Source organism: Janthinobacterium sp. BJB304 (assembly GCF_002735765.1).
Taxonomy (GTDB): Bacteria; Pseudomonadota; Gammaproteobacteria; order Burkholderiales; family Burkholderiaceae_D; genus Janthinobacterium.
In genome coordinates, this window is record NZ_PDZN01000019.1 from 113,524 (window position 1) to 154,991 (window position 41,468).

Genomic DNA, 41,468 nt, shown 5'->3' on the forward strand with positions numbered 1-41,468 from the left:
TCGGTACTACCGAAGCCTTCCGAGCTCAGTTCGCGCAAGTTCGGCAAGACCAGGTCGGCGCGGATCGACGAAGGGCCGAGCTTGAAGCCGCGCACTTCCGTTTCGATGTGCAGGGTGTCGCCGCTTTGCGCCGTGCTGACATCGGCGATGTAGCGCTTGTCGGCCGTGATGCTCAGCGAAGGCACGTTGCCCTGGCGGATGCGCACCTCCATCACGCCGTCGAGCTTGACCCGCACCACGCGGGCGTCGACGTTGCGCATTTCCAGCAAGCGGGTCTCTGCGGCCACGCCGCGCACCAGGCCCAGTGTCGCCAGGAACAGCAGCGCCAGTTGCAGTATCTTTTTCATGTAGTGCATCCTCGGTATCTTGTTTTTATGTATTGCGGCGCCCGCGTCGGGCGGCCGGCATTGCATCGCGCAGCAGCACTGTAGCAGTGTCGAAAATTGCTGACAATGGCTTTAACGCCTGACAAAACCGTAGCGAGCGGCAGTGAGGCTCGGCGCCCCCGTTGGCCCGAGAAGCGGAACTGTGCGAATGCACAGTGAGCATCGGAAGCCGCAAATCGCGACGCGCAGTAGGTTTTGATAGGTGTCTTATGCGAAACGGGCTTTTTCGGCCGCGTTCAGGCGCTTGGCCTTGACGACCACCACTTGCATGGCAGCCTTGTTTGCTGGCGCGGCCACGGTGGCCGTGGAACTGGCCACTTGCAGGGCCGGGGCGGCCGGAGCGATGGCGTAGCAGCCGGCGCCGAGCACGATGGCGGCGGCAACGGCGATGATTTCCATGTTTTTAGCGACGTTCATGTTGTTCTCCTCGGGTGTCTGGCAGTGGGCTTGCGGTATGGTGTCACTATAGCCATACCGCCCCCGCCAGACACGCCGATTGCGACGAACTGCGCTTTTGGCAGGCTGACCTGACAAAAACGCGGATGAACGCGCAGATCGCTGCGCTTGCAGCTTAAAACTCTTCCCACTCGTCGGCGCCGGACTTGGCCGCCTTGACGGGCTTGGCCGGCGACAGCGCACGGGCCGGCGCGCGCGGCGCTGGCGCGGCCGGCTTCGCCTTGAGGCGCGCCACCGGTGCAGATGCCGCAGCAGGGCCAGCATCGCCCAGGCGGAACATGCCGACGGCTTGCGCCAGGTCCACGGCCTGTTCCTGCAGGCTTTCCGCGGCGGCCGCCGCTTGCTCGACGAGGGCCGCGTTCTGCTGCGTCATGGTGTCCATGTGCGTGACGGCCGTATTGATCTCGCCGATGCCGGCGCTCTGTTCGCGGCTGGCCACCGTGATCTCGCTCATGATGGTCGTCAGTTGCTGCACCGAGGCCACCACCTGGTCCATGGTCTGGCCCGCTTCATTGACGAGGCGGCCGCCCGCATCGACCTTCTCCACTGAATCGCCGATCAATTCCTTGATTTCCTTCGCCGCGCCAGCGGAGCGTTGCGCCAGGTTGCGCACTTCGGACGCCACCACGGCAAAGCCCCTGCCCTGCTCGCCCGCGCGCGCCGCCTCGACGGCCGCGTTCAGAGCCAGGATATTCGTCTGGAAGGCGATGCCGTCGATCACGCCGATGATGTCGACGATCTTGCGCGAGCTTTCCTGGATGCCGGCCATGGTGCCCACCACCTGCTGCACCACGCGGCCGCCCTTGGCCGCCACTTCCGAAGCGGAAACGGCCAGCTCGTTGGCCGCATGCGCGTTTTCCGCATTCTGCTTGACGGTCGAGGTCAGCTCATCCATCGAACTGGCCGTTTCTTCCAGCGCGCCCGCCTGCGCTTCCGTGCGCGAGGACAGGTCGGCATTGCCGGCGGCAATATCGGCCGATTCGCTGCGCACCAGGGTGCTGATGCTGCGGATCTGCACGAGCACGGTGGCGATCTTTTCCACGAACAAATTGAAGGCCTTGGCGATCTGCGCCAGCTCGTCCGTGCCTTCCGCGTCGAGGCGGCTGGTCAGGTCGCCGTCCCCCGTGGCGATCGCTTCCATGGCGTCGCGCACCAGGCCCAGGCGGCGCAAGGCGCGCGCCACCAGCACGCTCAGTACCGTGGCGGCCAGGGCCAGCACCAGCAGCGCCGTCAGGGCCGAGGCGCGCAGCATGGAACTCAAGGCTTGCGTGGCTTCCGTGCGGTCCAGCACGGTGGCCAGCAGCCAGTCGCTGCCCGGAACCTTACTCACATGCAAGATGCCGTCGCGCCCGTCCAGGCGGATGGCCGCGCCATCACCGCTCTTTTCGATATCGGCCAGCGCCTGCGCGCTCAGCCCCGGATCGAGTTCGGCCAGGGGCTTGAGGGTCAGCTTGGCGTCCGGATGGGCGATGATCTTGCCGCCGCCATCGACGAGAAAGCCGTAGCTGGCCGCCGTCGGCTTGATCGAGGCGACGTTTTGCACGACCGCGTCCATCATCACGTCGGCCGCCATCACGCCCGTCACGCTGCCCTTGCCGCCCAGCGGCTCGGCGAACGTCACCACCAGCTTGCCCGTGCTGGCGCCGATATACGGCGCCGTGATGATGGGGCCACCCACCTCGGACGCCAGCTTGTACCACGGGCGCGCCGTGGGATCGTAGTCGGCGGCGCGCTTGCGCTCCTGCGAAAAGACGGCGTGCTTGTCGGCAAAGCCGATATACGCCATGTCGAAGGTGCCCGCCTGCTCGGCCGCCTTCAGGGCCGGCAGCGGATCGGCCGCCGCAGCGCCCTGCTTGAGCGAAGCGACGACGGCCTGCTTGGAACGCAGCCATTCGGCGATGGCCGTGGCATGGCTGTGCGACAGCTGCAGCATCTGCGTGTCGAGCGCGGCCAGGGTACTGGAGCGCGTGGTAAAGAAATTGGCGATGGCGACGGCCAGCATGGCCAGCACGACGATGGAAACGGCGATGGCGATCAGCCGCGCCTTAAGGGAGGACAACATGGTGCATCCAATAAAAAAGAGAAAATCGGGAGGGATGCGCCATGGTCAGGGAATAAGATTTTGTCGTCAAGCAATACCGACTCTCAATTACCCATAAACAACAATTGATACCTTATATTAACTATACGTTAACTAAATATTAATCATATTTCGCCGCGCAGCTTGCGCAGGGCCGGCGATTCGCCGCCCGTCGCTTCGATGCGGAAGCGGGCAAATGCCTGCTCCAGCTCGGGGTACCGGCGCAAGCCGCCTTCCGTAAAATAGCGCCCGCCGGGGATATCGCCCCACGGCAAGGGCGCGCTCAAGGCACCGCTGCCAGCCAGGGCCAGCAGCGGCTCGAGCGCGCTGCGCAGGTCGGCCACCTCGCCGTCGGCGCTCGCCAGGCGCGCCAGCAACTGCTCCAGTTCGGCGGCATGGGCTTGCAAACGCTGCTGATCCATCTTCTCTCCTCAATTCTTGATCGTGCCGATCAGCACGGGGGCCGACCACAAGCTGCGGTTGGGGAGCAAATACTGCTGCGCCCCGCCCTTGCGCCGCACCAGCCCGCCCAACTCTTCCGTCGGCGCGACCTGGCTGACGAACACGTTGACGGTGCCCTTGGGCATGATCTGATACACATCATACAGCGGCGCCTCGCTCTTCAAGGGCAAGCCGAAGCAGTCGGCCAGGGTGGCGCAGCGGCCCGATACCAGCTGCAATTGCGCGCTGGTGGTGAAGTATGGCGAATACGGCGACACATTCTGGCCATGCGGCACGATTTTTACCAGCGCGGCAGCCATCGGCTGCAGGTCCGGCAAGGTGCTGCCGGACGCGAGCTGCTCGACGGCCCGCGCATAGAGGGTGTCGGCCGAGGCGGCAGGATCGGCGGCGCGCAGTTCGCGCAAAAATTGCTGCCCTGGCCCGCTATCGAGGTAGGCGTCGATAGCGTCCCGCGGCAAGCCCGCCGTCCTGAAGGTGCTGAGGTCATTGATTTCGCGCGCATGCACGGCGCGCAAGGCGTCGAGGTCTTGCGCCGGCATGGCCGTGGACGCGGCGGCGATGGGAATCGGCAACGGCACCGGCGTGGGTGCGTTGTCCAGCTGTGCCCGGACGCCGGGCGCGACGGCAAGCAGAAAAGCGGCGGCCAGCCCGCAGAATGTGCGCATGCTGCATCTCCTTGGAAGACTCGTTCAGGGGAAGATCCCATGCCGAATCTACAAGGCGCAAAACTGGCCAACGCGAGCTGGATCAAAGCCGATGCGCAAAGCGGCATCTACCTTGATGCAGCACAAACGCGGCGCAAAAAAACCGCCAGGGCTTGCGCGCTGGCGGTTTTTGAGCATGCGGCCGAGGCCGCAGTCAGTCTGACTTAGGCGGCTGGCGCTTCGTTGCCTTCGGCAGCTTTCATCGACAGCTTCAGGCGGCCGCGGTCGTCCGTTTCCAGAACCTTGACGCGGACCAGCTGGCCTTCTTTCAGGTAGTCGGCCACGGCGTTGACGCGCTCGTTGGCGATCTGGCTGATGTGCAGCAAGCCGTCCTTGCCTGGCATGACTTGCACGATGGCGCCGAAGTCCAGCAGTTTCAGCACGGTGCCTTCGTAGGTCTTGCCCACTTCGACGGAAGCGGTCAGTTCTTCGATGCGGCGCTTGGCTTCCTGGCCGGCAGCAGCGTCGACGGAAGCGATGGTGACCACGCCTTCGTCGCTGATGTCGATCTGGGTGCCCGTCTCTTCGGTCAGCGCGCGGATCACGGCGCCGCCCTTGCCGATCACGTCACGGATTTTTTCCGGGTTGATCTTGATGGTGATCAGACGCGGTGCGAAATCGGACAGTTCGGTTTTGACGTGCGGCATGGCTTTTTGCATTTCGCCCAGGATGTGCTCGCGGCCTTCCTTGGCTTGCGCCAGTGCCACTTGCATGATTTCCTTGGTGATACCCATGATCTTGATGTCCATCTGCAGTGCCGTGATACCGTTGCGGGTACCGGCTACCTTGAAGTCCATGTCGCCCAGGTGATCTTCGTCGCCCAGGATGTCGGACAGCACGGCAAACTTGCCGCCTTCCTTGATCAGGCCCATGGCGATACCGGCCACGTGTTCTTTCATCGGCACGCCGGCGTCCATCAGTGCCAGGCAGCCGCCGCAGACCGATGCCATCGACGAGGAACCGTTCGATTCCGTGATTTCCGATACCAGGCGCACCGAGTAGCTGAATTCTTCAGCTGCCGGCAGGGCGGCGATCAGCGCGCGCTTGGCCAGGCGGCCGTGGCCGATCTCGCGGCGTTTTGGCGTGCCGACACGACCCGTTTCGCCGGTGGCGAACGGAGGCATGTTGTAATGCAGCATGAACGAATCGGTGAACTCGCCCATCAACGCATCGATCTTCTGGCTGTCGCGGGCGGTGCCCAGGGTAGCGACGACCAGCGCCTGCGTTTCGCCGCGCGTGAACAGGGCCGAACCGTGGGTGCGTGGCAGCACGCTGGTGCGGATCGAGATCGGACGCACGGTGCGGGTGTCGCGGCCGTCGATGCGTGGCTCGCCGTCCAGGATTTGCGTACGCACGATTTTCGCTTCGATGTCGAACAGGATGTTGTTCACTTCAGCGCTGTCGATCGACGCGCCGCCGTTGGCAGCCGCTTCGGCCGACAGGTCGGCGATCACTTCCGACGTTGCCGCCTTCAGCTTGGCCGTACGTTCCTGCTTATCCTTGGTTTGATACGCATCATTGATCTTGGCGTTGGCGAAATGCGCGACGCGGGCGATCAGTGCTTCGTTTTTCGGCGCAGGCGCCCATTCCACTTCCGGCTTGCCGCCGTCACGCACCAGGTCGTGAATCGCATTGATGACGACTTTCATCTGGTCGTGGCCGAAGACCACGGCGCCCAGCATGATTTCTTCGGACAGCTGTTTCGCTTCCGATTCGACCATCAGCACGGCCGTTTCGGTACCGGCGACCACCAGGTCCATTTCCGACGTTTTCAGTTGCTGGACGGTCGGGTTCAGGATGTACTGGCCGTTGGCGTAACCGACGCGCGCGGCGCCGATAGGACCGTTGAAAGGCACGCCCGACACGCACAGGGCAGCGGAGGCACCGATCATGGCGGCGATGTCCGGATCGATTTCAGGGTTGACCGACAACACGTGAATGATGACTTGCACTTCATTCAGGTAGCCTTCCGGGAACAGCGGACGGATAGGACGGTCGATCAGACGCGATGTCAGTGTTTCTTTTTCGGAAGGACGGCCTTCGCGCTTGAAAAAACCGCCCGGAATTTTACCGGCAGCATAGGTTTTTTCGACATAATCAACCGTCAAAGGGAAGAAATCCTGGCCTGGCTTGGCATCTTTGCGTGCCACCACCGTTGCCAGAACGACGGTATCTTCGATCGACACCAGCACTGCGCCGGATGCCTGACGCGCGATTTCGCCGGTTTCCAGGGTCACTTGATGTTGACCGTACTGGAAGGTTTTCGTAACTTTGTTAAACATGGGGTATCCCTTTTCTAATTGCCGACAGATTTTCAGGGGCTGTCGTTCACCTCACCACAGGCGGCGTAAAAATGCTGCCTTTACTTGTTGCCACCTTTGCTACTTTACTTTTAAAACATGATATCGGTAGAGAATACTGTACTTCTCGACATAAATCCGGAATTCAAATGACAAAATGCCCGCGTCAGCGAACTGGCGCAGGCATTTCTGTATAAACCTTGTACGGCAAAAATTACTTGCGCAGACCAAGTTTAGCGATCAGGTCGCGATAACGGGTAGCGTCTTTAGCCTTCAGGTAGGACAACAGGCTCTTACGACGGTTGACCATCATGATCAGGCCGCGGCGGGAGTGGTGATCTTTCGAGTGAGCTTTGAAGTGGCCGTTCAGTTCGTTGATGCGAGCTGTCAGCAGTGCAACTTGCACTTCAGGGGAGCCGGTGTCGTTTTGACCACGTGCGTTGTCCGCGATGATAGCGGCTTTGTTGATGTTTTCTACTGTCATGATAAACCTTTCACATGCGGTGCACAGAGTCTGAACCCTATTCACCGTGAACTACGATTATTAAAATACTGGCCTAGGCTTCCAACCAGACGCGCAAGTATATCGGAAAAATGCCCGCCTGTATCCTGCCGTGCGGGCTTTTCTCGGCGCATGATAGGATTTTCCTGCATTTCAGGAGGTCAAATATGAAAAAACTGCTCAAATCAGCAACACCACTGCTGTTTACCTTGCTGGCCGGCTGCGCCAGCTGGAACGCCCCGCCGCCCCAGCCGGGCGAGCCGCGCACCGCCGTGGAAGCGCGCCTGGGCCGTCCGACGAATATCTATCAGCTGCCCACGGGGCCGGAACTCGAATACGCGACGGGGCCGTACGGCCAGTACACATATATGGCCCGCTTCGGTCCCGACGACAGGTTGATTTCCTACGAACAGGTGCTCGACACGCCGGGCTTTGCCCGCATCAAGGTAGGCGTGTCGACGCAGCAAGACGTGCTGCACACCCTGGGCCGCCCGACGGAAAAATCCTACCTGCCGCTGCCCAAGCTCTACGTCTGGTCCTACCGCTACAAGGAATCGGGCGTGTGGGATTCCATGATGCACGTGCACTTCGACCACGACGGCATCGTGCGCATGATGATGAACGGGCCCGATCCGGCCAAGGAAGAGCGGCGGTTTTTCTGGTAAGACATTACCGGTGCAACGACGCCTGATAAAACCGTAGCGAGCGGAAGAGAGAGGTGGCTAAGAAGCGCAACCGTACTCTAAGGCCGCCTATATCGACGCGCAGTAGGTTTAATCAGGCGTCCTTCACTAAGGCTGCGGGTCGATGCGCTCGTCTTTCGCGTGTAATTTATTCAGCGCCGACAAATACGCCTTGGCCGACGCGACGATGATGTCGGGGTCGGCGCCCACGCCGTTGACGATGCGCCCGTCGCGCGACAGGCGCATCGTGACCTCGCCCTGCGACTGCGTGCCCGTGCTGATGGCATTGACGGAGAACAAGACCAGTTCCGCGCCGCTGGCGGCCGCGCTTTCGATGGCGTTGACGGTGGCATCGACGGGGCCGTCACCCCGCCCCTCGCAGCTGCGCTGTTCGCCGCCGACAAGAAATTCCACGCGCGCATGGGGCACGGCGCCCGTCGTCGACTGCTGCGCCAGGGAGATGAAACGGTAGTGCTCACTATCCTGCGCCTGCTGCTCCTCGCTGACGAGGGCCATGATGTCTTCGTCGAAAATCTCGGATTTGCGGTCGGCCAGTTCCTTGAAGCGCAGGAAGGCGGCGTTGACTTCCGCCTCGGATTCGAGCGCGATGCCCAGCTCGTGCAGGCGCTGCTTGAAGGCATTGCGGCCCGACAGTTTGCCGAGGACGATCTTGTTGGCCGTCCAGCCCACGTCTTCGGCGCGCATGATTTCATACGTCTCGCGCGCCTTTAAAATGCCGTCCTGGTGGATGCCGGACGCGTGCGCAAAGGCGTTCGCACCGACGACGGCCTTGTTCGGCTGCACGGCAAAGCCCGTAATTTGCGACACCATTTTCGAGGCGGCCACGATTTGCGTCGTATCGATACCCACCGTCAGGTTGTAATAGGCGGCGCGCGTGCGCAGCGCCATCACCACTTCTTCCAACGCCGTGTTGCCGGCCCGCTCACCGAGGCCATTGACCGTGCATTCGATCTGCCGCGCGCCGCCGATCATGACGCCGGCCAGCGAATTGGCCACAGCCAGGCCCAGGTCGTTATGACAATGGACAGACCAGATGGCTTTATCGGAATTCGGTATGCGTTCGCGCAAGCGCTTGATGGTATTGCCGAAGATTTCAGGCACGGCGTAGCCGACCGTATCGGGGAAATTGATGGTGGTGGCGCCCTCGGCGATCACGCCCTCCAGCACGCGGCACAGGAAATCCTCGTCGGAGCGGCTGCCGTCTTCGGGACTGAATTCGATATCGTCCGTGAACTGGCGCGCGTAGCGCACAGCGTTCTGCGCCTGCAGCAGGACTTCCTCGGGCGTCATGCGCAGCTTCATCTGCATGTGCAGGGGCGACGTGGCGATGAACGTGTGGATGCGCTTGCGCTCGGCGGGCGCCAGCGCTTCGGCGGCGCGGGCGATGTCGCGGTCGTTGGCGCGCGACAGCGAACAGATGGTCGATTCGCGCACGGCGCCGGCAATCGCCCGTATCGACTCGAAGTCGCCCTGCGAAGCGGCGGCGAAGCCCGCTTCGATCACGTCGACCTTCATGCGCTCGAGCTGCTTGGCGATGCGCAGCTTTTCCTCGCGCGTCATGGAGGCGCCCGGCGATTGCTCGCCGTCGCGCAAGGTGGTGTCAAAAATAATGAGTCGGTTGCTGGTGTTCATGGCTGCTCCTGGCTGGCTGAAGACTGGCGACGCTACCGACTCGCCGTATTAATGCTCGGGGTCGGTCTGGATGATGCTGACGGGCTTGCCCTTCGCCATGCGCCAGAAAAACACGGCGTAGCCGGACAGGCCATAGACGACGAAAATCGGGAACAGCACTTTCGGTGGATCGATGGAAATGAGCGCGAAGAACAATGCCAGCAGGAATACCACGATGAAGGGCACGGACTTGCGGAAATTCACATCCTTGAAGCTGTAGAACGGCACGTTGGTGACCATGGTCAGACCCGAGAACAGGGCGATCGTCCACGACACCCAGGCCAGCTGGTTGCCGGCAAATTCCAGGTCGTTCATCAGCAGGATGAAACCGGCCACCATGGCGGCGGCCGCCGGGCTGGGCAAGCCCTGGAAGAAGCGCTTGTCGACCACGGCGATGTTCGTGTTGAAGCGGGCCAGGCGCAGGGCGGCGCCGGCGCAATACACGAAGGCGGCCAGCCAGCCCAGTTTACCCATGCCGCGCAGCGACCATTCGTAGATCACCAGCGCCGGTGCGGCGCCGAACGACACCATGTCGGACAGGCTGTCGTACTGGGCGCCGAATTCGCTCTGCGTATTCGTCAGGCGCGCGATGCGTCCGTCGAGGCCGTCGAGGATCATGGCGATGAAGATGGCCCAGGCCGCGTGTTCGAATTTCTGGTTCATGGCCATGACGATGGCGTAGAAGCCGCAAAACAGGGCTGCCGTCGTGAAGGCATTCGGCAACAGATAGATGCCGCGGCGGCGCAGGGTTTTCTTGCCAGTGCCATCGTTCACCGGCTGGCGCACGAATTTGCTGAAGCGGGACGCTTTGGATGCTGCGGGAGTGCCGTTCTTGCCTCTACGACGGGGGAAGTTTGCCATGTTGTTCCATATCTTGTGTACTGCGGGGGAATCGGTGCCAGATGGCAGGCGCATGACTATCAGGGCATGCGCCTGCCGATGTTGTCATTATAGAGGAGCCGCCGCCAAAGAAAAGCGCGGCGGCGTCAAGCCGGCAATATTGACACCAATACTAGCCTTATTTGAACTTGACCTTGGCAACCAGGCCCATGTTGAGGGTCGTTTCGCCCGGTTCAAAGCTGGGTTCGGCCACCTGGCTGCCGCCATAGCCCATGGAATCGGCGCTCATGGCGCGCGCGCCTGCCACGTTGGCGCGCTGCGCATAATTGCCCGAACCTTCGAAATCGATGGTGTCGATCACGGCGTCATTGACGTTGCGGCCCATGGCGCCGGCGATGGCGGCCACGCGCTCGTTGAGGTTCTTGTAGGCGGCGGCGATGCGCTGGTCGTCGAGCTTGCGCACGGTGGCGGGCGCCAGGCTGAAGTTCAGGCGGTTCAGGGTCAGCACGCCTTGTGCTGCGGAAACGGTTTTCGGCAAGGCGGCCAGGTTGGTCGTCGTCACCTGCAGGTATTGCCCCACTCTCCAGCCCGTCGGTACGCGCGGCTTGGCGGCGACGCCCGGCGGCAAGGGCGCCGTTTCCGGGTACACGGCATACGTGTAATAGCCTTGGGTCTTCAGCACGGCTTGCGGATCGGCTTTCTTGACGATGGCCGTGCCCTGGTTCATCTTCTGGTTGACGCGCGAGGCGGCGGCGGCCTTGTCCTTGTCCTGCTCTTCGATGGCCAGGGTGACGGTCACCTGGTCGTTCGCGTGCACCACTTCGCCATTGGCGGGCACCACCACGAGGGTGCCGGAAGTGGGCAAGGCCTGGGCTTGGGCGCCCAGGACAACGGTAGCGGCGGCTGCGGCCAGCAGCGATTTCATGACGGTCATGGTGTTCTCCTGGAAAATAATGGGGCAAAAACGACCATGGGGCCAACAGCCCCATGATTTTTAAAACATGCTGACGCGGAAATTTTCCCGCCGCATTGATCAGCTTACTTCAGCTTACTTCAGCTTACTTGAACTTGACCTTGCCGACGACGCGCATGTCGAGCGTCGTTTCGCCCGGCTCGAAGCTCGGTTCGGCGACGACGCTGCTGTCTTCGACCATCTTGGCGCTGCGCATCATCATCGGCGCGGCGGCAGGACGGCTTTCCGTGGCGTAGTTGCCCGAACCTTCGAAGTCCACCGTATCGAGCACGGCGTCCGAGACGTTGCGGCCCATGGCCTTGGCGATGGCGGCCACGCGCTCGTTCAGGTTTTTATAGGTGGCGGCGATGCGCTGGTCGTCCAGCAAGCGGATGGTTTCCGGCTTCAGGCCGAAATTCAAGCCGTTCAGGGTCAGTACGCCTTGCGCCGCCGACACGGTTTTTGGCAGGGACGCCAGATTGGCCGTCGTCACTTCCAGGTATTGGCCCACGCGCCAGGCCGTTGGCAGGCGCGGCTTGGCCACGGCGCCAGCCGGCAATGGACGCTCTTCCGGATACACGGGATAGGTGTAGTAGCCGTACGATTTCAGTGCCGCCGACGGGTCGGCCTGCTTGACGATGGCGATACCCTTGTTCATCTTCTGGTTGACTCGCGACGCAGCGGCAGCCTTGTCCTTGTCCTGTTCTTCGACGGCCAGGGTAGCGACCACCTGGTCATTGACATGCTTGACTTCGCCAAATGCGGGTACGACCACCAGAGTGCCGTTGGTCGGCAAAGATTGGGCTTGCGCGCTCAGGGCAACGGTGGCTGCGGCGGCAACAAGGACGGATTTCATCACGGTCATGGGGTACTCCTAGGTAGTTAATGTGGCTGACAGCCCGCGAAAGGGACGCTTATGCCATCCCTTTCGCCTGAGAAACTTGTCAAACTGTGTAGATTCTAACGCCTCATTCATTCCCGTGGCGCAAATTAACAAATCGTCACAAAATGTGCTTGCCAGTCACATCTGCTCACATTTCAACACACTGTTATTCAAAATAACAATGTGTTAGTGACCCAGCACCGCGCCGCCGCTGCGCCGGCCCGGCTTGAAACTGTGGCGGTGCGCGCACCAGGCGATGGTCAAGGCCACCAGCAGCAAGGCCAGCATGGCCCACGGGAACGATGCCGCGCCATAGCCGTCGAGCAGCATGCCGCCCGCCAGGCCGCCGCCCGCGATGGCCACGTTCCAGATGGTCGCCACCATCGCTTGCGCCACATCCATGCCGTCGCCGGCCGCGTCCGCCGACGCCGTCTGCAGCAAGGTGCCGGCGCCGCCAAAGGTGATGCCCCAGATAGCCATGCTGACATAGATCACGGCGGGCGAGTCCATCGCCAGCCCCAGCGCCACCATCACGAGGGCAAAGGCGGCGATGCAGCCCAGCACGAGCGGGCGCAGCCAGCGGTCGATCAGCTGGCTGACCAGCCAGATGCCGGCCAAGGAGCCCACGCCATACACGAGCAGCACCAGGTCGACGCGGGGGCGCAAGCCGGACGGCGCCAGGAACGGCGCGATATAGGTATAGAGAATGTTATGCGCCAGCATCCAGGCGACGATCACCGCCAGAATCGGCCGCACGCCCGGCGTCATGAACACCTGGCGGATCGACAGACGCTCGCCGTTCTTTTGCCCCGGATAATCGGGCACGATCAGCAGCACCCACGCGACCAGCACCACGGCCAGGCCGGACATGATGCCGAAGATGCTGCGCCAGCCCAGCACGCCGCCCATCAAAGTGCCCAGCGGCACGCCCAGCGACAGGGCCAGCGGCGTGCCGATCATGGCGATGGCCATCGCCCTGCCCTGCTGCTCGACGGACACCATGCGGCGCGCGTAGCCGGCCATCAAGCCCCAGGCCAGGCCGGCGGCCATGCCCGTGACGAAGCGCGCGATCAGGGCGACGATATAGTTGGGCGCCAGGGCCGTCGCCGTATTGAAGATCAAGAAGCCGATGATGGCCAGCAACAGGACATTGCGCCGGCGCCAGGTGCTGGTGAGCGCCGTCAGGGGAATCGCCGTCAATATGGAACCGATGGCGTAGACGGTGACCAGCTGGCCCGTCATGACTTCGGAAATATTCAGGTCGCGGGCAATCTGCGGCAGCAAGCCGGCCGGCAAGGTTTCCGACAGGAGGGCGAGAAACGCCGTCATGGCCAGGGCCAGCAAGGCGAGGACGGGAAGCCGTTCGGCAACGGAAGATTCAGCAGTGCCCGGCATGGGTACTGTGGCGGTAGTGCGGTCGGTCATAGGGGTCCTTCAGGTTGCCAGACGGCTGATCAATTAGCGCCTGGCGTGCTACAAAAGCGGTGATGCGCGTTGCGGTCGGCAGATACCGAAACAGATGCAGTCCATGTAAAACTGCAAAGGAAGGGCGGAATTATATAGGAGGCGGGCGAAAAGCGTGCGCGCCAAGACAGCCGTGCTTGAACCAGCCGTGCTCAGGCTGGCGTCATGCAGGCATCATTGGCCGCCTTGCGCGGCGAAAACCAGGCATTCGATTTCGGACTGTACAGGAAGGCGCAGATGACGGCGAACATGAGCGCGCCAGGCAAGACGTTCATCTTCAGCGGCAAGGTCGCCAGACAGAACGCAATGTCGATCACGCCCCATATCAGATACACGGTGCGCGCGCCACGCTGCCTTTGCAGCATGGCCAGCGCTGTCACCAGGGTAAGGCCCAAGCTGAAGAGCATCATCGCGTATTGCACCTCGGCGGGAATCACGCCGTGCCCCATGCCGGCCAGCATGGAGGGATCGTTGCGGCCAAGGTAAGCCGAGGCCAGCGCTGACAGCGAGCTGAGGACCAGAAACCAGCAGCTGATGGCGACCGAGACGGGGCGCTTGACCACATGAAGATTCCCGACAAAAACTTTAGAAAAAACGAGCATGGTGCTGACGCTATGGTTGAATGGGCCTGATTGTAACGGATGTTGGCGGCCAAACGCCCGCGCAAAAAAAAGCCGGCTTGCGCCGGCTTCGTGTGAGGAACGATTGCTGCTTAGTTCTTCGACTGGTCAACCATCTTGTTCTTGGCGATCCAAGGCATCATGGCGCGCAGTTTCGCGCCCACTTCTTCGATCTGGTGCTCGGACGTCAGGCGGCGGCGCGAGATCAGGGTCGGTGCGCCTGCCTTGTTTTCCAGGATGAAGCTCTTCGCGTATTCGCCCGTTTGAATATCTTTCAGGCATTGACGCATCGCATCCTTGGTGGCCGAGGTCACGACCTTAGGACCGGTCACATATTCGCCGTATTCCGCGTTGTTCGAGATCGAGTAATTCATGTTGGCGATGCCGCCTTCATAGATCAGGTCAACGATCAGCTTCAGTTCGTGCAAGCACTCGAAGTACGCCATTTCAGGCGCGTAACCGGCTTCCGTCAAGGTTTCGAAGCCGGCCTTGATCAGTTCCACGGCGCCGCCGCACAGCACGGCTTGTTCGCCGAACAGATCCGTTTCGGTTTCTTCACGGAAGTTCGTTTCGATGATGCCGGCACGGCCGCCGCCGTTGGCCGAGGCATACGACAGGGCGATATCGCGGGCGATGCCCGATTTGTCCTGGTACACGGCGATCAGGTGGGGCACGCCGCCACCCTGGGTGTAGGTGGCGCGCACGGTGTGGCCCGGGGCTTTCGGCGCGACCATGATCACGTCCAGGTCGGCGCGTGGCACGACTTGGCCGTAATGCACGTTGAAGCCGTGGGCGAAGGCCAGCACGGCGCCTTGCTTGGCGAACGGCGCGATGTTTTCGTTGTAGACCTGGGCGATGTTTTCATCCGGCAGCAAGATCATGATGACGTCGGCTGCTTTCACGGCGTCGTTGACTTCCGCTACTTTCAGACCCGCTTGCTCGACCTTGGTCCACGAAGCGCCGCCCTTGCGCAGGCCGACGGTGACGTTGACGCCCGAATCGTTCAGGTTTTGCGCGTGTGCATGGCCTTGCGAACCGTAGCCGATGATGGCAACGTTTTTGCCTTTGATCAAGGAGAGGTCAGCGTCTTTGTCGTAAAAAACTTTCATGGTATTTCCTATAATTTGATGATGCGTTGTTGTTTTAAATGCGGCCCCAGGACCGCGTAGTGCTGCTTATATTTTTATACTTTGAGGATGCGTTCGCCGCGGCCGATGCCGGAACCACCCGTACGGACGGTTTCCAGGATGGCGGCGCGGTCGATCGAATCGATGAACGCGTCGAGCTTGACCTTGTTGCCGGTCAGTTCGATCGTGTACGTCTTTTCGGTGACATCGATGATGCGGCCACGGAAGATATCGGCGGTGCGCTTCATTTCCTCGCGCTCCTTGCCCACGGCACGAACCTTGATCAGCATCAGCTCGCGTTCGATATGCTGGCCTTCGGTCAGGTCCACCACCTTCACCACTTCAATCAGACGGTTCAGGTGCTTGGTGATCTGCTCGATGATGTCGTCCGAACCGCTGGTGACGATGGTCATGCGCGACAGGGTCGAGTCTTCCGTCGGCGCCACGGTCAGTGTTTCGATGTTGTAGCCGCGTGCCGAGAACAGGCCCACCACACGCGACAGGGCGCCCGCTTCGTTTTCCAGCAAGACAGAAATAATATGGCGCATATTAGAGATCCTCCGAACCGAGCATCATTTCGGACAGGCCTTTGCCGGCTTTCACCATGGGCCACACGTTTTCGGACTGGTCGGTAATGAAGTTCATGAATACCAGCCTGTCTTTCATGCCAAACGCCTCTTTCAGCGCGCCATCGACGTCGCCCGGTTTTTCAATTTTCATGCCCACGTGGCCGTATGCTTCCGCCAGCCTTTCGAAGTCGGGCAGCGAATCCATGTACGACTCGGAATAGCGCGAACCGTAATCGATTTCCTGCCACTGGCGCACCATGCCGAGGAAACGGTTGTTGAGCATGATGATCTTCGGCGTCAGGTGGTACTGCTTGCACGTGGCGAGTTCCTGGATGCACATCTGGATCGAACCTTCGCCGGTAATACAAGCAACGGTGGCGTCCGGATTGGCCATCTGCACGCCCATGGCGTACGGCAAGCCGACACCCATGGTGCCCAGGCCGCCGGAATTGATCCAGCGGCGCGGCTTGTCGAAGCCATAGTATTGCGCGGCCCACATCTGGTGCTGGCCCACGTCGGACGTGATGAAGGCGTCGCCTTTGGTGATCTGGAACACTTTTTCCACCACCGCTTGCGGCTTGATGACCAGGTCGGAGGTCGGGTATTTCAGGCATTCGCGGCCACGCCATTCGGCGATCTGCTTCCACCAGTTGCTCAAGGCATTGACGTTCGGCTTGGCTTCGGCCGCGTCGAGTTGCGCGAGGAACTCGATCAGCACGTCCTTGACGTTGCCGACGATGGGGATATCGACCTTGACGCGCTTGGAAATCGACGATGGATCGATGTCCACGTGGATGATCTTGCGCGGATGCGAGGCGAAATGTTTCGGGTTGCCGATCACGCGGTCGTCGAAACGGGCGCCGATGGCGATCAGGACGTCGCAGTTCTGCATCGCCATGTTCGCTTCGTAGGTGCCGTGCATGCCGGGCATGCCGACATACTGCTCGCTCGAGGCGCGGTAGCCGCCCAGGCCCATCAAGGTGTTGGTGCACGGGAAACCCAGGCGGTCGACCAGCTTGTTCAGCTCGGCCGAGGCATTTGCCAGGATGACGCCGCCGCCCGTGTAGATCATCGGGCGTTCGGCTTGCAGCAACAGCTGCACGGCCTTGCGGATCTGGCCCGAGTGGCCCTTGTCGACGGGACGGTAGGAACGCATCTCCACTTCCTTCGGATAATCGAAATGGCATTTGTGCATGCTGATATCCTTGGGGATATCGACCAGCACGGGTCCCGGACGGCCGGTACGGGCGATGAAGAAGGCTTTCTTGATCGTCGCTGCCAGGTCCTTGACGTCCTTGACGAGGAAGTTATGCTTGACCACGGGGCGCGTGATGCCCACCGTGTCGCATTCCTGGAACGCATCCTGGCCGATGGCGTGGCTCGGCACCTGGCCGGAGATCACCACCATGGGAATCGAGTCCATGTACGCGGTCGACAGGCCCGTGACGGCATTCGTGACGCCCGGACCGGACGTGACGATGGCGACACCGACTTTGTTCGAGCTGCGCGAATAGGCATCGGCGGCGTGGATCGCGGCCTGCTCGTGGCGTACCAGGATATGCTGGAATTTGTTTTGCTGGAAGATGGCGTCGTAGATGTAGAGTACGGCTCCGCCCGGATATCCAAAGACGTGCTCGACGCCCTCTTCAGCCAGACAGCGCACGACAATTTCTGCGCCCGTAATTGGTCCTGCTGCTGCTTCGGTATTCATGAAACATTCCTTTCAAGGTCCATTGGAGATTGATCGGATGTTCTTTCCTGACGAGGTACGCCTAACGCAACAGTGCTCCTGCTTCCCTTTTCATGCGGTCACGCAATTTCTTTGGGCACCCATAGATACCTTACAAAACAACGCTTAACGCAACTCGTTTGGCCGGAGTTTCTGTGGCGCCTGTACGAACCGCTCGCGCTTGTGGCGCGGGTTAGAACAAACTGCCTACAAATGAAAGCGCGTCTTGCCGCTGCTGGCCTTGTGTGCCGGTCGCGACCTGACCATAGGGCTTTGGGGTGTTCAAAGCGTCCCATACGTTATCGCGTTGCACCATTATGGTCAAGGAAAATGTCGGCCTCGCTGCATTTTTGCTCGCACAACGTGCAAAAACCCTGCGGAAACGCACATTTTTTGCTAGCATGCACGGGGTTGCAAAAAGCATACCCGCCCCCATTTCGCCCACCGCACCCCGCAGCCGCTAAGATCCCCATACCGCATGGCAACAGACAAAGAATTATCCGACTTTCTAGAAAATGTCGAGCGGCGCGCTTTCAAGCAGGCCGCCTACGCGGTCCGCAAGGAAGAATCGGCCCTCGACATCGTGCAGGACGCCATGATCAAGCTGGCCGAGAAATACGGCGACAAGCCGGCCGCCGAGCTGCCGATGCTGTTCCAGCGCATCTTGCAGAACACCATCCTTGATTATTTCCGCCGTGAAAAAGTTCGCAACACTTGGGTCAGCCTGTTTTCCGGCATGAAGCCCTCGGGCGACGAACATGAAGATTTTGATATACTTGACACCTATGAATCGGAACAGGGCTCCAGCGCCGCCGAATCGTCGGCCGACCAGGTCGAACGCGCGCAAATCCTTGATTTGATTGATGCAGAGGTACAAAAACTGCCCTCACGTCAACGCGAAGCCTTCCTCATGCGTTATTGGCAGGACATGGATGTGGCTGAAACAGCGGAAGCGATGGGTTGCTCCGAAGGTAGCGTGAAAACACATTGCTCTAGAGCTACCCACACGCTCGCCGAATCGCTGAAAGCCAAGGGAATTAAATTATGAACACCGACGATCTCAATTTCGCTTACAAAGTGCGCCATGCACTGAACGAAAAACTCGACGACCTGCCCGCATCGGCCACCGATCGCCTGGCAGCGGCACGCAAGCAGGCTCTGTCGCGCAAGAAAGCGGACGCGCCCGCCGCCGTTGCCGTGCGCAAGGACGTGTTCGCCGGCATCGCCAGCAGCCTGTTTGTCGAACCGCTGTCGTGGCTGGGCCGCATGAGCGTCATCATCCCCCTGCTGCTGCTGGTCGGCGGCTTGGTGGGCATCTATCAGTTTGAGCAGGAACAACATATTGCCGAACTGGCAGAAATCGACGCCGCCGTCCTGTCGGACGAATTGCCGCTGTCTGCGTACATGGACCATGGCTTCAACGCCTACCTGACGAAACGCGAGCAATAAATGGCAGGCACGAGCGTACGCAAAGGCTGGCTGGCCGGCGGCATCGGCCTGGGCGCCTGCGCCCTGGCTGGCGCCGCCTGGGTAGGCGCGCAACAACATCCCGCGCCCGCCGCGCCTCCCGTGGCGGCAGCGCCCGTGGTGGCGCCGGCGCCGGCCTCAGCCGTCAAGCCCGGTTCGCCCCGCACAGCCGGCAAGGGCGGCACGCCGCCCAAGGCCAGCGAGAATCCATCGTGGAACAAACTGTCGCGCGCGCAGCAGGAAGCCCTGCAGCCGCTGGCAGGCGAATGGAACAAGCTGGAACCGCTGCGCAAGCAAAAATGGCTCGATATCGCCAGCCGTTTTGCCTCGATGACGGCGGACGAGCAAATCCGCGTGCATGAACGCATGCGCGAATGGATCAAGCTGACGCCGGAACAGCGCCGCCTCGTGCGCGAAAACTACACGCGCACGAAGAAGATTGATCCGGGTCAAAAAACCGCGCAATGGGAGCAATACCAGCAATTGCCGGAAGATCAAAAGAAAAAGCTGGCGACGGAACTCGTGCCGAAAAAACCGCTGGGCAAGGTGCCAGCGATCAATTCGACCACGAGCAAGCCGCCCGTGATCGTGCCGCCCGCCACGCCGGCAGCGCCTGCCGCCGCGCCCGTCCTGCCGCCAGCCGCTGCGCCAGCGGCGGCCGTGCCGCTGACGGATCCTGCCGCGGCCCCCGCCGCCGTGCCTGTCACGCCACCTGTTACGCCTGCCCCACTGCCGACCAATGTCAAATAGCACGCCCGCCGCCAGCATCACTTCCCATCCCACGATCAAGCGCCGCCTGATTTCCATGGTGTACGAGTCGCTGCTGGCCCTGGCCGTGCTGTTTCTGCCCTTCCTGCTGTTTGAACTGGCCGTGCAGGGCGCGCATACGCCGTTGACGGAACACATGCGCCAATGCCTGGCCTTCCTCGTCATGGGCGCGTATTTCATCCACCAATGGAGCCGCGAAGGGCAAACCCTGGCCATGAAGACGTGGCGCCTGAAAGTCGTGCTGCCGGGCCACGCCCACGTGCCGCTGCGCGTGGCCGCGTACCGCTACATCCTGTCATGGATGTGGCTGCTGCCAGCGCTCGTGGCGGCGTATGCCTTCGACCTGCAGCACTGGACAGCGCTGGGCGCCATCGGCGTGGGCATCCTGGCCTGGTCGGCCACGGCCCTGTTCACGGGCAACGGGCAATTCCTGCACGACAAGCTGGCGGGCACGCAGATCGTGCAATTGCCGGCCCCGGCCAAGAAGCCGAAAAAAGTCGCCGCCTGAGTTTTATGCGGCTTGACCTGGGTCATTGAAGCGCAACGGGGGCTCTGCGATCATGGCATGCCATGAAGAATACCGCCCCCCTCCCCCACACACGCTTCGCTCCCTACCGCGAGGAAGTCTGCAGCGAAGACGACGTCAAGCATCTCGTCCACACATTTTATGCGGCCGCGCGCGACGACGCCATGCTGGGCCCCATCTTTGCCGCCGAGGTCAAGGATTGGGATGCCCACTTGGCAACATTGGTCGATTTCTGGTCAGGCTTGCTGCGCGGCACCATGCGCTACCACGGCAAGCCGCTGGCCCAGCACGCGAATATGGAAAACCTGACGCCGTGCATGTTCCGCCGCTGGCTGACCCTGTTCTTCGCCACGACCGAGAGCATGGGCAACCCGGCCCTGCAGGAAAAGGCCGATACCATCGCCTTGAATATTGCCGAACGGCTATGGAAAAGCTTTGCGGAAAACCACGCCATCGTGGCACCGCAGCTTTAGAACCTCTCGTAACCCTGCAGATAGCGCCACTGACCTGACGGCATGGCGCCCATCGGGATGCGGCCGATGCGCAAGCGCTTCATGGCGACGACGTCCAGTCCCACCATCTTGCACATGTGGGCGATCTGGCCCGGCTGCACGTTTTTCAGGGCGAAGCGCAGGCGCGTCTCGTTCTGCCAGCTGACCTTGATCGGCGGCAAAGGCTTGCCATTGAAGGGCAAGCCGTGATTGAGCAGCGCCAGGCCGTTTTCAGCGATAGTGCCCGACACTTCCACGATGAATTCCTGCTCCACCGTTTTCGCTTCATCGACCAGCTTGCGGGCGACGCGGAAATCCTGCGTGAACACCAGCAGGCCGGACGCCATGGTGTCGAGCGGATTGGTCACCGTCAGGCCGATCAGATGGCGCTTGAGGAAGCGCGTGACGGAGCTGGGCGCCACGTTCTCCGGCGTGAAAATTTCTTCGGGACGCAAACAGCTCAGGGCAGGCTTGCCTTCCGCGCCGACGCCGCCATTGATGCCGGCCGGCTTATGCAGCAGGATCGTCACGGGCGGCATTTCTTCCAGGGTGGCGTTCGGCAACAGCACCACGGTCTGGTTGTCCGCCACGCGCGCGCCCGACTCTTCCACCAGCACGCCGTCGACCGTCACCCAGCCGCCCTCGATATACAGCTCGGCCTCGCGGCGCGAACAGGGCACGTCTTCGGACAGGCGCTTGGCCAGGCGGACGGTGGGCATTTCAATAGGTGTGGTCATGGGGATGCGCAAAAAGCAAGAGGAGGAGAAAGCCGGTATTGTAACCGACCCGCTCCTCCCCCTTTTTGCTGATTGCGCTGGTGATTGTCGGATTACGCTGCTGATTGTCGGATTACGCTACGCTAATCCGACCTACCCGACCTACCTGACCATGTGCGGTCTTGTAGGTTGGCTTAGCGGCTAGCCGCGTAAGCCAACAATCAGGCCTGCGCCTTGGCCAATTCCTCGGCAAAGAAGCGGTGGCCCATCTCTTCCAGGCCCAGGGTCTGCAGCACTTCCTGCAGGCGCTCGGTCGGGCGCTGGCGCGGCAGGTTTTTGTAGCTGGCGATGATCAGTTCATTCTTCATCGAATGCTCCCAGCCCACCAGTTCCGTCACGCTGACCTGGTAGCCATGCGCTTCCAGCTGCAAACAGCGCAGCACGTTGGTGATCTGGCTGCCGAACTCGCGCGTGTGCAGCGGGTGGCGCCACAATTCCGTCAAGACGTTCTTGCCCAGACTCTTGCCCTTGTTCTTCTTCAGGACGGAAGCGACTTCCGCCTGGCAGCATGGCACCAGCACCATGAACTTCGCCTTTTTCTTCAGGGCGAAGTGGATGGCGTCGTCCGTCGCCGTGTTGCACGCATGCAAGGCCGTGACGATGTCGATCTGCTGCGGCAGCAAGTTCGATTCCGTCGATTCGGCCACGGACAGGGGCAAAAACGACATGCCGGGAAACTTGAATTTCTTCGCCAGCTCTTGCGAGCGCTGCACCAGCTCTTCGCGCGTCTCGATGCCGTAGATGTGCGAACCGTCGTTGCCGTTCTTGAAGAACAGATCGTACAGGATGAAACCCAGATACGACTTGCCGGCGCCGTGGTCGACCAAGGACACGCCGGGGTGGTCCAACTGCACTTCGCGCAGCAGCGGCTCGATGAACTGCGTCAGGTGGTACACCTGCTTGAGTTTGCGGCGGCTGTCCTGGTTCATCTTGCCGTCGCGCGTCAGGATGTGCAATTCCTGCAGCAAGGCGACCGACTGGCCATCCTTGATCTCGGGCATGTTGCTGGCGGCCGTGATGACGTCTTTCGGCGCGGCGGCTGCGGTGGCGGCGGGTGCCGCGCCCTTAGCGCGCTTCATCGATCCACGCCATCTGTATCGCTTCGAGCACTTTTTCGCCGCCGCGCGCGTGGTCATCGTCGAAGCCGTCCAGTTCCACCACCCAGTTGTGCAGGTCGGTGAAACGCACGGTCAGCGGGTCGATGTCCGGATGCGCATCGAACAAAGCCTCGGCGATCGCGTGTATGTCGGACCATTTCATGTTAGTGACTGCCTTCGCTGACCTGGTTGATCGTGTATTTCGGGATTTCGACGACGAGGTCGGCCTCGGCCACGATGGACTGGCACGACAGGCGCGACACGGCTTCCAGGCCCCAGGCCTTGTCCAGCATGTCTTCTTCCAGTTCCGTCGCTTCGTTCAAGGATTCGATGCCTTCGCGCACCAGCACGTGGCAAGTGGTGCAGGCGCACGATTTTTCGCAGGCGTGCTCGATGTCGATGTCGTTTTCCAACAGGATGTCGCAGATGGACTTGCCGCTAGGTGCTTCGATGACGGCGCCGTCCGGGCAAAGCTTGGCGTGCGGCAGGATAACGATTTGTGGCATGGTTTCTTCTTTCAGTCTGTCATTCGGAGCGCGGCCGCAATATCGGCGGCGCGCTGTTCAATTGGTTTTATACGACCTGGTCCAGCGTTTTGCCGGTCAATGCCGTGCGCACGCTGCGGTCCATGCGGCGCGAGGCGAAATCCTCGGTGCCGTCGGCCAGTGCTTCGATCGCCAGCTTCAAGGCCTGGTGGTCGATGGCGCCGCTTTGCGATTGCGCAATGGCGTCGCGCACCTTGGTCATCAAGCCATCCACGGCGGCGCGCTCGGTGCCGTCCAGCAAGCCGCCGTCCTCGTCCAGCGCCGACTGCGTGGCCAGCAGGATGCGTTCCGCTTCCACCTGCTCTTCGCGCAGCGCGCGCGCCACCATGTCGGTGTCGGCGGAGGTGTACGAATCCTGCAGCATGCGGGCGATGTCGTCGTCGCCCAGGCCGTAGGCCGGCTTGACGCTGATCGACGCTTCCACGCCCGAGCGCAGTTCGCGCGCCGAGACGGACAGCAAGCCGTCCGCATCGACCTGGTAGGTGATGCGGATGCGCGCGGCGCCGGCCACCATCGGCGGAATGCCGCGCAATTCAAAACGCGCCAAGGAACGGCAATCGCTGACCAGTTCGCGCTCGCCCTGCAGCACGTGCACGGCCAGCGCCGTCTGGCCATCTTTAAATGTCGTGAATTCCTGCGCGCGCGCGCATGGTATGGTCGAGTTGCGCGGGATGATCTTTTCCACCAGACCGCCCATGGTTTCGATACCGAGGGACAGCGGGATCACGTCCAGCAACAGCCAGTCGTCGCCGGCGGCGCGGTTGCCGGCCAGCAAGTTCGCCTGGATGGCCGCGCCCAGCGCCACGACCTTGTCCGGGTCGATATTCGCGTGCGGCGTCGTGTGGAAGAATTCGCTCACGGCGCGCTGCACGTGCGGCATGCGCGTGGCGCCGCCCACCATCACCACGCCGTCGACGTCGTCCGCATCCACGTTCGCGTCGCGCAAGGCTTTCTTGATGGCATTCATGGTCTTGGCCACCAGGTGCTGCGTCATGGCGGCAAAGTCCGCGGCCGTGATGCGCAGGTGGATCTCTTCGCCCGAGTTCAGGGCCGCATCGATCATCGTTTCCGGCTTGGTCGACAGCAATTCCTTGATTTCGCGCGCCTTGACCATCAGGATGGCCGTGTCTTCGTCCGACAACGGCGCCAGCTTGGCCTGCTCGCTGATCCAGCAGAACAGGCGGCGGTCGAAATCGTCGCCGCCCAGGGCCGAATCGCCGCCCGTGGACAGCACTTCGAAGACACCCTTGCTCAGTTTCAGGATGGAGATATCGAAAGTGCCGCCGCCCAGGTCATACACGGCGTACACGCCTTCGGAGGCGTTATCGAGGCCGTAGGCGATGGCGGCGGCCGTCGGCTCGCTCAGCAGGCGCAAGACATTGATGCCGGCCAACTGGGCCGCATCTTTCGTCGCCTGGCGCTGGGCATCGTCGAAATACGCTGGTACAGTAATCACGGCGCCCACCAGGTCGTCACCGAGGGAGTCTTCCGCGCGCTGGCGCAGGGTGGCGAGGATCTGCGCCGACACTTCGACGGGACTTTTCACGCCGGCCACGGTTTTCAGCTGCACCATGCCAGGCGTATCCTGGAAGTCGTAGGGCAGGTTTTCCGCGTAGGCGATGTCGGCCAGGCCGCGGCCCATGAAGCGCTTGACGGAGACGATGGTGTTCTTCGGGTCGGTGGTTTGCGCGGACAGGGCCTTGTAGCCGATGTTGGCGTGGCCGTTCGGCAGGTAGCGCACGACGGACGGCAGCAGGGAGTGCCCTTCTTCGTCGTTAAGCACCTCGGGAATGCTGTTGCGCACGGTCGCGACCAGGGAATTGGTGGTGCCAAGGTCAATGCCGACAGCCAGGCGGTGCTGGTGCGGCGCGGTCGACATGCCTGGTTCGGAAATTTGCAGAAGTGCCATTGTATTCGTGCCTCGATTAATTTTTTGCGTGATGCAGCTGATGCCTGGTGCGCATTATAAGACGGGGGCCGGACTGGCGCTTGGCACGCCGGTCAAGCGATCGCCGGGTCAAGCCTCGATGGCCTCATAGGCAAAACGGACTTCCTCGCCGAATTTGTCGAGGAACATCAGGGCGCGCACGCTTTGCGCCGCATTCGCATAGTCGCCCGCGTCGAGCTGGGCCGCCACCTGGGTCAGCAGCGCCTTGCGTTCGCCGCGCAGCTGGCGGTCCAGGGCGTCGAGCGCGTCGGCATCCTTGCCGGCACGCGCATCGCCCAGCTCTTCGCGCCATTCCATCTGCTGCATCAGGAAGCTGACGGGCATGGCCGTGTTCGATTCCGTCTGCAGATCGACGCCATTGAGTTCGCACAGGTATTGCGCGCGCTTTTGCGGGCTTTTCAGGGTTTGATAGGCTTCATTGGCGCGCGTGGCCCATTGCATCGCCACGCGCTTTTCAGCGCTGCTGGCGTTGATGAAACGGTCCGGGTGGACCTTGCCCTGCACGTCGCGGTAGGCAGAGTCGAGCGCGCTCATGTCGAGCCCGAACTGCGCCGGCAACTGGAATAATTCGAAGTGGTTTTGCATAATTGTCAGTGGTCGCTGTACCGCAATCGATGGGTACAGCGCACCGACCGGGGTCTTGCCAGCTGTTTAAATCCTGAAGGACTCGCCGCAGCCGCAGGCGTCTTTTTCGTTCGGATTGTGAAACTTGAAGCCTTCGTTCAAGCCTTCGCGCGCGAAATCGAGTTCCGTGCCGTCGATGTAAGGCAGGCTTTTCGGGTCGACGAAGACTTTCACGCCGTGCGATTCGAAGACGCTGTCTTCGGCCGCCGCCTCATCGACATATTCAAGCTTGTAGGCCAGGCCCGAGCAGCCCGTGGTGCGCACGCCGAAGCGCAGGCCCATGCCCTTGCCGCGCCGTTCGATATAACGGTTGATGTGTTTCGCCGCTTTTTCGGTCAGTGTGATCATGTATTTCTCCGTAACTGCCCCGGCCTTGCGGCTGGGGCGGGCTACCAACGATTAAGCTGCTGCCGGGTGACGCGTTTGATAATCCAATACCGCCGCCTTGATGGCGTCTTCCGCCAGGATGGAGCAGTGGATCTTCACTGGCGGCAGGGCCAGTTCTTCGGCGATCTGCGTGTTCTTGATGGCCAGCGCCTGGTCCAGGGTTTTACCTTTGACCCATTCCGTTACCAGCGAGCTCGACGCGATGGCCGAACCGCAGCCATAGGTCTTGAATTTCGCGTCTTCGATCAGGCCATCGGCGCCGACCTTGATCTGCAGTTTCATCACATCGCCGCAGGCGGGCGCGCCTACCATGCCGGTGCCGATGGTTTCATCACCCTTGTCGAAAGCGCCCACGTTGCGCGGGTTTTCGTAGTGATCGAGTACTTTGTCCGAGTAAGCCATTTTGATGCTCCTTTAATATTCTTGCCGGCCCCGTGAGCGGGACCTTCGTGTTGGTTAGTGTGCCGCCCATTGGATCGAATTAATATCGATACCCTCTTTGAACATGTCCCACAGCGGCGACAGCTCACGCAATTTGTGTACTTTCGATTTCAGCAGGTTCACGGCGAAGTCGATGTCTTCCTCGGTCGAGAAACGGCCGATGGTGAAGCGGATCGAGCTGTGCGCCAGTTCGTCGCTGCGGCCCAGGGCGCGCAGCACGTACGATGGCTCCAGGCTGGCCGAGGTGCAGGCCGAACCGGACGACACGGCGATATCCTTGATCGCCATGATCAGCGACTCGCCTTCGACGTAGTTGAAGCTGACGTTCAGGTTGTGCGGCACGCGGTGATCCATGTCGCCGTTGATGTAGACTTCTTCGATCTCTTGCAGGCCCTTGGCCAGACGGTCGCGCAAGGCCTTGATGCGGCCGATTTCGCTGTCCATCTCTTCCTTGGCGATGCGGAAGCTTTCGCCCATGCCGACGATCTGGTGCGTCGGCAAGGTGCCCGAGCGCAGGCCGCGCTCATGGCCGCCGCCGTGCATCTGCGCTTCCAGGCGTACGCGCGGCTTGCGGCAGACGTACAGGGCGCCCACGCCTTTCGGGCCGTAGGTTTTGTGCGCCGTGAAGGTCATCAGGTCGACCTTGGTCTTTTGCAGGTCGATGACGACCTTGCCCGTCGCTTGCGCGGCGTCGCAATGGAAGATGATGCCTTTCGAGCGGCAGAACGCGCCGATCTCGTCGATTGGCTGGATCACGCCGATTTCATTGTTCACCAGCATCACCGACACGAGGATGGTGTCCGGGCGCACGGCCGCGGCCAGCTGCTCGACGGTGATCAGGCCGTTGTCCTGCGGTTCCAGGTAGGTCGCTTCGAAGCCGATGCGTTCCAGTTCGCGCACCGTGTCGAGCACCGATTTGTGCTCGGTCTTGACGGTGATGATGTGCTTGCCCTTGGTCTTGTAGAACTGTGCCGCGCCCTTGATGGCCAGGTTGTTGCTTTCCGTCGCGCCGGACGTCCAGATGATTTCGCGCGGATCGGCGTTCACCAGGGCCGCCACGTGGCCGCGTGCCTCTTCCACGGCTTTTTCCGCCGTCCAGCCATACATGTGGCTGCGCGATGCCGGATTGCCGAACTGCTCGCGCAGGTAGGGAATCATCTTGTCGGCGACGCGTGGATCGATCGGCGTGGTGGCCGAGTAATCCATATAGATCGGGAAATGCGGTGCGGTTTCAAAGTGCACTTGGCCTACGTTTTTTTCTGGGGCGTTCATCAATAACTCCTGCAATCAGCAACTTGGTATTTTGTTATGTTCAACCGAGGGCGGCGTGGTTACGGTGCATCACCATCACGCTTTGTTCGGCAATCTTTTGTCTCTGCTGGTCGACCAGGTCCTGCAAGGACACAGAATCCAGATAATCGACCATTTTTTCGTTGAGCGTGGACCACAATTCATGCGTCATGCAGCGCGCGCCCGTGGCCGCGTCGGCGCCGTGGCAATGCTCCTTGCCGCCGCACTGCGTGGCATCGAGCGGCTCGTCGACGGCGATGATGATGTCGGCCACCGTCACCTTGTCGGCACGGCGCGCCAGGCTGTAGCCGCCGCCCGGACCGCGGATCGATTCGACGATCTCATGCCGGCGCAGCTTGCCGAACAGCTGCTCCAGGTAGGACAGGGAAATCGACTGGCGCTGGCTGATGCCGGACAAGGTGACCGGTCCCTTGCCCTGGCGCAGGGCAAGATCGATCATCGCTGTCACGGCAAAACGGCCTTTTGTAGTCAGACGCATACATCCTCTGGTCAACTGGTTTAAAATATTGCGGTTTTTCAACTCCTCAAACCCCGAGTAGTTGAATGATTTAGTCAAGTATAACAAATTCGGCGGGGTTTGTCAGAGCGCCCCTCGATGACCACAGGGCTGGAAGGGGCATGGCCGGCCGCGCCAGGCGCGGCGGCATCAGGAAAACAACAATACTGCTCAGGCACGCAGAGCGCTACGTACTTTCATTAACTCAAACCCCAGCAGGTTCAAGCCGTCCCAGGTGGCGGGGTCCAGGATGCGCGGATTGTCCGACGCCAGGCCCACGCCCCAGATGCGGTCGACGGGACTGGCTTCGACGATGACGCGCTCGCCCGTGCCCAGCAAGAATTTGCGCAGCGCGGCTTTTTGCGAGAACTTGGCGAAGTTGCCATCGAAGACGATGCCCGCGCGCGCCGCCTCCCACGCCCTGGCGTCAAAATTGGCCACTTCGCGCCCCAGCTTCTTCACTTCCGACGGCCGGGCGGCCGCCACGATGCGCGCCTGCACGGCCGTGTCGCCGAACAGGGCCGCCTTTTGCGCCATCATGTAGTGCTCGGCCGTGGCATACGTCACGCCAGCGAGGCTGAACGGCGACGGAAACCACTGGCTGAAGCAGCTTTTGTCGGGCACCTGCGGCTGCGCCGGCGTGTGGCCCCAGAAATACAGATAGTCGGGCTCGCCGCCCGCCGCGATCCACGCCTTCAATTCTTCCACGTTACTGATTTGCATATTCCCCGCACTTCCGCCAGACAGGCGATGATTCAAGCTCAAGCACGCAACAGTTCCATCGGGCCAAACAGGGCCTGCATGTCGCCGTTGCCGATAAAGGACAGATTATACGGATGTTCCGCCGTCACCTGCGGCAACGATGCCGCCACCGGCAGGCGTTTGATGAGCTCGGCAATCTTGCCCCACAAGACCAGTTGCGGCAAGGCCGCCCCGCCCTGCTGCGCCAGCGCTTCCAGCACCACTTGCAGGAAAGGCAGCCAGCCGCGCGCATCCTGCACGGGCGGCACGTGGGCACGGAATACCAGCGCCGCATTGAGCAGCAGGAAACCCTGCTCCGTCATCTTGCGCTGCAAGGCGGGCAAGGTCTGGATCACGCCGCTGCCGGCTTGCTGCGCGGCGACGGCCACGGGCGCCATGGCGACGCCGGACGTGTCGCCAGCCTGCAGCTGGCCATCGGCCACCAGCAACATCTTCATGAAGTTGCGCAGGGACGTGGCGCGGTTGACGGGTTTCGACAGGCCCGTCGCCGACCACAGGCTGCCCACGGCGCCATCCATGAAGCACACGCCCGTGGCGCTGTCGGCACGCGGATACGGTCCCTCGCCCACCAGCACGTAGCGCACCTGCGCCAGCGGCAGGGCAAAGGCGGCGAACAGCCGGCCCTGCGTGGGCAGGTAATCGTCGGCGGCCAGCGCCGGCAGGTAGGCGGGATCGGCCGCCATCACGGCGTGCAAGCCGCGCAGCAGGATGGGACGCCAGGAAGCATGCGCCAGGGACAGGGCATCGGCGATGCTGGCAGGAATGATGGTAGCGGTCATGGCGCGTCAGTAAAATATTTGGGCAAACGCAAATTGTAGCGCACCGGCAAGCCGGTATTGACTGCCCAAATCAAGCACGCATAAAAAAACCCCGCCTGTTGCCTGGCGGGGTGTTCTGGCTCGCGCCTTATAAAAGCTATTCGGCGTCGGCCTGCTGCGACGGATGCGCGGCGGCAAAGGCCGGCAAGCCGGCGCAATGCGCATGGATGCGCGCCACGCGCGGGTACGGCGCCAGGTCGATGGCGAAACGCTGCGCATTGAACACTTGCGGCACCAGGCAGCAGTCGGCCATCGTGGGACTGTCGCCATGGCAGAACAGGCCAGCTCCGGTCGGGTCGCCCTGCGCCAGCAGCGCTTCCACGGCCGCCAGTCCCTCGGCCATCCAGTGGCGGTACCACTCCTGCTTGGCCTCGTCCGACAGCCCCAGGGTGTTTTTCAGGTATTTCAGCACGCGCAGATTCGTCAGCGGATGGGCGTCGCAGGCGATCGCCAGCGCCAGCGCGCGTACACGGGCCCGTCCCAGCGCGTCCACCGGCAGCAGCGGCACGGCTGGCCGCGTCTCGTCCAGGTATTCGAGCATAGCCAGCGACTGCGTCAGGATGGCGCCCTCGTCGTCGAGCGCCGGCACCAGGGCCGACGGGTTGACGGCACGGTAGGCCGGCAGCAGTTGCTGGCCGCCATCCTGCAGCAGGTGCACGGGGATGCTGTCGTAGGCGATGCCCTTTAAATTGAGGGCAATGCGCACGCGGTAGGCGGCCGAACTGCGAAAATAGGTGTACAGCTTCATGGGACGCCCTCCCCTCAGGCGCGGCCGGCGTACAGCGCGACCGTCTGCTCGATGCTGCCGAAGATGCTGGCGCCCGCCGCGTCGCGCATCTCGATGCGCACCGTGTCGCCGAACTTCAGGTAGGCCGTCTTCGGCGCGCCGTGTTCGATGGTTTCATACATGCGCACTTCGGCCAGGCAGCAGTAACCCACGCCGCCGTTTTCGATGCTGGAACCGAACAGGTTGCCCTGCTTGTTCGACACGGTGCCCGACCCGACGATGCTGCCGGCACCCAGTTCGCGCGTCTTCGCCGCATGGGCGACGAGCTGCGCAAAATTGAAGGTCATGTCTTCGCCCGCATTCGGTTTACCGAACGGTTTGTCGTTCAAGTCCACCAGCAGCGGCAGGTGCAATTTGCTGTCCGCCCAGTCGGCACCCAGTTCGTCGGGCGTGACGGCGACGGGCGAAAACGCGCTGGCCGCCTTCGACTGGAAGAAACCGAAGCCCTTGGCCAGTTCGCCCGGGATCAGGTTGCGCAAGGAGACATCGTTGACCAGCATCACCAGGCGGATCGCTTGCGCCGCGTCGGCCACGCCGGCGCCCATGGCCACGTCGCCCGTAATCACCGCCACTTCCGCTTCCAGGTCGATGCCCCACTCTTCCGACAGCGCGAAAATGGGGTCGCGCGGGCCGATGAAGCTGTCGGAGCCGCCCTGGTACATCAGCGGGTCCGTGTAGAACGAGGCCGGCACTTCCGCATTGCGCGCCTTGCGCACCAGTTCCACGTGGTTGATGTAGGCGGAACCGTCGGCCCACTGGTAGGCGCGCGGCAGCGGCGAGTGGCACAGATTGGCGTCAAACGGCTGCGCGTCCGGCGCCTGGCCCGCGTTCAGGGCCGCGTAGGCGGTTTCGAGCTTGGGCGCCACTGCGTCCCAGTTGTCGAGCGCCGCCTGCAGGGTGGGAGCGATGGCGGCCACGCGCTGGTACTGGCGCAGGTCGCGGCTGACTAGGATCAGGGCGCCGTCGCGGCTGCCGTTTTTCAGGGTTGCGAGTTTCATGGAGTGTGTTCCTTGTTAGGCGTAGTGTTCAGATGGATGCCGTGGGCGGCGCTCAGGCGTCGGCCGGCGCGTGCATCCAGGCGGCGTGCTTCGGCGCGCGGCGCGTCTGCGACCATTCTTCCAGCATTTCCCATTTGACGGCGTCCAGTTTGGCCATCATCTCGGGCGTGCCCACGTTGGCCGCCAGTTCCAGGCGGTGGCCGTTCGGGTCGAAGAAATAGATCGACTGGAAGATGGCGTGATTGACGGGGCCCAGCACCTCGATGCCGGCGGCCACCAGGCGCTCCTTGGCGGCCAGCAGTTCTTCCATGCTGCCCACTTCCAGTGCCAGGTGCTGCACCCAGGCCGGGGTATTGCGGTCGCGGTCCATCGGCGGCTGCGTCGGCAGTTCAAAGAAGGCCAGCACATTGCCCTGGCCCGCGTCGAGGAAGACGTGCATGTACGGGTCCGGTGCCTTGGTCGACGGCACCAGGTCCTCGGCGATGGCGAGGACGAAATTCATGTTCAAATGCTTGACGTACCACTCGACGGTTTTCTTCGCGTCGATGCAGCGGTAGGCGACGTGGTGGATTTGCTTGATCTTCATGTGCTTGTCTCCAATGGATGGCGCCCGGGGCGCGATGGCTGGCCTGTTTTTCAGCTTTTCACCATTAGAATCGAGTTACAGCTATCATACAAACAATTTTTAACCATTGATTTATCGGATTATCTTATGAGTCCCAGCCTGCGACAGATGCGCGCCTTCGTGGCGCTGGCCAAGACCGGCAGTTTTACCCTGGCCGCCGAATACCTGCACGTGACGCAGTCCGCCTTGAGCGGCTTGATCAAGGAACTGGAAAGCGTGCTGGGCGTGCGCGTGGTCGAGCGCAGCACGCGCAAGACGCAGCTGTCGGAAATCGGCCGCGAACTGTATCCGCTGTTTGAAAAGATGATCGAGGACCTCGACGGCGCCATGGCCGGCATCGCCCAGCGCAAGGCGCTGAAGACGGGCATGGTACGCATCGCCGCGCCGCAGATGATGGCGTGCACCCTGCTGCCGGAAGTGATCGCCGCCTACCGCCAGGCGCACCCGGACGTGCAGCTGCGCCTCGTCGACTGCCCCGTGGAAAACGTGTCGGCGCGCGTCTTCAGCGGCGAAGTCGATTTCGGCATCGGCCCCGAGCGCGATCCGACGGCGGAAATCGCCGCGCAAGTGCTGTTCGAGATGCCCTTCGTGCTGGTCTTCCCCGAGCAGCATCCGCTGCAGCAGAAAGAGCGCGTCACCTGGGCCGACGTGGGCGACTATCCGTTCATCTCGCTGCAGGGGCAATTTACGGAACGCCTGCTGCGCGACATGCACGGCGCGTTCCGCGAACTGTCGCTCAATCCCTATAACGAAGTGACCTTCATGACGACGGCGCTGGCCATGGTCAGCGCCAATCTGGGCATCACGGTCTGCCTGCCGTACGCGGAACCGATGGTCAAACTCTACAAATTGCACATGCGCACCCTGCACGAGCCGGAACTGACGCGGCGCTTTTTCGTCTACACGAAGACGGGGCGTTCGCTGTCGCCGGCCGCCGAAAGCTTCATGGCCTTCCTGTTCCGCTTTGTCGAGACGCACGAGTGGAACGTGGGAGCGGACGGCCCGGCCGGCACCGTTTTATAATCCATCATCGCCCCCTCACCGCCAACGCCATGACCCAGCCTGACCAGCACGCCCTGTCGCCCACCGACGCCGCCACCATCGCCATCAACCAGCGCATGAACAAATTCGACGGCCATGCACAGGTGTGGCTGTTCGGCTATGGCTCGCTGATCTACAAGGCGGACTTCCCCTATATCGAACGTCGCCCCGCCAGCATCGCAGGCTGGACGCGGCGCTTCTGGCAAGGTTCGCACGACCACCGGGGCACGCCGATGGCGCCGGGCCGGGTCGCCACCATCGTGCCGCAGGCGGGCGCCGTGTGCGACGGCATGGCGTATCTGATCACGCCCGAAGTCTTCGCCCACCTCGACCACCGCGAAAAAAACGGCTACCTGCGCCTGGCCGCCGACATCACCTTCGACGATGGCAGCAAGGTCGAAGGCCTGGTGTACATCGCCAACGAGGAAAACGCCGCCTTCCTCGGCGCCGCCACGGAACTCGATATCGCGCGCCAGATCGCCCGATCAAACGGCCCCAGCGGTCCGAACAGCGAGTACCTGCTGCACCTGGCCAGCGCCCTGCGCGAACTGGGCAAGAGCGATCAGCATGTCTTTGCCATTGAGCAACATCTGGCGCAATTGAAGGATGCCCCGCCTGCAGCGCAGTGAGTGACGGCGGGCTGCCAGCTTGCAAGATGCAAGCGATGATTATCTTTTTATTGTGACAATTGGCGACTATCCCCCGTTTTATTAGCGCCCATAATCGGAACGCGCGATTCCTGATGCATGAATGGAGCAACGGTGCGCGTCAACAGGCAACGGGGCCGTCCATCCATCACAATCACTGCCCTGCACGATAGAAGCGACTTCATCGGAGCGAGACGACCATGTCCGACAGGTCTATGCTGCAACAGCATGGCAGGCAGCCGCATTCCATACTTCCCGGGACGGGTGCCATTGCCCCTGTGCAGGCCCCCATGTACCGCGGTAGCACCGGGGGCGGGCTGAACATCATCGGCAGCTCCCCGATATTCCAGCGCCTGCTGCGCATGGTCGACGCGGTGGCACCGACCCGCTGCACGGTGCTCATCAGCGGCCCCACGGGCTCCGGCAAGGAAATCATCGCCCAGCTCGTGCACCGGCAAAGCGGCGATCCCGGCGCGCCCTTTGTCGATCTCAACTGTGGCGCCCTGCCGGAGCACTTGATCGATGCGGAACTGTTTGGCCATACCAAGGGGGCATTTACGGGCGCACTCAGCAGCCGCGCCGGTTTTTTCGCCCAGGCGGGGCAAGGCACGCTGTTTCTCGATGAAATAGGCGAACTGCCGCTGGGCGTGCAAAGCAAGCTGCTGCGCGTGCTCGAATCGCGCAGTTTCCGGCCGCTGGGCGGCGGCGATACCCAGCCGTTCAACGGCCGCATCGTGGCCGCCACCCACTGCGACCTGGCCGCGATGGTGCAAGCGGGCCGTTTTCGCGCTGACCTGTACTACCGCCTGGCGGTACTGAACCTCGACGTGCCGGGCCTGGACCAGCGCCGTGGCGACGTCGCCGCCCTCGCCGCGCACTTTGCCGGCCAGCAAAAGCGGCCCATCCGCTTTACCGCCACCGCCATGGAACGCCTGTGCCGGCAAGCCTGGCCCGGCCATATCCGCGAACTGCGCAACCTGATCGAACGGCTGTCGATACTGGCCGAATCACCGTTGATCGATGCGCACAGCCTGGAAACCTTCCTGTCGGCGGGCAAGCCGGAAGACGCCGATCGCACGCTGCTGGCGGAAGCGCTGATGCGGCTGGACGGCGATGACAAGCTGGCTGCCGCGCAACAATTGCTGATCGACTATGCGATGCGCCTTGCCGATGGCAACAAGACGATCGCGGCCCGCCACCTGGGCATCAACCGCAAGGTCATCGAACGCCGCCTGCACGGCGACGAGGAGCGCAGCAATTTCGCCCGCGTCTGCCTGCTGGAGGGGCGCGCACTGATCGAGGCGGCCCGCTTCAAGGAAGCCATCGAAGTGTTGCGCCGCGGCCTCACGCTGCTGGCCGCCGATGCGCACCCCTGCACGGCACGCCGCCTGAGCTGCGACCTGCACCGCTGGCTGGCCATCTCGCACCGCGGCATCAGCGGATGGCAAAGCGCCGAAGCGCTGACCTGCTATCGGCAGGCATTGCAGGAGGCGGCGGCGCTGGGCGACGAGGTGGAAATCACCGCCCTGCGCTTCGGCATCTGGAGCACGCAGCTGATGGCGCTGGACCTGGCGGAGGCCCGGGCCACGGCACAGGACATGCTGCAGCGGGCGCAGGCGATAGGCGACACGGACTTGCTGTCGCAGGCCCACCTGGCCTTGGCCAACACGCTGTTCTGGCTCGGCGACTACCGCGAGACGCTGGCCTGCCTGGAGCGCGGACACCTGCTCTGCGGCGCGGTAATGGCCGAAACCGGGGGGCAGGGCCTGGACATCGCCGCGCTGTCCTCCACCTTCGAAGGCCTGTCCTGCTTCCAGAGCGGCGCCTTCCGGCGCGCGCGCCTGGTCATGGAACAACTGACATTGCGCGGCACCGCCGACAACCCGCACCCCTTCCATCGCGCCATCGCGCTGCAGGGCGCCGCATGGCTGGCCTGCATGTTCGAAGACTGGCCCCTGCTGGCGAACCTGGCGGCGGACCTGAAAACCGTCGCCAGCGAATATGGCTACCAGTTTTATCTGGGGGTGGGCCAGATATTCCATGCCTGCGCATTGGCGCCGGGCAACACCCATGTGCAAATCGAGCAGCGCATCGCCGACGGCTACCAGCACTACATGCTGTGCGAAGGCGGCATGCTCTTCCATTCATTCCAGGCCTGGAAGCGGGGCGAACTGCTGCTGTCGGCAGGCTTGCCATCGCAAGCCCGGCAGTTGCTGCACGGTGCCATCGAACTGGCGCTGGAACATGGCGAACGGGCCTATCTGGTCGAATTGCTCGACATGCACGCCCAGACGTGGATCGCGGTGGGCGACCTGGACAAGGCGGAACGCGAGCTGGGCAGTGCGCTGTCGACCGCCAAGGCGCTGGGCGCGGCGGCCGGCAGCCTGCTGGTGGCGACCCGCCTGGCGCAACTGCTGCTGCAGCGCGGACGCCGGCCCGAAGCGCTGGAGCACCTCACGCGCGCCTTGCGCGGCGTGGAACGCGACACGGCTTTCCCCCGGTTTGCCCAGGCGCTGCAGTTGCAGGCCACCCTGGCGCAAGCCTTTTCCATGCCATGCCAACCTGAGGACCCGCATCATGAGCTATCTGCTGAACCACGATGACCTTGAATCGCTATTGCTGGGAGCTTGCTTCTTCGGCAGTGGCGGCGGCGGCACGCTCACTTCCGCGCGCAGCCTGCTGGCCCAGTTCCACGCCGGCGATTATTATCCGGACGCCCGGGTCCGCGTGGTCAGCGTCGACGAAGCCACCGACGGCGATACCGTCATGGTGGCTTACCTGGGCTCGCCCGTGGCGATCAATGGCGCGCATTTTCCGCAGGGCCCCGTCGATGCCGTGATCGCCGTCAGGGAGCGCCTGGCGCTGGAAAATCGCACCTTGGCCTACCTGGCGCCGCCGGAGAGCGGCGCGCTGGGGTTTCTCGTCGCCTGCCTGGTCGCAGCCCATCTGGGGCTGGCGGTGATCGACGCCGACGGCGCGGGCCGCGCCGTTCCCTCGCTGCCCCAGCTGACCTATGCGGCCGCGCAAATCAATCCGCGCCCGGCCTTCCTCGTCAGCCAGGCCGGACTGCGCGTGGAACTCGACGTCCAGCCCAGCCAGGGCGTGAACGGCGCCCATTCCCATCAGCAAGACGTGGCAACGATCATTGACCAGATGATGCGCCCCATCGTCTCGCAAGCCGACTTCAAGCAGTTCGGCGGGCTGGCCATGTGGATCATGGCGCCGGCGGAGCTGGCCCGGGCGCTGCCGGTGCGCGGCACCCTGGGACGTGCCCTGCGCCTGGGCCGCGAACTGCAGGCAGGACGCTTGCGCAGCGCGGACGAACTGGTCACCTATCTGGCGCTGCAATTCGACATGCGCGCCCGGCCCCTGTTTCCGCAGGGCACATTCGTCGCCGCCGAAGTCGAATCGCGCAATGGCTTCGACCTGGGCAAGATCACCATCCGCGCCGGCGAGCGGCTATGCACGATCCTGTACCAGAACGAATCGCTGCTGGCCTGGGACAGCAGCCGCAGCAGCCCCATCTGCATGGCGCCCGACACCATCAGCTACCTGGTCGAGGGCGATGGCCAGGCCGTGTATTCGAATGGCGACTTGCTGCTGCCGGACGGCTCCCTCAACCCGGCCCTCCTGCAGCGCAAGGTGACGCTGCTGGGCCTGGAAGCCAATCCCGTACTGCGCGAACGGGGCGGCCTGATACTGGACAGCTTCATGCAACTGCTCGACACCATCGGCTACCTGGGGCCGTATGTGCCGCTCAGTGGCAATGCCGGCGCAGCGGCAGGGAGCGCCGCATGAAGGCGCTGCGCATCTGCATCGTGGCGCCGGTGGCCACCGACGCCTACAACCAGCGCCTGCTGGCCGCCATCGACCCCGTGATGCCGCCCGATGTCGAAGTGACTGTGCGCAATATCTCCACCGGACACGACTGCATCGAATACCGCGTCGACTGGCTGCAAAACGGCTATCCGGTGGTGCAACTGGCCAGGGAAATCGAACGCGACGGCTATGACGGCATCTGGCTCAGCGACTTCGACATGTGCGGCGTGGAGGCGGCGCGCGAAGTGATCGACATCCCCATCCTCGGCGGCTTTCCGCCCGCCGCCTTTACCGCGCTGGCACTGAGCCAGCGCCTGTCGATCATGACGATACTGCCCAGCACGCTCGCCATGCAGCAGGGCCACATGCAAGCCTACGGCTTGCAGGACAGCTTCGCCTCCATCCGCTCCATCGACTGTCCCGTCGGCGACCTCGACAAGCTGGACAAGGTGGTGGAAAAAACCTTCCAGGCCGCCATGCTGGCCGTCCAGGAAGACGGCGCCCAATCCATCCTGCTCGGCTGCACCGGCTTTGTCGGCGTCGCCGCGCGCGTCACCGTCCTGCTGGAAGACGCGCTGCACACCTATGTGCCGGTGATCGATCCGAACCAGGCAGGCTTCAGCTTCCTGGTTTCCCTCGTGCGCATGGGCCTGCGCCCCAGCCGCGCCTGCTACAGCAAGCATCGCTGATGCAGCACACGCGCCGGGGCCACGCCATTTCGTGGCCCCGGCGTCCCTCCTTCCCCGCCCGCCGTTTTCGTCCATCCCAGCCAAAAAGGGTGGACGATATGCGCCAGTATTGTTGCGTCATGACAAGGTAAATCAGCCCCATCCCTTGCAAATCAAGCACTTGGCGTTCTGGCACATCCCTTGCTAAATATCAAGCTATCGGCGCCTGGCAAACAGGCGCCGCAGCAGGCAGGCGGCGCACCTCGAATGGCGTGCCGCACGCCCTCCAGGACCCAGCAAGGAGCCCGGCCGTGCCGACGATTATGGAAGAATCCACCACCCAGGACAGCCTGGCCAATCATGGCTTGCTGCCCGGCCTGGCTGCCTTACAAGAAGGCAACATCGGCTGTGCCGACATCTGCATCGCCGTGCTCGACGGTCCCGTCGATACCAGCCACCCCTGTTTTGCCGGGGCCAGGCTGCAACGGATCGATACCCTCGCCACGGGCTCCAGCGGCAGCGGACGGGCATCGCAGCACGGCACGCACGTCGCCAGTATCATCTTTGGCCAGCCCGGCAGCCCCGTCACGGGCCTGGCCCCCCATTGTCGGGGCTTGATCCTGCCCATCTTTGCCGACCGCGCCGACGGCGCCGTGACGCAATGCACGCAGCTCGACCTGGCCCGCGCCATCACCCAGGCCGTCGAGCACGGCGCGCACATCATCAACGTCAGCGGCGGCGAACTGTCCGACAGCGGCGCCGCCGATGGCCTGCTGCAAAAAGCCATACAACTGTGCCATGAACGCAACGTCCTGCTGGTGGCGGCGGCAGGCAATGACGGTTGCGATTGCCTGCACATCCCCGCCTCCATCGAGTACACGCTGGTGGTCGGCGCCCTGGACCGGCAAGGCGCTCCCATGCCCAACAGCAACTGGGGCGAAGCCTATCGCTCGCGCGGCCTCATGGCACCGGGCACCGATATCCTCGGCGCCGCTCCCGCGGGGCACGTGCGCGTCAACAGCGGCACCAGCTTTGCCACCCCGATCGTCTCGGCCATCGCAGCCTTGCTGCTATGCCGGCAACACCAACATGGGGATCGTCCTGACCCTCGTGGAGTTTGCAGCGCACTGCTGCAGAGCGCAACGCGTTGCAACACCAATGGCGAGCTGGACTGTCGCCGCCTCCTGACTGGGACATTGAATGTGCCGGGCGCCACTCAACTATTATTAAAAGGGAAAATTGAAATGTCAGACGATACTGTGATTGAAGCGAGCCCAGCCAATGCCGACACTTCCGCGCAGGCGCATCCGCTCAGCATCCCCATGTTGGAAACCTCCTCCCCGGCCACGCTCGCCGCCCCTGCCGGCGCTGCGCGGCAAGGCATCGCCGCTTCCGGCATCGATGCCTCCGATTGCGGCTGCGGCGGCGGGGCTGCCAAGGGTCCGACGCTGGTGTATGCACTGGGCAACCTGGGCATCGACTTCGGCAGCGAAGCGCGCCGCGATTCCTTTGTCCAGGCCATGCCATTGGACAGAAACAATCCGAGCGATCCGCAGCAATTGATCGAATTCCTGCGCGCAAAGCCATATTTCCGCCAATCGCTGACCTGGACCGTCAACCTGGACGCCACGCCGATTTACGCGGTCGTCCCCGTCGGTCCGTATGCCGACCTGACCTATGAACTGCTGTTCGAGGCCTATGTCGGCACCATCGATGGCCTGGTCGTCATGAATTCGTTTCCCGGCATAATCTCGGGCGCCGCCAGGCTGATGTCCGGCCAGGTCGTTCCCGTGATCCAGCCGGCCATCCGGGGCATGTTCAGCTGGAATGTGCCGCAGCTGATCGACAGCCTGATGGCGGTGCAGGACAGCCTGGACATCAACAGCAGCAACACGGGCGCGCGCCTGGAAAACTTCCTGAACCGCATCTATTACGACTTCCGCAACCTGGGCGTCACGGGCATGGACCGCGCGCTCAACTTCTCGGCCACGAATGCCATGCAAGCGGCGGAAATGCTGGCCAAGACCACCGGCATGCAGCTCGATACCATCGTCGTGCAACAGAGCCCCGTGTGCCGCCCAGGCTCCGAGTGCTACGACATCATCATGACCTTCTTCAACCCGGAAAACCTGCAGGTAGCCAACACGGTCGCCCGTTTCGCCGTCGACGTCAGCGACGTGATACCGGTCAGCGTCGGCGCAGTGCGCTACTGGTCGCAACGCTAACCCCAACAGCATTTGAATTGTCGGGGCACGTGGGCGCAGCGATGCATACACGCGCTTCAGCATACGGTCGTTGGCGGGAAACGATCAGCACCGTACTTCGGTACGCACACCCATTGCCGTTGCCCGCGGCGGCGCCACCACAAGGAGTTTTAAAATGAACAATCTGCCATTGCAAGCCAAAGCCGTACAACGCAGCCCCAGCATCTCCGCCATCAGCCAGGGTGTCGCCCCTTCCGGCATTGCCTGCACCCTGTGCCAAATGGGTTGCAGCGCCTTGAGCGGCACCGCACAGCAACTCTGCCTGGCTGCTTGCGCCGCCACCGTTTGCTGATCAAGCCAGCAGGATCGAGCCATTCCGGCTAAACCCGGCATGCCTGCGGGCGATGCGTTTCTCGTCGCCCGTTCAACCTGCCGGCATCACCCACGATTGAGGAAGGACAGCGATGCGACTCCCACTACAAAGCCCGCCTGTTTCGCGCAGCGCGCGTGGCCCTATCAATGCGCAAGCCAGCGGCCCGCACGCGAGCGGTATGCAGCCGTCCGCCTGCGGACCGACCAACACGGGCCAGGGCCAGTGCTTCGATACGCACGGGCCGATAGGCGGCCCGACGGCCCACAATTGCAGCGCCTGCTGCGCCCGGCGCGGTGCGATTCACTGGCAAGGCGTGAATGGCACCTTTGCCATCTGCCAATAAACACCGATTCGGCCAGCAGTATCCCCGCCTTCTGGCCTCTGCCGGAAGCGGGGACTG

Annotated in this window: 45 protein-coding genes (1 of these 45 running past the window's edge); 14 read left to right on the forward strand and 31 right to left on the reverse strand. The window is 62.6% G+C overall.

The features are described 5' to 3' along the window. From CSQ95_RS21465 to CSQ95_RS21485, 5 genes are all read right to left on the reverse strand, one after another. Positions 1-347: the 5' end (the start) of a GIN domain-containing protein gene (locus CSQ95_RS21465; protein WP_070224115.1), read on the reverse strand. Its footprint begins 415 nt before the window's first position; only the first 347 of its 762 coding nucleotides appear in the window; the start codon lies at positions 345-347; its stop codon lies off the left edge, out of view. Between the two features lie 246 nt (positions 348-593). Then, positions 594-803, reverse strand: a complete 210-nt coding sequence (locus tag CSQ95_RS21470) for a hypothetical protein (RefSeq protein ID WP_099410964.1) — start codon at positions 801-803, stop codon at positions 594-596. A 154-nt stretch (positions 804-957) separates the two neighbouring features. Continuing rightward, positions 958-2,904, reverse strand: a complete 1,947-nt coding sequence (locus CSQ95_RS21475) for a methyl-accepting chemotaxis protein (protein WP_180279126.1) — start codon at positions 2,902-2,904, stop codon at positions 958-960. A 143-nt stretch (positions 2,905-3,047) separates the two neighbouring features. Next, entirely contained in the window at positions 3,048-3,344 is a 297-nt protein-coding gene (locus CSQ95_RS21480) for a hypothetical protein (RefSeq protein WP_099410965.1), read from the reverse strand. 9 nt (positions 3,345-3,353) lie between these two features. After that, entirely contained in the window at positions 3,354-4,049 is a 696-nt protein-coding gene (locus CSQ95_RS21485; RefSeq protein ID WP_099410966.1) for a hypothetical protein, read from the reverse strand. 39 nt (positions 4,050-4,088) lie between these two features. Here CSQ95_RS21485 and CSQ95_RS29720 point away from each other — a divergent pair, with 39 nt between their 5' ends. Further along, positions 4,089-4,256: a hypothetical protein gene (locus CSQ95_RS29720; RefSeq protein ID WP_180279127.1), complete on the forward strand. Its 168-nt coding sequence runs from the start codon at positions 4,089-4,091 to the stop codon at positions 4,254-4,256. On the opposite strand, the gene pnp is transcribed toward CSQ95_RS29720, so the two are convergent. Beyond that, a complete protein-coding gene (gene pnp / locus CSQ95_RS21490; RefSeq protein ID WP_099410967.1) occupies positions 4,253-6,370 on the reverse strand; it encodes a polyribonucleotide nucleotidyltransferase in 2,118 nt (705 codons plus the stop codon). The two genes, CSQ95_RS29720 and pnp, sit on opposite strands and share 4 nt — an antisense overlap. 232 nt (positions 6,371-6,602) lie before the next feature. Further along, complete coding sequence (gene rpsO, locus CSQ95_RS21495; RefSeq protein ID WP_010399743.1) at positions 6,603-6,872, reverse strand: 30S ribosomal protein S15; 270 nt, start codon at positions 6,870-6,872, stop codon at positions 6,603-6,605. A 185-nt stretch (positions 6,873-7,057) separates the two neighbouring features. On the opposite strand from rpsO, the gene bamE reads away from it, so the two are divergent. After that, positions 7,058-7,555, forward strand: coding sequence for an outer membrane protein assembly factor BamE (bamE, locus tag CSQ95_RS21500; protein WP_099410968.1), 498 nt, complete (start codon positions 7,058-7,060; stop codon positions 7,553-7,555). Between the two features lie 126 nt (positions 7,556-7,681). Here the strand turns inward: bamE and CSQ95_RS21505 are convergent, their stop codons facing one another. The 9 genes from CSQ95_RS21505 to CSQ95_RS21545 form a co-directional block, all read right to left on the reverse strand. Continuing rightward, positions 7,682-9,226, reverse strand: coding sequence for a 2-isopropylmalate synthase (locus CSQ95_RS21505; RefSeq protein WP_099410969.1), 1,545 nt, complete (start codon positions 9,224-9,226; stop codon positions 7,682-7,684). Positions 9,227-9,274: 48 nt separating this feature from the next. Next, complete coding sequence (gene pssA / locus CSQ95_RS21510) at positions 9,275-10,126, reverse strand: CDP-diacylglycerol--serine O-phosphatidyltransferase (RefSeq protein ID WP_099410970.1); 852 nt, start codon at positions 10,124-10,126, stop codon at positions 9,275-9,277. A gap of 157 nt (positions 10,127-10,283) precedes the next feature. Further along, a complete protein-coding gene (locus CSQ95_RS21515) occupies positions 10,284-11,039 on the reverse strand; it encodes an SIMPL domain-containing protein (protein ID WP_099410971.1) in 756 nt (251 codons plus the stop codon). Between the two features lie 124 nt (positions 11,040-11,163). Next, positions 11,164-11,922 carry an SIMPL domain-containing protein gene (locus CSQ95_RS21520; RefSeq protein ID WP_099410972.1) on the reverse strand — a complete coding sequence of 253 codons (759 nt, stop codon included), beginning with the start codon at positions 11,920-11,922 and terminating at the stop codon, positions 11,164-11,166. A 204-nt stretch (positions 11,923-12,126) separates the two neighbouring features. Further along, positions 12,127-13,365 (reverse strand): MFS transporter, encoded by a 1,239-nt coding sequence (locus CSQ95_RS21525; RefSeq protein WP_099410973.1) that lies wholly within the window; start codon positions 13,363-13,365, stop codon positions 12,127-12,129. Between the two features lie 191 nt (positions 13,366-13,556). Continuing rightward, positions 13,557-13,967 (reverse strand): hypothetical protein, encoded by a 411-nt coding sequence (locus tag CSQ95_RS21530; protein ID WP_099410974.1) that lies wholly within the window; start codon positions 13,965-13,967, stop codon positions 13,557-13,559. Between the two features lie 149 nt (positions 13,968-14,116). Next, positions 14,117-15,133: a ketol-acid reductoisomerase gene (gene ilvC / locus CSQ95_RS21535; RefSeq protein WP_034750044.1), complete on the reverse strand. Its 1,017-nt coding sequence runs from the start codon at positions 15,131-15,133 to the stop codon at positions 14,117-14,119. A 74-nt stretch (positions 15,134-15,207) separates the two neighbouring features. After that, a complete protein-coding gene (ilvN, locus tag CSQ95_RS21540; protein WP_010399754.1) occupies positions 15,208-15,699 on the reverse strand; it encodes an acetolactate synthase small subunit in 492 nt (163 codons plus the stop codon). Position 15,700: 1 nt separating this feature from the next. Then, positions 15,701-17,431: an acetolactate synthase 3 catalytic subunit gene (locus CSQ95_RS21545; RefSeq protein WP_077407110.1), complete on the reverse strand. Its 1,731-nt coding sequence runs from the start codon at positions 17,429-17,431 to the stop codon at positions 15,701-15,703. 496 nt (positions 17,432-17,927) lie between these two features. Here CSQ95_RS21545 and CSQ95_RS21550 point away from each other — a divergent pair, with 496 nt between their 5' ends. From CSQ95_RS21550 to CSQ95_RS21570, 5 genes are all read left to right on the forward strand, one after another. Beyond that, positions 17,928-18,497 carry an RNA polymerase sigma factor gene (locus CSQ95_RS21550; RefSeq protein WP_034779551.1) on the forward strand — a complete coding sequence of 190 codons (570 nt, stop codon included), beginning with the start codon at positions 17,928-17,930 and terminating at the stop codon, positions 18,495-18,497. Continuing rightward, positions 18,494-18,898 carry a DUF3619 family protein gene (locus CSQ95_RS21555; RefSeq protein ID WP_099410975.1) on the forward strand — a complete coding sequence of 135 codons (405 nt, stop codon included), beginning with the start codon at positions 18,494-18,496 and terminating at the stop codon, positions 18,896-18,898. Before CSQ95_RS21550 ends, CSQ95_RS21555 begins: the two co-directional genes overlap by 4 nt. After that, on the forward strand, positions 18,899-19,666 hold the full coding sequence (locus tag CSQ95_RS21560; RefSeq protein WP_099410976.1) for a DUF3106 domain-containing protein: 768 nt from the start codon (positions 18,899-18,901) through the stop codon (positions 19,664-19,666). Beyond that, entirely contained in the window at positions 19,656-20,192 is a 537-nt protein-coding gene (locus CSQ95_RS21565) for an RDD family protein (protein WP_099410977.1), read from the forward strand. Before CSQ95_RS21560 ends, CSQ95_RS21565 begins: the two co-directional genes overlap by 11 nt. Before the next feature lie 62 nt (positions 20,193-20,254). Then, complete coding sequence (locus CSQ95_RS21570; RefSeq protein ID WP_099410978.1) at positions 20,255-20,683, forward strand: group III truncated hemoglobin; 429 nt, start codon at positions 20,255-20,257, stop codon at positions 20,681-20,683. On the opposite strand, the gene CSQ95_RS21575 is transcribed toward CSQ95_RS21570, so the two are convergent. The 15 genes from CSQ95_RS21575 to CSQ95_RS21650 all read right to left on the reverse strand — a co-directional run bounded on the left by CSQ95_RS21575 (position 20,680) and on the right by CSQ95_RS21650 (position 32,277). Then, a complete protein-coding gene (locus CSQ95_RS21575) occupies positions 20,680-21,438 on the reverse strand; it encodes an rRNA pseudouridine synthase (RefSeq protein ID WP_099410979.1) in 759 nt (252 codons plus the stop codon). The two genes, CSQ95_RS21570 and CSQ95_RS21575, sit on opposite strands and share 4 nt — an antisense overlap. Positions 21,439-21,638: 200 nt before the next feature. After that, entirely contained in the window at positions 21,639-22,556 is a 918-nt protein-coding gene (locus tag CSQ95_RS21585) for an SAM-dependent methyltransferase (protein ID WP_070311301.1), read from the reverse strand. Then, positions 22,543-22,737, reverse strand: a complete 195-nt coding sequence (iscX, locus tag CSQ95_RS21590; protein WP_099410981.1) for a Fe-S cluster assembly protein IscX — start codon at positions 22,735-22,737, stop codon at positions 22,543-22,545. The genes CSQ95_RS21585 and iscX overlap by 14 nt, the downstream gene beginning before the upstream one ends. A 1-nt stretch (position 22,738) precedes the next feature. Beyond that, positions 22,739-23,080 (reverse strand): ISC system 2Fe-2S type ferredoxin, encoded by a 342-nt coding sequence (gene fdx / locus CSQ95_RS21595; protein WP_070311300.1) that lies wholly within the window; start codon positions 23,078-23,080, stop codon positions 22,739-22,741. 67 nt (positions 23,081-23,147) lie between these two features. After that, entirely contained in the window at positions 23,148-25,028 is a 1,881-nt protein-coding gene (hscA, locus tag CSQ95_RS21600) for a Fe-S protein assembly chaperone HscA (RefSeq protein WP_099410982.1), read from the reverse strand. Positions 25,029-25,136: 108 nt separating this feature from the next. Then, positions 25,137-25,652, reverse strand: coding sequence for a Fe-S protein assembly co-chaperone HscB (gene hscB / locus CSQ95_RS21605; RefSeq protein WP_099410983.1), 516 nt, complete (start codon positions 25,650-25,652; stop codon positions 25,137-25,139). Positions 25,653-25,718: 66 nt separating this feature from the next. Beyond that, positions 25,719-26,039 (reverse strand): iron-sulfur cluster assembly protein IscA, encoded by a 321-nt coding sequence (gene iscA / locus CSQ95_RS21610; RefSeq protein ID WP_034750079.1) that lies wholly within the window; start codon positions 26,037-26,039, stop codon positions 25,719-25,721. Between the two features lie 51 nt (positions 26,040-26,090). Next, positions 26,091-26,480, reverse strand: coding sequence for a Fe-S cluster assembly scaffold IscU (gene iscU, locus CSQ95_RS21615; RefSeq protein WP_034779562.1), 390 nt, complete (start codon positions 26,478-26,480; stop codon positions 26,091-26,093). 54 nt (positions 26,481-26,534) lie between these two features. After that, complete coding sequence (locus CSQ95_RS21620; RefSeq protein WP_070224138.1) at positions 26,535-27,791, reverse strand: IscS subfamily cysteine desulfurase; 1,257 nt, start codon at positions 27,789-27,791, stop codon at positions 26,535-26,537. 40 nt (positions 27,792-27,831) lie between these two features. After that, on the reverse strand, positions 27,832-28,308 hold the full coding sequence (gene iscR / locus CSQ95_RS21625; RefSeq protein ID WP_034779566.1) for a Fe-S cluster assembly transcriptional regulator IscR: 477 nt from the start codon (positions 28,306-28,308) through the stop codon (positions 27,832-27,834). Positions 28,309-28,497: 189 nt separating this feature from the next. Continuing rightward, complete coding sequence (locus CSQ95_RS21630; protein WP_099410984.1) at positions 28,498-29,049, reverse strand: NADAR family protein; 552 nt, start codon at positions 29,047-29,049, stop codon at positions 28,498-28,500. Positions 29,050-29,087: 38 nt separating this feature from the next. After that, entirely contained in the window at positions 29,088-29,867 is a 780-nt protein-coding gene (locus tag CSQ95_RS21635; protein ID WP_099410985.1) for a uracil-DNA glycosylase, read from the reverse strand. A 136-nt stretch (positions 29,868-30,003) separates the two neighbouring features. Beyond that, entirely contained in the window at positions 30,004-30,654 is a 651-nt protein-coding gene (gene maiA, locus CSQ95_RS21640) for a maleylacetoacetate isomerase (RefSeq protein ID WP_099410986.1), read from the reverse strand. 14 nt (positions 30,655-30,668) lie between these two features. Continuing rightward, positions 30,669-31,691 carry a fumarylacetoacetate hydrolase family protein gene (locus tag CSQ95_RS21645; protein ID WP_099410987.1) on the reverse strand — a complete coding sequence of 341 codons (1,023 nt, stop codon included), beginning with the start codon at positions 31,689-31,691 and terminating at the stop codon, positions 30,669-30,671. Positions 31,692-31,743: 52 nt separating this feature from the next. Then, complete coding sequence (locus CSQ95_RS21650) at positions 31,744-32,277, reverse strand: VOC family protein (protein WP_070311278.1); 534 nt, start codon at positions 32,275-32,277, stop codon at positions 31,744-31,746. 126 nt (positions 32,278-32,403) lie between these two features. Here CSQ95_RS21650 and CSQ95_RS21655 point away from each other — a divergent pair, with 126 nt between their 5' ends. From CSQ95_RS21655 to CSQ95_RS29725, 7 genes are all read left to right on the forward strand, one after another. Then, positions 32,404-33,339, forward strand: a complete 936-nt coding sequence (locus CSQ95_RS21655) for a LysR family transcriptional regulator (RefSeq protein ID WP_099410988.1) — start codon at positions 32,404-32,406, stop codon at positions 33,337-33,339. 29 nt (positions 33,340-33,368) lie between these two features. Continuing rightward, on the forward strand, positions 33,369-33,986 hold the full coding sequence (locus CSQ95_RS21660; RefSeq protein WP_099410989.1) for a gamma-glutamylcyclotransferase: 618 nt from the start codon (positions 33,369-33,371) through the stop codon (positions 33,984-33,986). A gap of 308 nt (positions 33,987-34,294) precedes the next feature. Beyond that, positions 34,295-36,607 (forward strand): sigma-54 dependent transcriptional regulator, encoded by a 2,313-nt coding sequence (locus CSQ95_RS21665; RefSeq protein WP_257218139.1) that lies wholly within the window; start codon positions 34,295-34,297, stop codon positions 36,605-36,607. Then, positions 36,582-37,802: a DUF917 domain-containing protein gene (locus CSQ95_RS21670; protein ID WP_099410990.1), complete on the forward strand. Its 1,221-nt coding sequence runs from the start codon at positions 36,582-36,584 to the stop codon at positions 37,800-37,802. The genes CSQ95_RS21665 and CSQ95_RS21670 overlap by 26 nt, the downstream gene beginning before the upstream one ends. Then, entirely contained in the window at positions 37,799-38,512 is a 714-nt protein-coding gene (locus CSQ95_RS21675; RefSeq protein ID WP_099410991.1) for an aspartate/glutamate racemase family protein, read from the forward strand. The genes CSQ95_RS21670 and CSQ95_RS21675 overlap by 4 nt, the downstream gene beginning before the upstream one ends. A 290-nt stretch (positions 38,513-38,802) precedes the next feature. Further along, positions 38,803-40,716 carry a S8 family serine peptidase gene (locus tag CSQ95_RS21680; RefSeq protein ID WP_218963633.1) on the forward strand — a complete coding sequence of 638 codons (1,914 nt, stop codon included), beginning with the start codon at positions 38,803-38,805 and terminating at the stop codon, positions 40,714-40,716. Positions 40,717-40,870: 154 nt separating this feature from the next. Further along, on the forward strand, positions 40,871-41,047 hold the full coding sequence (locus tag CSQ95_RS29725) for a hypothetical protein (protein WP_180279128.1): 177 nt from the start codon (positions 40,871-40,873) through the stop codon (positions 41,045-41,047). Positions 41,048-41,468 lie beyond the last annotated feature (421 nt).

Bases quoted from the DNA above. Each gene is read 5' to 3' on its own strand.
- ilvC (WP_034750044.1), bottom strand. From the start codon at position 15,133: ATGAAAGTTTTTTACGACAAAGACGCTGACCTCTCCTTGATCAAAGGC.
- CSQ95_RS21575 (WP_099410979.1), bottom strand. From the start codon at position 21,438: ATGACCACACCTATTGAAATGCCCACCGTCCGCCTGGCCAAGCGCCTG.
- CSQ95_RS21550 (WP_034779551.1), top strand. From the start codon at position 17,928: ATGGCAACAGACAAAGAATTATCCGACTTTCTAGAAAATGTCGAGCGG.
- CSQ95_RS29720 (WP_180279127.1), top strand. From the start codon at position 4,089: ATGCCGAATCTACAAGGCGCAAAACTGGCCAACGCGAGCTGGATCAAA.
- pssA (WP_099410970.1), bottom strand. From the start codon at position 10,126: ATGGCAAACTTCCCCCGTCGTAGAGGCAAGAACGGCACTCCCGCAGCA.
- CSQ95_RS21520 (WP_099410972.1), bottom strand. From the start codon at position 11,922: ATGACCGTGATGAAATCCGTCCTTGTTGCCGCCGCAGCCACCGTTGCC.
- CSQ95_RS21635 (WP_099410985.1), bottom strand. From the start codon at position 29,867: ATGACCGCTACCATCATTCCTGCCAGCATCGCCGATGCCCTGTCCCTG.
- rpsO (WP_010399743.1), bottom strand. From the start codon at position 6,872: ATGACAGTAGAAAACATCAACAAAGCCGCTATCATCGCGGACAACGCA.
- CSQ95_RS21660 (WP_099410989.1), top strand. From the start codon at position 33,369: ATGACCCAGCCTGACCAGCACGCCCTGTCGCCCACCGACGCCGCCACC.
- CSQ95_RS21675 (WP_099410991.1), top strand. From the start codon at position 37,799: ATGAAGGCGCTGCGCATCTGCATCGTGGCGCCGGTGGCCACCGACGCC.
- CSQ95_RS21650 (WP_070311278.1), bottom strand. From the start codon at position 32,277: ATGAAGATCAAGCAAATCCACCACGTCGCCTACCGCTGCATCGACGCG.
- fdx (WP_070311300.1), bottom strand. From the start codon at position 23,080: ATGCCACAAATCGTTATCCTGCCGCACGCCAAGCTTTGCCCGGACGGC.
- CSQ95_RS21560 (WP_099410976.1), top strand. From the start codon at position 18,899: ATGGCAGGCACGAGCGTACGCAAAGGCTGGCTGGCCGGCGGCATCGGC.
- CSQ95_RS21645 (WP_099410987.1), bottom strand. From the start codon at position 31,691: ATGAAACTCGCAACCCTGAAAAACGGCAGCCGCGACGGCGCCCTGATC.
- CSQ95_RS21665 (WP_257218139.1), top strand. From the start codon at position 34,295: ATGTACCGCGGTAGCACCGGGGGCGGGCTGAACATCATCGGCAGCTCC.
- pnp (WP_099410967.1), bottom strand. From the start codon at position 6,370: ATGTTTAACAAAGTTACGAAAACCTTCCAGTACGGTCAACATCAAGTG.
- CSQ95_RS21485 (WP_099410966.1), bottom strand. From the start codon at position 4,049: ATGCGCACATTCTGCGGGCTGGCCGCCGCTTTTCTGCTTGCCGTCGCG.
- CSQ95_RS21565 (WP_099410977.1), top strand. From the start codon at position 19,656: ATGTCAAATAGCACGCCCGCCGCCAGCATCACTTCCCATCCCACGATC.
- CSQ95_RS21505 (WP_099410969.1), bottom strand. From the start codon at position 9,226: ATGAACACCAGCAACCGACTCATTATTTTTGACACCACCTTGCGCGAC.
- CSQ95_RS21475 (WP_180279126.1), bottom strand. From the start codon at position 2,904: ATGTTGTCCTCCCTTAAGGCGCGGCTGATCGCCATCGCCGTTTCCATC.
- CSQ95_RS21545 (WP_077407110.1), bottom strand. From the start codon at position 17,431: ATGAATACCGAAGCAGCAGCAGGACCAATTACGGGCGCAGAAATTGTC.
- CSQ95_RS21570 (WP_099410978.1), top strand. From the start codon at position 20,255: ATGAAGAATACCGCCCCCCTCCCCCACACACGCTTCGCTCCCTACCGC.
- ilvN (WP_010399754.1), bottom strand. From the start codon at position 15,699: ATGCGCCATATTATTTCTGTCTTGCTGGAAAACGAAGCGGGCGCCCTG.
- CSQ95_RS21670 (WP_099410990.1), top strand. From the start codon at position 36,582: ATGAGCTATCTGCTGAACCACGATGACCTTGAATCGCTATTGCTGGGA.
- CSQ95_RS21630 (WP_099410984.1), bottom strand. From the start codon at position 29,049: ATGCAAATCAGTAACGTGGAAGAATTGAAGGCGTGGATCGCGGCGGGC.
- CSQ95_RS29725 (WP_180279128.1), top strand. From the start codon at position 40,871: ATGAACAATCTGCCATTGCAAGCCAAAGCCGTACAACGCAGCCCCAGC.
- CSQ95_RS21585 (WP_070311301.1), bottom strand. From the start codon at position 22,556: ATGAAGCGCGCTAAGGGCGCGGCACCCGCCGCCACCGCAGCCGCCGCG.
- iscA (WP_034750079.1), bottom strand. From the start codon at position 26,039: ATGATCACACTGACCGAAAAAGCGGCGAAACACATCAACCGTTATATC.
- hscA (WP_099410982.1), bottom strand. From the start codon at position 25,028: ATGGCACTTCTGCAAATTTCCGAACCAGGCATGTCGACCGCGCCGCAC.
- CSQ95_RS21525 (WP_099410973.1), bottom strand. From the start codon at position 13,365: ATGACCGACCGCACTACCGCCACAGTACCCATGCCGGGCACTGCTGAA.
- CSQ95_RS21480 (WP_099410965.1), bottom strand. From the start codon at position 3,344: ATGGATCAGCAGCGTTTGCAAGCCCATGCCGCCGAACTGGAGCAGTTG.
- iscR (WP_034779566.1), bottom strand. From the start codon at position 28,308: ATGCGTCTGACTACAAAAGGCCGTTTTGCCGTGACAGCGATGATCGAT.
- iscX (WP_099410981.1), bottom strand. From the start codon at position 22,737: ATGAAATGGTCCGACATACACGCGATCGCCGAGGCTTTGTTCGATGCG.
- CSQ95_RS21620 (WP_070224138.1), bottom strand. From the start codon at position 27,791: ATGAACGCCCCAGAAAAAAACGTAGGCCAAGTGCACTTTGAAACCGCA.
- hscB (WP_099410983.1), bottom strand. From the start codon at position 25,652: ATGCAAAACCACTTCGAATTATTCCAGTTGCCGGCGCAGTTCGGGCTC.
- bamE (WP_099410968.1), top strand. From the start codon at position 7,058: ATGAAAAAACTGCTCAAATCAGCAACACCACTGCTGTTTACCTTGCTG.
- CSQ95_RS21555 (WP_099410975.1), top strand. From the start codon at position 18,494: ATGAACACCGACGATCTCAATTTCGCTTACAAAGTGCGCCATGCACTG.
- maiA (WP_099410986.1), bottom strand. From the start codon at position 30,654: ATGAAGCTGTACACCTATTTTCGCAGTTCGGCCGCCTACCGCGTGCGC.
- iscU (WP_034779562.1), bottom strand. From the start codon at position 26,480: ATGGCTTACTCGGACAAAGTACTCGATCACTACGAAAACCCGCGCAAC.
- CSQ95_RS21655 (WP_099410988.1), top strand. From the start codon at position 32,404: ATGAGTCCCAGCCTGCGACAGATGCGCGCCTTCGTGGCGCTGGCCAAG.
- CSQ95_RS21470 (WP_099410964.1), bottom strand. From the start codon at position 803: ATGAACGTCGCTAAAAACATGGAAATCATCGCCGTTGCCGCCGCCATC.
- CSQ95_RS21515 (WP_099410971.1), bottom strand. From the start codon at position 11,039: ATGACCGTCATGAAATCGCTGCTGGCCGCAGCCGCCGCTACCGTTGTC.